Genomic DNA, 53,881 nt, shown 5'->3' with positions numbered 1-53,881 from the left:
TCGAGGTGTCCGCTCGGGGCGGTTGAACGGCTTTTGTGCGACGGGTCAGGCCGCCGTCAGTGTCTCGGCGAGGGTTTTGGACAAGGCCGCGCCGAAGCCGTCGAGGAAGGTGTCCACCTCGCGGTCCGACACGATCAGCGGCGGGGCGAGCCGGATGACGTCCGGGAGCACGGCGTTCACCAGGAGCCCCCGGTCCTGGGCCGCCTGCTGCACGCGCGCCGCGCGCGGTCCCTCCAGCGCGACGCCCAACAGCAGTCCGGCGCCGCGGACTTCGCGGACCAGCGGGTGGGCCAGGGCCTCCAGGCCGCGCCGCAGCCGCTGTCCGGCCCAGGTCACATGGTCGAGGATGCCCGCCCGCTCGATGGTGTCCACGACGGCCAGGGCGGCCGCGCACACCACGGGATTCCCGCCGAAGGTGGAGCCGTGGGTGCCGGGCGTGAGCAGGTCGGCGGCCGGGCCGAAGACGAGCGTCGCGCCGATGGGCAGACCGCCGCCCAAACCCTTGGCGAGGGTGACGACGTCCGCCTCGACTCCTTCGGCCTGCGCCGCGAACCAGTGGCCCGTGCGCCCGATGCCGGTCTGGATCTCGTCCAGGACGAGGAGGGTTCCGGTTGCCGCGGTGATCTCGCGGGCCGCCCGCAGGTAGCCGGGCGGCGGCACGATCACGCCGTTCTCGCCCTGCACGGGCTCGAGGATCAGCAGCGCGGTGCGCTCGGTGACGGCGACGCGCAGGGCCTTCGCGTCCCCGTACGGCACATGGCTGACCTCGCCCGGCAGCGGCAGGAAGGGGCGCTGTTTGGCGCGCTGGCCGGTGAGGGCCAGGGCCCCCATGGTGCGGCCGTGGAAGCCGCCGGTGGCCGACACCATGTGGGTGCGGCCGGTGAGCCGGCCGATCTTGAAGGCGGCCTCGTTGGCCTCGGCGCCGGAGTTGGAGAAGTAGACCCGGCCCCGGCGTCCGGTGAGCCGCAGCAGGCGCTCGGCCAGGCGCACGGCCGGTTCGGCGATGAACAGGTTCGAGACGTGTCCCAGGGAGGCGACCTGTTCGCCGACGGCCCGGACGACGGCGGGGTGTGCGTGGCCGAGCGCGTTGACCGCGATGCCGCCGAGGAAGTCGAGGTACTCGTTGCCCTCGGCGTCCCAGACCCGGGTGCCCCGGCCTTTGACCAGGGGCAGCCGGGGGGTGCCGAAGTTGTCCGTCATGACGTGCCGCCAGCGGCTGGTCAGCGCCGCGTTGCCCGCCTCGGTGGGGTCCGTGCCGTGGCTCATGCGGTGTCTCCCTCGGATGCGATGTCGTCGTGCGGCACGGCGGTCGTGCCGGCGCCTTCCCGGGCGTTCGTGGCGCTCATGAGGAGTACGCGCTGTTCTCGTGGACGTAGTCGGCGGTGAGGTCGTTGGTGAAGATGACGGCATCCTCCTTGCCCGCGGCGAGGTCCACGGTGATCGTGACGTCGCGGCCGCTCATGTCCACCAGCGTCCGGTCCTCGCCCACCGCTCCGTTCCGGCAGACCCACACGCCGTTGACGGCCACGTCGAGCCGGTCCGGCTCGAAGGCGGCCGCGGTGGTGCCGATCGCGGACAGCACCCGCCCCCAGTTGGGGTCCTCGCCGTGGACCGCGCACTTGAGGAGGTTGTTGCGGGCGATGGAGCGGCCCACCTCGACGGCGTCGTCCTCGCTCGCGGCGCCCACGACCTCGACCTTGATGTCCTTGCTGGCGCCCTCGGCGTCGCGGATCAACTGCTGACCGAGGTCGTCGCAGACCGCGCGGAGGGCCTCGGCGAACTCCGCGTACTTTGGGGCGACTTCACTGGCTCCGGAGGCGAGCAGCAGCACGGTGTCGTTGGTGGACATGCAGCCGTCGGAGTCGATCCGGTCGAAGGTGGTGCGGGTGGCCTCGCGCAGCGCCCGGTCCAGGGCAGCGCTGTCCACGTCCGCGTCCGTGGTGAGCACGACGAGCATGGTGGCGAGCCCGGGGGCGAGCATGCCGGCGCCCTTGGCCATGCCGCCGACGGTCCACCCGCCCCGGGTGACGGCAGCCGTCTTGGGCACCGTGTCGGTGGTCATGACGGCGCGGGCCGCGTCCTGCCCGCCGGACGCGGACAGCAGGGCGACGGCGCTCTCGACGCCGGCCAGCAGCCGGTCCATGGGCAGCGGCACGCCGATCAGCCCGGTGGAACAGACGGCCACGTCAAGGGAGTCGAGGCCGAGCAAGCAGGCGGCCCTCTCGGCGGTGGCCCGGGTGTCCTTGAGGCCCTGCGCCCCGGTACAGGCGTTGGCGCCACCGGAGTTGAGGACGACCGCGCGGATCTCGCCGTTCGCCAGGACCTGCCGGGACCACTGGACGGGCGCGGCCTGCACACGGTTGGAGGTGAAGACGCCCGCCGCCGTGCAGCGCGGCCCCTCGGTCACGACGAGCGCCAGGTCCCGGTTGCCGCTCTCCTTGATTCCCGCGGCGATACCCGCCGCCGTGAAGCCTCGTGCTGCGGTGACGCTCACTTGCATCTCCTTGTCTCTTTGTCTCCTTGTCCGCCCCGGCCGCGGTGCCGGCCGATGGCCCGGCCACCGGTGCGGGGCACCGGTGCGGCGGCCGTCGGCGGCCCGGCCGCATGGGCTCGCCCGGTCGGCGCCGGCCGGTGCCCCCGGCTCACGGGGCGACTCCGACGGCCGAGAGCCCCAGCTCCTCGGGCAGGCCGAGAGCGAGGTTCATGCTCTGCACGGCACCGCCCGCGGTGCCCTTGGTGAGGTTGTCGATGGCGCTGATCGCGATGATCCGGCCGACCGCCGCGTCGAGGACGACCTGGACCTGGGCGGCGTTCGAGCCGTACACGGCCGCGGTGCCGGGCCACTGCCCCTCGGGCAGCAGCCGTACGAACGGCTCGCCGGCCAGCGCCTTCTCGTACGCGGCCCGTACGTCGTGCGCGCCGACCCCGGGCCGCGCCGCGGCGGAGCAGGTGGCGAGGATGCCGCGCGGCATGGGGGCCAGGGTCGGGGTGAAGGAGACGGCGACCCGGCAGCCCGCCACGGAGCTGAGGTTCTGCACCATCTCCGGCGTGTGCCGGTGGCCGCCGCCCACCCCGTAGGGCCGCATGGACCCCATGACCTCGCTGCCGAGCAGGTCCGCCCTGGGCGCCCTCCCGGCGCCGGACGTGCCGGACGCCGCGACGACCACCGCCTCGGGTTCGGCCAGATCCGCCGCGTACGCGGGAAAGAGCGCCAGCGACACGGCGGTCGGGTAGCAGCCCGGCACCGCGATACGCCGGGCGCCCGCCAACACGGCGCGGGCTCCCGGCAGTTCGGGCAGGCCGTAGGGCCAGGTGCCCGCGTGCGGCGAGCCGTAGAACATCTGCCAGTCGGCCGGGTCCGCGAGACGGAAGTCCGCGCCGCAGTCGACGACGAGCGTCTCCTCGCCCAACTGCCGCGCGACGGCGGCGGACTGGCCGTGCGGCAGGGCGAGGAAGACGACATCGTGCCCGCGCAGGGCGTCCGCGGTGGTGGGCCGCACCTCCCGCCCGGCCAGCACCGCCAGATGCGGCTGCAGCGTGCCCAGCCGCTGTCCCGCGCTGGAATGCCCGGTCAGGACACCGATCTCCACTTCGGGGTGGGCCACGAGCAGGCGCAGCAGCTCACCGCCCGCATATCCGCTCGCTCCGGCCACGGCCGCTCGCACTGTCACGGATCCTCCTGGTCGACAGACATGTCCTTCTCACCGGATCCGGGCCCCGCCGCCGATCACCGGGTTCTTCCGAGGGTGCCTCGGCCTTCAGTCCGGGGTGGGGGTGCCTCCCGCTTGCGGGGGAGAATCGGACTCCTGCGGAGCAGGGCAGGAAACGGGATGTCGCCCGAAGGGCGGAACACCGTCTACCCGAGTGGGTAAAGCGCACGCCGTGCGGTGCGAGAACCAAGCGCGCACACCGTGCTGGTCGAGAGCCAGGACAGCACATGCACCTCCAAGCTCTGCTGTATCAAACCGGGCTGGTTTCAACCCGGCTGGTGTTGATCGCGGAAGACCTGCCGGGTTGCTGACCCGCAGGCGGCGTGAGCCAGGAATCCCCTGCTTCAGCTGGGGGAGGATTCGACTCGCCGCCGCCCCGGGTGCGACCGTGCAGCACGCCGTGGGCTCCCGCCCGGCGTCAGCGGGACGTCGGTCCGCCCCGGTGTCAGCGGGACGTCGGGGCGCAGAACTCGGCGTTCAGGATGGGGAGGATCCCCGACGCGTCCCAGTCGCCGTTGTAGTCGAAGGTGAGCTCGTGGCGGCCGTCCTCGGTGAAGGCGGCGAGCGCGAGCGAGCCCACCATGCCTCCGTCGTGGTACCAGAGGGTCGTGCCGCAGCCCATCGTGAGCCGCTCGATGCCCAGCCCGTAGGACGAGATCGGGAAATCGGGGTTGACGACGGTCGTCTTCATCTCCGCCAGCTGCTCGGCCGGCAGCAGCTTCCCGCCCATCAGGGCCTTGTAGAACCGGTTCAGATCGCCCGCGCTGGAGATGATGTCGCCGTCGCCCCAGCCCTGTGACCCGTTCAGCTCGGTGACGTCGTCGATCCGGTCCGGCTGCGAGGCGTAGAAGAGCTTGGAGTAGCCGCGGCTGCTCGGCCGGGGCAGGCCGGTGCCGGTGCCCGGGTTGGACGTCGCATCGAGCCCCAGCGGCTTGATGATGCGCTTGCGCACTTCCTTCTCGTACGACGTGCCGCCGACCTTCTCGACGATCAGCGCGGCCAGGATGTCGTTGGTGTGGGAGAACGAGTGCCGGGCACCGGGCTCGAACTGCGGCGCGTGGGAGAAGGCCACCTGCAGGCGCTGCCCGGGCGTCAGGGTGTCGTAGCGGTGCTGGAGGAAGCTGTCGCCCATGGTGTACGTCTCGTAGTACGTCACGTCGGCGAGGTAGTCGAACAGACCGCTGGTGTGGTTCAGGAGCTGCCGCACGGTGATCTTGCTGCCGTCGTTGCCGTTGCCCGTCACCACGCCGGGAAGCCAGTGCTCCACGGTGTCGTCGAGGCTGAGCTTGTTCTCCGCCTCCATCTGCAGCAGGACGGTCGCCACGAAGGTGTTGGTGATGCTGCCGGTACGGAACCGGTCGTTCTTGCCGCGCGGCGCCCCCGTCTCCCGGTCGCCCACGCCCGATGCGGACTTCCAGACTCCGCCCGCGTCCCGTGCCTCGGCGGTGACGCCGGGGACACCGGCCGCGACGGCCGCGTCGATCGCGTCCTGCGTGGCCTGGTGACCGGTGGCCGTGTCCGCCGAGGCCCGGGCGGGACCGGTGAGGACGGTGGCCGTGAGCGCCACCGCCGCCAGAGCGACCACGCCGGCCCTTGGTCTGCTGTTCCGTGTCGTCATCGTCGTTCCCCGTTCCGTGGAGTCGTCCGCATGTGGCTGATGCCGTACTTGTGCGGTTCGTCGGCGGCAGAGTAGGTCACCCGCCTCGCGTGTCGATAGCGCGTGCAGCCGGACCGCGGCCGACGCGCACAGGAACAGCCGGGCAGCCGGCCCACGGCCCGTGGCGGAACGCCAAGCCGCCTACACTGCGCCCGAGTTGCCTCCAAACGCGGCGGTTCGGCCGGGCCGCCCGAGGCGAACGGCTCTCTTTCGCACGCGCGTTGCCGGTGCGCCGGAGCCGCTCGTCACGTGCGTGCGGGCGGCTCCCGGGGCACCCCGGGGGGCGCATCCGGGCCGCCCGTCACCCGCGGCCCGTCATCCGCCGCCCGGCACCCCGCTGTCCGGCACTCATTGCCCGCGGGCCCGCGGGCCCGCGGGCCGTCACCCGCCGTCCGGCACCCGTTGTGCGCTGCCCGCTGTCCGGCGCCCCGCTGTCCGGTACTCGCGGCCCGCGGCCTGTCACTCGCCGTCCGGCGCTCCGCTGTCCGGCACCCGTTGTGCGCTGCCGCTGCCCGCCGCTCGCCGTCCGCTGCCCGGCTTCCGGCACCCCGTTGCCCGCCGTTTGGCACCCGCTGCCCAGCACCCGCCGTGCGTTGCCGCCGTCAACTCGGCTCGGCGGAGTGGTGGTTGGCCATGCCGTGCCGCGTCGAGGGCCGTGGCCGCGTCCCGTTTCGATCTGCCGCAGCAGAGCGGCCCGGCCGTACAGCGGTGCCGGCCGGCACAGGCACCGGGCCGGCAGGGATGCGGCCGGCCCGGCCCGGCGGGCGCGGCATCGTGGCACAGGAAACCGGTGGGGTACAGAGGATCCCGGTGGGGCGGGGTGCGGGCGGCCGGCCGGGCGGCCGGCGGGCCTGCCGCCCTTGTAGCGCCGGTGGCCGCATCCCTACGGTGACGTGGCATCGCCGAGGCCGTCACCGGTGCCGGGTGTCCCGTCGACCGGACAGCCGGGTGTCCCGTCGACCGGACGGACGCCGGCCGGCGGACCCGTGCCCGGTGCTCTCTCGTGCCCGGCCTGGCGATTTCCCATTTCGAGTCACCCATGACGGACAAGGACGGTGCCAGTTGAGCACGAACCCTTTCGATGACGCGGACGGCCGCTTCCATGTTGTGGTCAACGACGAGGAGCAGCACTCCCTGTGGCCGGTGTTTGCCGAGGTGCCCGCGGGCTGGCGCGTGGTCTTCGGCGAGGCGGCCAGGGCCGAGTGCCTGGAGTACGTCGAGCAGAACTGGACCGACCTGCGGCCCAAGAGCCTGCAGGAGGCGATGGCGGCGGACTGAGCGCCGGCGCCTCCCGAGGACTGAGCGCCGGCGCCTCCCGCGGACCTGACCGGGACGAGGCCGTCCGCTCCGGTGAACGCGAGAGCCCCGGTGCGGGCGCCACGGACCGCGGGGTGCGGCGCCCGGCGTGCGGCGTCGGGGGAGGGACGGCGATCGCCGCCCGGGGTGCCCGGCCCGGTGATCGGTCCACGCCCAGGAAGACACTCTGAGTTGGGAGTTGAAGGTTGTGACGGGGGCTGTGAGGACGGCGAGCAGGTACAAGGCGGGGCCGGCCGAGGACGGCGGTGAGCGGGCGCAGCGCGATGTGCTGCTGTCCTTCGTGGGGACACAGGCCACGGTGCAGAAGTCGGGGATGATCTTCCCGCAGAACCTGCCGGAGCGGTCCTGGGAGCAGATCGGGAGCAACCTGCGCGAGCTCGTGAACTCCTCGGCGTGGTGGCTCGCCGACTGGCTGCTCTACGGGGAGGCCACCTACGGGTGGCGGCGCTACAAGGAGGCGATCGAGCGCACCGGGCTCGACTACCAGACCTTGCGCAACTACGCGTGGGTGGCCCGGCGGTTCGAGCGCCACCGCAGGCGCGACAGCCTCAGCTTCGCCCACCACGCCGAGGTGACCCGACTGTCGCCGCCCGAGCAGGACTACTGGCTGCGCAAGGCCGAACAGCAGAAGTGGTCGCGCAACGAGCTGCGCCGGGCGCTGCGCGCGGGCCTGGCCGTGCAGAGCACCCCGGCCGAATCCCCCTCCGGCGACGACGACCTGCCCGAGGCGCCCCGGCCGACCCGGAACGCGGCCGGCGGGACGGGCCGGCAGAAGGTCACCACGCTCACCATCGAGCTGTCCGCCGGCCAGCTGGAGCACTACTCGAAAGCCGCGGCCGCGCGCGGGCTGCCCCTGGACCAGTGGGTGACCCAGATGATCGAAACCGCCGACCGGCGGACCGCCGACCGGTGAACCGGCGACCGGCCGGCCGCCTGGTGGCCGACCGCCTGGCGGCGGATCTCCCGGACGTGCCGGCAGCCTCCCGCCTCCCCGTGGTGCGCCGGCGGCCCGTCCGACCGGAACCCCTTCACATCGGAGTCAGTTGATGATCCTTCAGGGAAAGCGGGTGGCCCTGCCCTCGGTGCCCGTCGTCCACCACCGGTTCGAGGCGAACGTCCGGGCCACCCCCGACGCCGTCGCCGTCGTCCGGGCCGGTGAGCAGGTGACGTACGCGGAGCTGGACGTGCGGGCGAACCGGTTCGCGCACTTCCTCGCCGCGCGCGGATGCGGCCGGGGCGCGAAGGTCGGCGTCTGTCTCGACTACTCGACCGACATGCTCGTCGCCATCCTCGGCACGCTGAAGGCGGGCGCCGCCTACGTCCCCTTCGACCCGGCCTACCCGGCGGCCAGGCTCCAGCTGCTGCTGGGCCAGGTCCCCGGCCTCGCCCTGATCGTGGCGTCCCCGGCGACGGCCCAGATGGTCGCCTCGGCGGCCGTCGACGTCATCGACCTCGAACAGCTCTCCGGCCACCTGGCGGGCCTTGCGGCGAGCGCCCCCGACGTCCCCGTCACCGGGGACGACATCTGCTACGCCGTCTTCACGTCCGGCTCGACCGGTACGCCGAAACTGACCGCGGTGCGCCACGAGGGCTGGTTCAACCTGATGAACTGGCTCGAGCTCGAGTACGGCCTGCACCGCGGGTCCCACAACCTGGTCGTCAGCGCGTTCGGGTTCGACCTCTCCCAGCGCGCCCTGATGACACCGCTGTTCTGCGGCGCCACCCAGTACCTGATGGCGAGCCGCAACTTCGACGCCATGATGGCCTACCGCATCCTGAGCGAGCACGAGATACGCGTGGTGCACTGCGCCTCCAGCACCCTGTACGTGCTGGTGGACTGGGAGAGGGCGCGCGGCGGTGACGCGCTCACCCGGCTCGACTACGTGCTCTTCGGCGGGGAGCCGCTGAAGATCGAGCGGATCGCGGACTGGGCGCGGCGCGAGGGCAACACGTGCACCCTCCTGCACCAGTACGGTGTCGCCGAGTGCACGGATGTCGCGACGTCGTACGACCTGGCCGGGCACCGGCCCGGCGAACAGGACATCGTGTCGGTCGGCAGGCCGGCCTACAACACCGACATCCACCTCCTCGACGAGCAGCTGCGCGGGGTCGGGGCGGGGGAGTACGGCGAGATCTGCATCGCCGGGGCCGGCGTCGGCGCGGGCTACCTGGGCGCCGCGGGCCCAGAGAACGAGAAGTTCACGACGGTCGCGGTCGACGGCGCGCCGCGCAGGCTGTACCGCACGGGTGATCGCGGCTGTGTGACCGAGGCCGGTGAACTCGTCGTCGCCGGACGGATGGACGCGCAGGTCAAGGTGCGCGGGATGCGCATCGATCCCACCGACATCGAGCGCGCGCTCGGCAGGCTGGCCGGGGTCCGGGAGGCCGCCGTGGCGGTCGTGTACGGCGATGGGGGCGAGGCCGAGCTGGCCGCGTTCATCGTCCCCTCCAGAGACGAGCTCACCGAGGACGACGTGCGCACCCGTCTGCTGAAGACGCTGCCGCGGAACATGGTCCCGGCCCGGTTCGTGAACGTCCTGCGGCTCCCGCTGAGCCCGCACGGGAAGGTCGACCGGGCGGCGCTGGTCGACGCGCTCAAGAAGCAGTACGCCGGCAGCGGCACGGCGGCCTAGCCGACGGACCGTGATGACACAACGGAGAGGACAGCGACAGCGATGACCGCCGACAGCGTGCACGCCATCTGGTGCCGGGAACTGAAGCGCGACGACATAGCGGTGGACGACGATTTCTTCGCCCTGGGCGGCCAGTCCGTGATCATGGTCGGGATTCAGGGCGCCTTCATGGAGGAGCTGGGTGTCGAGGTCCCGATGGACCAGATGTTCCTCCACCCGACGGTGGCGTCGATCTCCGCGTACATCGAATCCCTGGGTGCGGTGACCTTGTAGCGCCGGGCCGGGCGGCGGCCGTGCCGCCTCCCGCCCGCGCGAGGCGGCACGGCACGCACCGGCCCGTTTTCGTCCCGCCGGCCCTGTTGCTGCCGACAGGCCGGACGCAGGCAGCGCCACCTTCGTTCCCGGCAGTGACGGCGGCAGTGACTGTGCTGTCCGCCGCCGTCGACGGCGCGCTCCATCACGAGGCTTTTCCCGCTGCGGACGCATTGCGTCAAAAAAACCACCTGGTAAGAGAGGCGTGCCATGTACGACGTGATTGTGATCGGTGCCCGTTGTGCGGGGTCGCCGACGGCCATGCTTTTCGCGCGGCAGGGCTACCGTGTCCTGCTTCTGGAGAAGGCGCGGTTCCCGCAGGACACGCTGTCCTCGCACTACATCCACATGCAGGGCATGGCACTGCTCAACCGGTGGGGGCTGCTCGACAAGCTCCGCGACGCGGGCTGCAGGCCGATCACCCGCCAGAGCTACCAGAGCTCCGAGGTCCGCATCGACGGCTTCTCCCAGCCGCTCGACGGCCTGCGGTACACGTACGCGCCCAGGCGGTACGTGCTCGACCCGATCCTCGCGGACGGCGCGGTGGCGGCCGGTGTGGAGCTGCGGGAGTCCTGCGCGGTCAAGGACCTGGTGTTCGAGGGCGACCGGGTCGTCGGGGTGCGCTACACGACGCCCGGCGGCACCGAGGCGACGGACCGGGCGCGCCTGGTCGTCGGCGCGGACGGCATGCGCTCACTGGTGGCCCGCAAGGCCGGCGCCCAGAACGTCATCGAGCACCCGCGGGTGACCTGCACCTACTACAGCTACTGGGCCGGGGTTCCCTCGCACTTCGAGCTGTACGAGCGCCCCGGGCGCTGGATCGGCGTCATCCCCACCAACGACGACCTCACGCTGCTCATGACCTACTTCCCGCAGGACGAGTACAACGACGTCCGCAAGGGAGTGGAGCCCTTCTACCTCGACAGCTTCCGCACGACGGCGCCCGAGCTGTACGAGCGGATGTCGGCGGGCGAGCGCGTGGAGCAGCTGTACGGCACGGGCCACCAGGAGAACTACTTCCGCAAGGCCTATGGCCCCGGGTGGGTGCTGGTCGGCGACGCGGTGAACCACAAGGACTCCATCACCGCCCGCGGCATCACCGAAGCCTTCGTCCAGGCCCAGTCGCTCACCGGCCACATCGGGGACCGGCTGCACGACGACACCGCGCTCGGTGCGGCGCTGCGGCGCTACGAGAACGACCTGAGCGGCGAAGCCCTCAGCCACTACCAGGGCGCGCTCAACGTGGCCGAGCTCAAGCCTCAAGGACGGGTCGAGATGCTGCAGAAACTGGTCGGCCACCAGGAGCACATCGACCGGTACTTCTCGACGCTGTCGGGGGCCTGCTCCATCGACGACTTCTACAACGACGAACTGCTGACCCTGCTCGACCTGAGCTGAGTGACCACGTGCTCCCTCATGGTGCTGCCGATTTGGAGAAACAATGATCCCGTTGTCGTTCGCGCAGCGTCGGCTGTGGTTCGTGGACCGCTTCGAAGGCCCTTCGCCGACCTACAACGGCGCCTTCGCCCTGCGGCTGAGCGGTGAACTGGACGTGGGGGCGCTGCAGGAGGCGCTCCGCGACGTCATCGACCGGCACGAGGTGCTGCGCACGGTGATCGCCGAGGACGACGACGGCGTTCCGCACCAGCAGGTGCTGGCACCCGGCCACCAGCCGTTCCACCTGCCGGTCGCCGAGGCGGCGGGGGAGCAGGAGCGGGCCGCGGCGGTCGAGGAGGTGGCCACCGCGACCTTCGACCTGGCCGCCGACGCGCCGATCCGCGCCCTGCTGGTGCGCTGCGGTGCCCGCGAGCACACCCTGGTCGTGGTGGCGCACCACATCGCCGTGGACGGGGAGTCCTTCGGGCCGCTGTTCCACGACCTCACCACCGCCTACGCGGCCCGCCGGCAGGGCGGCGCCCCGGCGTGGGAGCCGCTGCCCGTGCAGTACGCGGACTACACGCTGTGGCAGCGGGACCTGCTCGGCGACGAGGGCGACCCGGACAGCCTGGCGGCCGGTCAGCTGACGTACTGGCGCGAGGCCCTGGCCGATCTGCCGCAGCCGCTGGCCCTGCCGACGGACCGCCCGCGCCCCCGCGTGATGAGCCCCGACGGCGACCGGGTCCCGTTCACGATCGGCCCCGACCTGCTCGCAGCCGTGGAGAACCTCGCCGCGGAGCAGGACACCACGGTCTCGATGGTCATGCACGCGGCGCTGGCGGTGCTCCTGCACCACCTGGGCTGCGGTGACGACGTGAGCATCGGCGCGCCGATCACCGACCGCACCGACGAGGAACTGCGCGACCTCGTCGGGTTCTTCGTCAACACCTGGGTGCTGCGCGTCGACCTCTCCGGCACCCCGACGTTCAGCCGGCTCCTGCAGCGGGTGCGCGAGCGGTCCCTGGCCGCCTACGACCACCAGGACATGCCCTTCGAGCGGCTGGTGGAACTGCTCAACCCGGACCGCTCCACCGCCTACAACCCGTACTTCCAGGTCATGCTCTCCTGGCAGCCGCCCGTACCGGATCTGCAGCTGCCCGGCCTCGGCGTCCGCACCGAGCGCCTCGAGACACAGACAGCCAAGTTCGACCTGTTCTTCGACCTGCTCCCCAGCAGCTCGGGCGGCGCGCACTGCCGTCTGGAGTACGCCACCAGCCTCTTCGACCGGACGACCGCCGAGCGCATCGCGCAGCGCTTCGTGCGGGTACTGGAGAAGCTCACCGCCGACCCGGAGCGCCCCGTCGCCACCCTCGACGTCCTCGACGCCACCGAGCGGGACCTGCTGCTCACCCGCGTCGACGACAGCACCGCAGCGGTGTCCGGGACGACGGTCCCGGAGCTGTTCGAGCGCCAGGCGGCCAGAACACCCGACGCCCCGGCCATCGTGTGCGACGGGCGGACGCTGACCTACCGGGAGCTGGAGGAGCGGGCGAACAGCGTCGCGTGGGAACTCATCCGGCGCGGCGCCGGGCCGGAGCACCTGGTGCTCCTCGCGCTCGCGCGCACCGAGGACCTGGTGGCCGGCCTGCTCGGGATCCTCAAGTCCGGTGCCGGGTATGTGCCGTTGGACCCGCAGTACCTCAGCGGGCGGGCGCAGAGCGTGCTGTCCCAGGCGGCTCCGCGTTTCGCGGTCACCGACACCACGACGTGGCAGAACCTGCCGGACAACGACATCGAGTGCGTCCGCCTCGACCGCCGCACGCAATGGGGCACGCCCGCGGGGGCACCGCACGACACGGACCGGATCGCGCCGCTGGGCCCGGACAACCTCGCGTACGTGATGTACACCTCCGGCTCCACGGGCGAGCCGAAGGGCGCCGCGATCACCCACCGGGGCGTCGTGGACGGCGTACGGGAACTGGTGCGCGTCCTGGACGTGCCGCCCGGCTGGCGGATGCTGGCCGCCACCTCGGTCAACTTCGACGTCTCGGTCTTCGAGCTGCTGACCGCCCTGACCACCGGCGGCACGGCCGAGGTGGTGGCGAACGCGCTGGCGCTCGGCGAACGCGACAGCTGGGACGGCCACGTGATCAGCGGGGTCCCCTCGGTCCTGGGGGAACTGGTCGGCCACCTGCACAAGGCGCCCCACGTGCGCACCGTCGTCTTCGCGGGCGACGTGCTCCCGGGCCGGCTGGTGAAGCAGGTCCGCGAGACCCTGCCCGGCGTGCGGATCGTCAACTCCTACGGGCAGAGCGAGAGTTTCTACGCCACCACGTTCTGCCTGGCGGCCTCCGAGGAGTGGGTGGACAGCGACGTCGCGCCCATCGGCACCCCGCTGGGCAACATGCGCGCCTACGTGCTGGGCCCGGGACTCGCCCCGGTCCCGCAGGGCGTGATCGGCGAGCTGTACGTGGTCGGGACCTGCCTGGGCCGCGGCTACCACGGCCGCCCGGGCCTGACCGCCGAACGCTACGTGGCCAGCCCGTTCGGCCCCGCCGGCGAGCGGATGTACCGCACCGGCGACCTGGCCCGCTGGAACGCGCGCGGGCAGCTGGAATGCGTCGGCCGCGGCGACGGCCAGGTCAAGGTGCGCGGCTTCCGCATCGAGACGGCCGAGGTCGAGGCGGCGATCACCCAGCACCCCGGGATCAGCGAGGCGGTGGTGATCAGCCGGGAGGTCCCCGCGGGCGGCCGGCGGCTCGTCGCGTACGTGGTGCACACCGGCGAAGGAGGCGTCGGCGACGACGGCGCCGGCGGGATCGGCGACGTGGACGTGCTGGCCGGAGCCTCGGCCGCCGAACTGCGCAGGTTCGTCGCCACCCGGCTGCCCGACTACATGGTGCCCTCCGCCTTCGTGGCGCTGGGCCGGCTGCCGCTCGGCCCGACCGGCAAACTGGACCGCTCGGCGCTGCCCGAACCGGAGTTCGGCGGCGAGGTCTACCGGGAGCCGCGCACCGAGGCCGAGACGATCATCACGGCGGCGTACGCGGACGTCCTCGGGGTGGACCGGGTCGGCATCGACGACGACTTCTTCGCGGCCGGCGGCGACAGCCTGCGCTCCATCCAGGTGGTGGCCCGGGCCCGGGCCCGGGGACTTGAGCTCTCCACCCGGGAGATCTTCGAGTGCCGCACGGCGGCCCGCCTCGCCGAGGCGGCGTCCGCCCGCCGGGGCCGGGTGCCCGTACTCGAGGAGGACGATGGCGGCGGCATCGGCCCGATGCCGCTGCCGCCGGTGGCCCGGCAGGTCTTCGAGCACGGCGGCGGAACGGACCGGTTCGCCATGTCGATGGTCCTCGAACTGCCCGACAACATCGACGCGGACGGCCTCGCCGCCACGCTCGACGCCGTCCTGGACCGGCACGACCTGCTGCGCGCCCAGCTCGTGCACGGCGAGGAGCCGCTGCTCCTCGCCCGCGCGGCGGGCACCGTGCGGGCGGCGGACCTGATCCGCCGGGTCGACTGCGACGGCCACTGGGAGAAACCGTCCACGCTGGCGGCGGCGAGGACGGAACTGGACGACGCGGTCGGCCGGCTCGACCCGCACGCCGGGACCATGGCGGACTTCGTCTGGTTCGCCCCGCCATCGGGTGCGGGCAGACTGCTCGTGGTGCTGCACCACCTGGTGGTGGACGGCGTCTCCTGGCGCATCCTCATGTCGGACCTCGCCGAGGCCTGGCAGCAGGTCCGCTCCGGCCGCGCCCCCGAGCTGCCCGCGGTCGGCACCTCGGCCCGCCGCTGGGCGGCGGCGCTCGCCGACGAGGCACTCTCCGAGCAGCGCGAAGCGGAACTGGCCTACTGGCGGGACCTGCTCGAGGCGAGTGACCCCCCGCTGGGCACCCGGGCCTTCGACCCGAAGGCGGACGTGTGGTCCACCGTCGACACCGTGCGGGTGCAGCTGCCCGCCGACGTCACCGACGCGGTACTGACCAGGCTCCCCGCCGCGTTCAGGGGCACCGGCACCGACGTCCTGCTCGCCGCCCTCGCCCTGGCGGTCGACCACTGGCGCGGCGCCGACGGCTCGATACTGGTCCGCCTGGAGGGCCACGGCCGCGAGGAGGACATCGCCCCCGGCGCCGACCTGTCCCGCACCATCGGATGGTTCACCAGCATGTACCCGGCCCGCATCGATGTGCGCGGCCTGGACGTGGCCGACGTGCTGGCCGGCGGCGACGCCGCCGGGACGGCGGTCAAACGGGTCAAGGAACAGCTGCGCCGGATCCCGGACAAGGGCATCGGCTACGCACTGCTGCGCTACCTGAACCCGGACAGTGCCGAGCAGCTCGCCCAGTACCCGGCGCCGCAGATCGGGTTCAACTACCTCGGCCGGATCACCGGCGCGGATGTGCCCGAGCACCTGCGCGCCCACGGGTGGGGACCGGCGTCCTGGTCCGCCGAACTGCTCGCGGTACCCGACCCGGACCTGCCCGCCCTGTCCGCGCTGGAGGTCAACTCGGTCGCCACCGACACCCCCGACGGCACCCGGCTGCAGGCCGCCTTCATGTTCCCCACCGGCGTGCTGTCCCGCGAACGGGCAAGCGAACTGGCCCAGTTGTGGGTCGAGGTGCTGCACGGCATGGCCGCGTACGCCGCCCGCCCGCACACCGGCGGGCTCACCCCCTCCGACGCCCCGCTGGTCACGGTGCGCCAGGGCGACATCGAGGCCTGGGAGAAGAGCTACGGCCCGCTGGCCCAGGTGTGGCCGCAGGCCCCGGGACAGTCCGGCATCCAGTTCCAGGCAGCCCTCGCCGACGGCGCCTTCGACGTCTACCACATGCAGTTCGTCCTGCACCTGTCCGGACCCGTGGACCCGGCCCGCATCCGCGCGGCCGGGCAGCAACTCCTCGAGCGGTACCCGAACCTGCGCTCCGCGTTCCTCACCACCGCCGACGGCGACCCGGTGCAGGTCGTGGCGCAGCACGTCACCCTGCCCTGGCGGCACACCGATCTGAGCGGCCGCAGCGAGGCCGAGCAGGACGCGGCCCTGGACGCCGCCCTCGCCGAGGACCGGGCCGACCAACTCGACCCCACCCGGCCGCCGCTCATCCGCCTGGCCCTGCTCACCTGCGGGCCGCAGAAGGCCAAGCTCGTCATCACCGCGCACCACACCCTCTTCGACGGCTGGTCCTCGCCGCTGGTCATCACGGACCTGATCCGGCTGTACGCGGGCACCGGCGAACTCGCCCCGGTCCGCTCCTACGGCGACTACCTGGCCTGGCTGTCCCGCCAGGACCGCCAGGCCTCCGCCGCCCGGTGGAAGAGCGAACTCGACGGATTCGACCAGCCGACCCTCGTGGCCGCGGACCTGGCCCCCACCGGGGAGGCATCCTCACTGGGCCGGGTCGAGGTACCGCTGTCGATCGACAAGGGCCGCGAACTCGCCCGGCGCGCAGCCGAACTCGGGGTCACCCTCAACACGCTCCTGCAGGGCGCCTGGGCGATCCTGCTGTCGAAACTGACCGGGCAGCAGGACGTCGTGTTCGGCGCCGCCGTCAACGGCCGCCCGGCGGACCTGACCGGCTCGGACGAAATGGTCGGCCTGTTCATCAACACCCTGCCGACCAGGGCACTGTGCCGGCCCGGCCACAGCGTGGGCGACGTCATCACCGACCTGCAGAACCGGCAGATCACCCTCCTGGACCACCACTACTACGGCCTGGCCGACATCCAGCGCGGCGCCCAGCTGCCCGCCCTGTTCGACACCATCGTCGTGTTCGAGAACTACCCCATCGACCGCGAGGGCATCGTCGACGCGAACACCGCGGCGGGCCTGACCATCGACGCCATCCGCCCGTACGCCGGCTCGCACTACCCCCTCACCCTCAACTCCTCCGACCCCTACCTGCGGCTCTCCCTCGACTACCAGACCAGCCTCTTCGACCACGGCGCGGCCGAGACGATCGCCGCCCGCCTCGTCCGCGTCCTCGACCAGGTGCTCCATGACCCGTCGGCACCGGTGGCCGCGATCGAGGTGCTGGGCGAGGACGAACACGACCGGCTGGTGCGCCGGATCAACGACACCGCGCATCCGCTGCCCGCGACCACCCTGCCGGACGCGTTCGAGGCCCAGGTGGAACGCGACCCCGAGCGCGTCGCGCTCATCGGCGAACACGAGACGCTCACCTACGAAGAGTTCAACCACCGCGCCAACCGCCTCGCCCACTGGCTCATCGAGCAGGGCGCGGGCCCCGAACACCTCGTCGCGGTGCGCATCCCCCGCTCCGTGGACCTCATGGTGGCGCTCTACGCGGTGGTCAAGGCCGGCGCCGCCTACCTGCCCATCGACACCGAACTGCCCCAGGACCGGGTGCGCCAGGTGCTGGAGAGCGCGAAGCCGCTGCTGGTCCTGGACAGCGCACTGCCCGACGTGTCCGCACACCCCGACACGAACCCGCGGCGCACCCTGTCCCCGGACAACGCCGCCTACGTCATCTACACCTCCGGCTCCACCGGCGGCCCCAAGGGCGTACCGGTCGCCCACCGGTCGATCATGAACCGGCTCGCGTGGGGCCTGGCGCACTTCGACGTCACGCCCCAGGACCGGGTGCTGCTCAGCACCACGGCGAGCTTCGACGTGTCGGTGCCGGAACTGTTCGCACCCCTGCAGGCCGGCGCCGCCGTCGTCATCGCCCGCCCCGACGGACGCCGCGACCCCGCCTATCTCGCCGAGCTGATGCGGCGCGAGCACGTGACCGGCGCGGACTTCGTGCCGTCCCTGCTGGAGGCGTTCGTCGCCGAACCCGCCGCCAAGGACTGCACCAGCCTGCGCTGGATCGAGGTCGCGGGCGAGGCCTTCCCCGCCACGCTCGCCAACCGGTTCACCGAACTGCTGCCCGGCTGCACCGCCAACAACCTCTACGGCCCCACCGAGGCGTCCGTGGAAGTCACCGCCTGGCAGCACCTACCGGGCGCCGACCGGGTGCCGATCGGCACACCGGTGTGGAACACCCAGGTCTACGTACTGGACACGGCGCTGCGCCCGGTCGCCCCCGGGGTCACCGGCGAGCTCTACCTCGCCGGCACCCAGCTGGCCCGCGGCTACCTCGGACAGAGCGCGCTGACCGCGAACCGGTTCGTCGCCTGCCCCTTCGGCGAGCCGGGAACCCGGATGTACCGCACCGGCGATGTCGTCAGGTGGAACACGGACGGCCAGGTCGAGTACATCGGCCGCTCCGACTTCCAGGTGAAGATCCGCGGGTTCCGCATCGAGCTCGGCGAGATCGAGCAGGCGCTGACCGCACACCCCGACGTCGACAGCGCGGTCGCCGTCGTACGCGAGGACCACGCCGACGACCAGCGCCTGGTCGCCTACGTCGTCCCCGGCGGCCACACGGATCCCGCCGCGCTGGACCTGACAGCCCTGACGGACCTGGCCCGCGAGCACCTGCCGCAGTACATGGTCCCCTCGGCGATCGTGCCGCTCGCCGCGTTCCCCACCACACCCAGCGGCAAGCTCGACCGCAACGCGCTGCCCGCACCGGAGCGCACCGGGGCCGAGACCGGACGAGGACCGCGCAACCACAACGAGGAAGTCCTGTGCCGGCTGTTCGCTGAGCTGCTCGGGGTGCAGGAGGTCGGCATCGACGTCGACTTCTTCGACAACGGCGGGCATTCGCTGCTGGCCACCCGGCTGGTCGGCCGCATACGCAACGAGCTCGACGTCGACGTCAAGGTCACGACGGTGTTCCGCAGCCCGACCGTCGCCGAACTGGCGGCCCGGATCGAGAAGTCGGCCAAGTCGAACCGCCTCCAGCTGCGACAGATGAACGTTTAGGAGAAGCACGATGATCCCGTTGTCCTTCGCCCAGCGCCGGCTGTGGTTCCTGCACCGTCTGCAGGGGCCGTCCGCGACCTACAACATCCCGTTCGTGCTGCGCCTGGACGGCCCGCTGGACACGACGGCCCTGGCCGCCGCGGTGAGTGACGTCGTCACCCGGCACGAGAGCCTGCGCACCCTGCTCGTCGAGAACGCGGACGGCACACCGCAGCAGCGGATCCTGCCCGCCCAGGACGCGCACCTCCCGTTCCGGGTCGTCGACACGGCCGCGGACGCGGTGGACGACGTGCTGCACGCGTTCGTGGGCGAGGGCTTCGAACTGGACAAGGAACTGCCCCTGCGGACCACCGTGTTCCGCGTCTCGGCGCAGCAGCACGTGCTCGCGTTCGTGTTCCACCACGTCGCCGCGGACGGCGCGTCGATGGCACCGTTCCTGCGGGACCTGCTGTCCGCCTACGCGGCCCGCCGGCAGAACACCGCGCCGCAGTGGACCCCGCTCGCGGTGCAGTACAAGGACTACACGGTGTGGCAACGGCAGATGCTGGGCGACGAGACGGACCCGGACAGCGTCGCCGCCGAGCAACTGGAGCACTGGCGACGCGAACTGGCCGGGGTGCCGCAGCCCGTGCAGCTGCCGCTGGACCGGCCCCGGCCCACCTCGGCCGGCCACCACGGCGGCCATGTCGACCTCGAAATGGAACCCGAACTGGTCGCCGGGATCGGGAAACTGGCCGCGGACCACGGCGCCACCGCGCCGATGGTCGCCCAGGCCGCACTCGCGGTCCTGCTGCACCACCTCGGCGCCGGCAACGACCTCACGATCGGCAGCCCGATCGAAGGCCGCCCCGACGAACAGCTCGAAGACCTGATCGGGTTCTTCGCCAACACCTGGGTGCTGCGCGTCGACCTTTCGCACAACCCGGCGTTCGGTGACCTGCTGGACCAGGTACGGGAGCGGGCCCTGGGCGCGTACGACAACCAGGACGTGCCCTTCGAGCACCTGGTGGAACTGCTCAACCCGGACCGCACCACCGCCTACCAGCCGCTGTTCCAGGTGATGCTCGCCTGGCAGTTCGCCTGGTCACCGATCGAGATACCGGGCCTGCAGGTCACCCCCCTCCCGCTGGGCACCGCCACCGCCAAGTTCGACCTGTTCTTCAACATCGTCCCGGACCCCTCCGGGCGCGCCTACGGGCGCCTGGAATACGCCACCGAACTCTTCGACCACACCACGGCCGAGAGCCTGGTCGAGCGCTATGTGCGGGTGCTGCGCCAGGTGGTCGCCGACCCCGCGACCCGCCTGGGCGGCGTGGACGTCCTCACCGGCGCCGAACGGGACCGGCTGGCCCAGCTGAACCGGACGACCGCACCCGTGCAGGCGGCGACCGTCCCCGAACTGGTCGCCGCCCAGACGGCACGGACACCGCAGGCGACCGCCGTCGTCTGCGGCCGGACCTCGCTGTCGTACGGGGAGCTGGAGGCCCGCGCGGGCCGGCTGGCCGCGGTGCTGCGCGAACGCGGGGTCGGGCCCGACGTGCTGGTGGCCGTGGCGCTGCCGCGCTCGGCGGACCTGGCGGTCGCCCTCCTCGCCGTCCTCAAGGCCGGCGGCGCCTACCTCCCGATCGACCCAGCCTTCCCGTCCGCCCGCATCGGCCTCCTGCTCCACGCCGCCGGCCCGGCGCTGGTGCTCACCGACCACGACACGGCGCACACCGTGGCCGACTGCCGGCCCCCCGTACTGCACCTCGACGACCTGGACCTCGACCTGGACCTGGACGGTCCCGTCGTCGACGCCTCACAGGCCGGCATCGGGCCGGACCACCTGGCCTACGTGATGTTCACGTCCGGATCGACCGGGACACCCAAGGGCGTCGCCATCACCCACGCCGGTGTCGTCAACGGCATACAGGACCTGCGCCGGCGCACCCACGTCGAGGCGGGCTCCCGGATGCTCGCGGCGACCTCGGTGAACTTCGACGTCTCCGTCTTCGAGATCTTCACCGCGCTGACCTGCGGAGCGAGCGTCGAGATCGTCCGCGACGTCCTCGAACTCGCCGAACGCGACACCTGGTCCGGCACCACCATCAGCGCCGTGCCCGCCGTGTTCTCCGCCCTGCTCGACCAGATCGCCACCGACGAGTCCACCGGCCTGCGCCTCGACGTGGAAACCGTCGTCTTCGCCGGCGAGGCGCTCTCCGCCGACCTGGTCCGCAAGGTGCACCAGATGCTGCCCGGCACCCGGGTCATCAACGCCTACGGACAGACCGAAAGCTTCTACGCCTCCACCTTCACGCTGCCGCAGCGGTGGACCGGGACCGGCGCGGTACCGGTCGGCAGGCCGCTGGCCAACATGCGCGCCCACGTTCTGGGACCGGAACTGACCCCGGTTGCGCAGGGCGTGATCGGTGAACTGTATGTGGCCGGCCTGGTCGCCCGCGGCTACCACGGCAACGGTGCCGCCACCGCGGAACGCTTCGTCGCCTGCCCCTTCGGCCCGCCCGGCACCCGGATGTACCGCACCGGCGACCTGGCCCAGTGGGACGCGGACGGCCGACTGAAGTACGCGGGACGGGCCGACGACCAGGTCAAGGTGAACGGCATCCGCGTCGAGCCGACCGAGATCGAGACCGTCCTCGCCCAGCACCCCGCGGTCAGCCGCGCCGTGGTCACGGTGCGCGAGGACCACACCGGCACCACACGGCTCGTCGGCTACGTCGCCCAGGCGGGCACCGCCGCCACCGGCGCCGACCTGGACATGAACGCCACCGTCTCGGTGGCGGATCTGCGGCGGTTCGCGGCCAGGCGGCTGCCCGACTACATGGTGCCCGCCCAGCTGATGGTGCTGGACCGGCTGCCGCTGACCGCGAACGGGAAGCTGGACCGGGCCGCGCTGCCCGAGCCGGAGTTCACCGGCGCCCGGTACCGGGCGCCGCGCAGCGGGGCGGAGCGGGTGCTGGCCGAGGTGTACGCCGATGTCCTGGGCGCCGGGCAGGTGGGCATCGACGACGACTTCTTCGCGAGCGGCGGGGACAGCATCCGCTCGATCCAGGTCGTGGCACGCGCCAAGTCGCGTGGTGTGGTGGTCAGTACGCGGGAAGTCTTCGAGCACCGCACGGTCGCCCGGCTCGCGGAGCTGGTCGAGGGCCGGGCCGGCGAGGAGCGCGTCGTGCTGGCCGAGCTGCCGGGGGGTGGCGTGGGCTGGGCCCCGCTGCCGCCGACCGCGGCACACGTCCTCGGGCTGGGCGGCGGCATCGGCCGGTTCTGCATGTCGGCGCTGCTGACCCTGCCCGAGGGCATCGAGCGTGCGGGACTGGCCGCGACCCTGCAGGCCGTCCTGGACCGGCACGACGTGCTGCGCTCCCACCTGGACCGGGCCGAGAAGGGCCTGCGCATGCGCGAGGCGGGCACCGTCGACGCCGGCGCGCTGCTGCGGGAGGTCCCCTACGACGCCGCCACCGTGCAGGCCGAGCTGGACGCGGCCGCGGACCGCCTGGACCCGGACGCGGGCGTGATGGCCCAGTTCGTGCGGTTCACCTCCGCCACCGACGCCGACCGGCTGCTGATCGTGCTGCACCACCTGGTCGTCGACGGGGTGTCCTGGCGGATCCTGCTGCCCGACCTGGTGGCCGCCTGGCAGCGGGTCGACAGCGGCCTCGAACCCCGGCCGGCACCCGCGGGCACCTCGCTGCGGCGCTGGACGCACGCGCTCGCCGAGCAGGCCTGCGCCGCCGAGCGCATCGCCGAACTGCCGCTCTGGCAGGACATCCTCGCCGGTGACGAACCGGTCCTGGGCGCACGCCCGCTGGACCCCGCACGCGATGTCACCTCCACCGTCGACACCGTCCGCGTCCAGCTGCCCGCCGATGTCACCGCCACCCTCCTCGACACCGTGCCCGCCGTCTTCGGCGCGGGCGTCGACGACGGCCTCCTCGCCGGCCTCGCCCTGGCCCTGGCCCGCTGGCGCCGCACCCGCGGTGTGCCCGCCACCTCGGCCCTCGTCCGGCTCGAGGGCCACGGCCGCGAGGACCACCTCGTGCCCGGCGCCGACCTGTCCGCCACCATCGGCTGGTTCACCGCCATGTACCCGGTCGGCCTGGACGTCGCCGGCATCGACCTGGCCGACGCGTTCGCCGGCGGCCCCGCCGCGGGCCGGGCCGTCAAAGCCGTCAAGGAACAGCTGCGGGCCGTCCCCGACCACGGCCTGGGCTACGGCCTGCTGCGCCACCTGAACGCGAAGACCGCGCCCGCGCTGGCCCGCCTGCGCCGCCCCCAGATCGGCTTCAACTACCTCGGCAAGGCCTCCGGTTCGGACATCCCCGAGGAGCTGCGGGGTCTTGGCTGGGCACCGGACACCACCCACCGGGACCTGATCGCCGCGCCGGACGCGGACATGCCGGTGCTCTCCGCTCTGGAGATCAACGCGGTGGCCACCGACACCGGCGACGGTGACGAGCTGACCGCCTACTTCGGCTTCCCCACCGGCGTCCTGTCCCGCGCCGAGGTGAGCGAACTGGCCGGGCTGTGGGTCCAGGCACTGACCGCGCTGGCCCGCCACGCCACCACCCCCGAGGCCGGCGGCCTGACCCCCAGCGACGCACCGCTGGTCACCGTGGGCCAGCGGGAGATCGACACCTGGGAGGCCCGCTTCGGCAAACTGGCCAAGGTGTGGCCGGCCACCCCGGCCCAGTCCGGGATCCTCTTCCAGGCGAAGCTGGCCGGGGCGGAGTTCGACCCGTACCACATCCAGCTGGTGTTCCATCTGTCCGGCAAGGTCGACCCGGAGCGGATGCGCCGGGCCGGGCAGGCACTCCTGGACCGCTATCCGGCCCTGCGCGCGGCGTTCGTCGACCGGGCCGACGGCGATCTCGTCCAGGTGATACCGGAAGCGGTGACCCTGCCCTGGCAGCACCTCGACCTGACCGGCGCCGACGAGAGCGAGCGCACCGAGACCTTCGAGCGGTTCCTCGAACAGGACCGCACCGCCTACTTCGACGCGGACACCCCACCGCTGATGCGGCTGGCCCTGGCCGTCCTCGACCCCGACCGGCCCGAACTCGTCCTGACCGCCCACCACGCGCTCTACGACGGCTGGTCCACCCCCGTGCTGATGCGGGACCTGCTGCTGCTCTACGCCTCCGATGGCGACCCGAGCGGTCTGCCCGCCACCCGCGACTACGGCGACTTCCTCACCTGGCTCACCCGGCAGGACCAGGACGAGGCGGCCCGGGCGTGGGCGGCCGAACTCGAAGGGATCGAGGAGCCGGCCCTGCTCGTCCCCGACTCCGCGAGCGCCGACGACGGCGGCCGCGACCAGGTCGACGTCGAGCTGGCGCCCGAGGAGGCACGCGAACTCGTCCGACGGGCCTCCGCGCTGGGCATCACCGTCAACACCCTGGTCCAGGGCGCCTGGGCGCTGCTGCTCGGCCAGCTCACCGGCCGCCAGGACGTGGTCTTCGGCGCGACCGTCTCCGGACGCCCGCCCGCGGTCGCGGACGTCGAGTCGATGGTCGGGATGTTCATCAACACCGTTCCCGTACGGGTCACCTACGCGCCCGGCGACACCGTCGGCGAGGTCCTGCGCACACTGCAGAGCCGCCAGGCCGCTCTGGCGGAGCACCACTACTACGGGCTCACGGAGATCCAGAAAGCGGCCGGCGTGCGGTCCCTGTTCGACACGCTGGTCGTCTTCGAGTCCTACCCGGTCGACCGGGAGGGCCTCGACGACGCCAGCGACGCCGCCGACGGGATCACCTTCACCGGCCTGCGCCCGTCCGCGGGCAACCACTACGCGCTGTGCCTGACGGCGGCGGCCGACTCGCACCTGCAGCTCGTCATCCAGTACGCGCCGGCCGTCTTCGACCGGGACACGGTGCAGACGTACGCGGCCCGCCTGGTGCGCTTCCTGCGGCAGCTGGCGGCCGACCCGGCGCTGAAGACCGCCCGGATCGACGCACTCGAGGAGGGCGAACGCGAGCGGATGCTGGCCCGGTTCGACGACGACGCCGCCCGGGCCCGCCAGGTCACGCTCACCGAGCTGGTCGAGGCGCAGGTGGCCAGGGTCCCGGACAAGGCCGCCGTGGCCGCCGCGGGCGAGTCGCTGACGTACGCCGAACTGGACGCCCGCGCCGAGGCGCTCGCGGCCGAACTGGCCCGGCACGGGGTGGGCCCGGAGACCGTGGTCGGCGTGGTCCTGCCGCGCACCGTGAACATGGTCGTGGCCCTGCTGGGCGTGCTCAAGGCGGGCGGCGCGTATCTGCCCGTCGACCCCGCCTACGCCGCCGCCCGACTCCCGCACGTCCTGCCCACCGCCCGGCCCCACCTGGTCCTGACCGACGCCGGCACCCGCGACCTCGTCCCCGCCACCGACATCCCCGTCCTCGTCCTCGACGGCATCGACCTCCAGGCCCCGCCCGCCCCGCGGGCCGGGGCGCGGCCGCAGGCCGGTCCGCACAGCCTCGCCTACGTCATCTACACCTCCGGCTCCACCGGCGTGCCCAAGGGCGTGGGCGTCACCCAGTCCACCGTCGTCAACGCCGTGGACACGATGGTCGCGCAGGCCGGGGCGGAGGCCGGACGGCGCATCCTCGTCGCCGCCTCCTTCGGCTTCGACGTCGCCACCTTCGAGACCTTCGCCGCCCTCACCAGGGGCGGCACCGCCGAGATCGTGCGCGACGTGCTGGAGCTGGCCGAACGCGACAGCTGGGACGTCGACGTCATCTGCTCGGTGCCCTCCGCCTTCGCCGAGCTCGTCGACCAGCTCGCCGACCGCATCGACCCCACGGCACTGAACATCTCCGGGGAGGTGCTGACCCCGGTCCTGGCCCAGCGGGTGCGCACCCGCTGGCCCAAGGCCCGCGTCATCAACAGCTACGGCCCCAGCGAGACGTTCTACGCCACCGGTTTCCTCCTCGACCCCGACGAGCCCTACACGGCGGGTGTGCCCATCGGGCGTCCCTTCCCCGGCGTGCAGGCCTACATCCTCGGCCCCGGCCTGGGCCTGCTGCCCGATGGCACCCCGGGCGAGCTGTACCTGGCGGGAGCCGGCCGCGGCTACCACCGCCAGGCGGCCCTGACCGCGGACCGGTTCGTCCCCGACCCCTACGGGCCCGCCGGCTCGCGGATGTACCGCACCGGCGACCTGGCCCGCTTCACCCCGGGCGGCGAACTGCAGCACCTGGGCCGCATCGACACCCAGGTCAAGATCCGCGGCTACCGGGTGGAACCCGCCGAGGTCGAGGCCGCCCTGATTACCCATCCGCGCATCGCCCAGGCCGCCGTCGTGACCCAGCAGCCCGGCGACACCACCCCCTACCTGGCCGCCTACCTCGTCCCCGTGGACGGCGCGAGCGTGCCGGACGCGGCCGAGATCCAGGAGCACCTGGCCGACCGGCTGCCCGAGTACATGGTGCCCGCCGCCTATGTGCCGCTGGAGCGGCTGCCGCTGTCGCCCAACGGCAAGCTCGACCTCAAGGCCCTGCCCGCACCCGACCTCACCTCCCACACCCCCTTCAGGGCGCCCACCACCCCGCGCGAGGAGGCGCTGGCCAGGCTGTTCGCCGAGGTGCTCGGCCTGGAGAGGGTCGGTCTCGACGACGGCTTCTTCGAGCTCGGCGGGCACTCCCTGCTCGCCACCCGGCTGATCACCCGGGCCCGCTCCGAGATCGGGATGGAGATACCCATCCGGAAGATCTTCGACCTGCCGACGGTCGCGGCGCTCGCCGCATGGTCGGAGGAATCGGCCGTACCCCTTCGCCCCGCTCTGCGCAGGATGATCCCAGAGGAGTAGAACCCGTGATTCCGCTTTCGTTTGCACAGCGCCGCATGTGGCTCACGCACCAGCTGGAGGGCGGGGCGGAGACCTACAACATCTCCCCGGCCTTCCGACTGAAGGGGCCGCTGGACGAGACCGCCCTCGTCGCGGCGATCCAGGACGTGGTCGCCCGGCACGAGACCCTGCGCACCACCTACGTGCTGGACGACAACGACGAGCCCCACCAGCGGATCCTGCCCGCGGCCCAGGCCCCCGTCCAGGTGCCGGTCATCGAGGTGGCGCCCGGCCGGCTGGACGAGGCGGTCGACGCGTTCATCGCGCACCGCTTCGACCTGATGGCCGACGTCCCCTTCCAGGTGCGCCTGTTCCGCTGCTCGCCCGAGGAACACGTCCTGGTCCTGCTCATCCACCACATCGCCTCCGACGGCGTCTCCGGCGGCCCCCTGGCACGCGACCTGACCACCGCCTACACCGCGCGCCTGGCCGGCCGGGCACCCGAGTACGAGCCGCTGGCCGTGACCTACAAGGACTACGCGCTGTGGCAGCGCGAACTCCTCGGCGACGTCGCCGACCCCGGCTCGCTGGCCGCGGCGCAGGCCAACCACTGGCGCAAGGAACTGGCCGGAGTGCCCCAGCCGCTCAGCCTGCCGCTGGACCGCCCGCGGCCCGCGACCCGGGACTCCAAGGGCGACTCGCTCCCGCTCACGGTGCAGCCGCAGGTCGCGGCCAAACTGCAGAAACTCGCCGACGAGCGCGGCATGACCATGTCGATGGTCGTCCAGGCCGCGCTCGGGGTGCTGCTGGGCAAGCTCAGCGGCGGCGAGGACGTCACCATCGGCAACCCGATCGCCGGACGCACCGACGAAGGCCTGGCCGATCTGGTCGGCCTGTTCGTCAACACCCAGGTGCTGCGCGTCGACCTCTCCGGCAACCCCTCCTTCACCGACCTGCTCCCACAGGTGCGCGACAAGGCGCTGGCCGCCTACGAGCACCAGGACGTGCCCTTCGAGACCCTGGTCGAACTGCTCAACCCCGAGCGCTCCACCGCCTACCAGCCCCTGTTCCAGGTGATGTTCGCCTGGCAGAGCTTCGAGAAGGCCGACTTCGAACTGCCCGGACTCAAGGTCGAGTTCGAGCAGTACCTCACCAACACCTCCCTGGCCGACCTGTTCTTCAGCCTGGCCTACGACAGCACCGGCACACTGCGCGGCGACCTCATGTACGCCACCCAGCTCTTCGACCGCGACACCGCCGAGGCCCTCGCCGACCGGTTCGTACGCGTCCTGGAGCAGGTGGCCGCCACGCCCGGGGCCCCGCTCAGCTCGATCGAGGTGCTCGGCGAGGACGAACGCGACCGCCTGGTACGGCGGATCAACGACACCGCCCGTCCGGTCACCGGGACCACCCTGCCCGACGCCTTCGAGGCCCAGGCGGCCCGCACCCCCGACCGCGTCGCGGTCATCGGCGAGCACGAGAGCCTGACCTACGCCGAGTTCAACCGGCGCGCCAACAAGCTCGCACACTGGCTCATCGAACAGGGCGCCGGCCCCGAGCAACTGATCGCCGTGAAGATCCCCCGCTCCGTCGACCTGCTCGTCGCGGTCTACGGCGTGGTCAAGGCCGGCGCCGCCTACGTGCCCCTGGACACCGAACTGCCCGCCGAACGCGTACGCCACGTCCTGGCGAGCGCGAAACCGCTGCTGCTCCTCGAGGACACGCTGCCGGACGTCTCCGGCCACCCGGAGTCGGACCCCGTGCGGGACCTGTCGCCGGACAACGCCGCCTACGTCATCTTCACCTCCGGCTCCACCGGCGGCCCCAAGGGCGTGCCCGTGGCCCACCGATCGATCACGAACCGGATCGAATGGGGCCTGGAACACTTCCAGGTCACGCCCGAGGACCGGATGCTGATGAGCACCTCCGCCAGCTTCGACGCCTCGGTGCCGGAGATGTTCTCCAACCTGCAGATGGGCGCCAGTGTCGTCGTCGCCAGCGCCGAGGGCCGCCGCGACCCCGCCTACCTGGCGGAGCTGATCCAGCGCGAGCGGGTGACCGCCGCGTTCTTCGTGCCCTCCCTGCTCTCCGCCTTCGTCACCGAACCCGCCGCCGCCAACTGCACCAGCCTGCGCTGGATCGAGGTCGCCGCCGAAGCCTTCCCGCCCGCCCTCGCCAACCGCTTCACCGACCTGCTCCCCACCTGCTCCGCCAACAACCTCTACGGCCCCACCGAGGCCACCGTCGAGGTCACCGGCTGGCAGCACGTCCCCGGCGCCGACCGCGTCCCCATCGGCACCCCCATCTGGAACAACCAGGTCTACATCCTCGACGCCGCGCTGCGCCCGGTCGCCCCCGGCGTCGCCGGCGAGCTCTACCTCGCCGGGACCTGCCTGGCCCGCGGCTACCTCGGCCAGAGCGCACTGACCTCCGAACGGTTCGTGGCCTGCCCCTTCGGCCCGCCCGGCGCGCGCATGTACCGCACCGGCGACCTGGTGAAGTGGAACAGGGGCGGCCAGGTCGAATACCTCGGCCGCACCGACTCCCAGGTCAAGGTCCGCGGCTTCCGCATCGAACTCGGCGAGATCGACCACGTCCTGTCCGGGCACCCCTCGGTCGCGCAGGCCGCCGTCGTGGTCCGCGAGGACCAGAAGGGCGACCAGCGCCTGGTCGCCTACATCGAACCCGACCCCGACGCCGCCGTCGCCGACACCACCGCCCAGGTGGAGGAATGGCGCCAGATCCACGACGACGCCCACGCCGACTTCGCGGACGAGGCCTGGGGCGAGGACTTCCAGCCCTGGAAAAGCGTCTACGGCGGCGAGCCGATCCCCGCGGAACAACTGCGGCAGTGGCAGGACGCCGCGGTCGCCCACATCCTGCGGTACGCGCCGCGCCGGATCCTGGAGATCGGCGCCGGCTCCGGCCTGCTGCTGGCCAGGATCGTCGGCGAGGTCGACGCGTACTGGGGCACCGACCTGTGCGCCGGCGCGATCGACCGGCTCCGCGCCCAGGCCGAGGCGGCCGGCCACGGCGACCGCGTCCACCTCGGCGTCCAGGCCGCCGACGACGTCTCCGGCCTGCCCCAGGGCACCTTCGACACCGTCGTCCTCGACTCCGTCATCCAGTACTTCCCGAGTGCCGAATACCTCGACCGGGTGCTCACCCAGGCCCTGGACCTGCTCGCACCCGGCGGCCGGATCATCGTCGGCGACATCCGCAACGCCGCCACCCAGCGGATCCTGGCGACCGCGGAGCAGCGCGCCCAGCAGCCTTACGCCTCCCACGAGGAGATCCGGGCGGCGGTGGAGCAGGCACTGCTCGCCGAGCGGGAACTGCTCATCGCCCCCGAATGGTTCGCCGAGTGGGCGCGCGAGCACGCCGTCGGCGCCGACATCCGGCTCAAGGCCGGGCAGGCGCACAATGCACTGACCCGCCACCGCTACGAGGCCGTCCTGCACAAGGAGAGGGCCGACGCCCTCGACCTGACCGGTGTGCCCGCGCTGCCGTGGGGCGGCGAGGTGTCCGACCTGGACCAACTGGCCGCACGGGTGGAGCGCGCGGGCGGGGGCCCGCTGCGGGTGACCGGCATACCCAACGCGCGACTGACGGAGGAGACCGCCGCCACCTTCGCCGGTGTCGTCGCCGAGGACGCCCCCACCGGCAGGCCCCTGGACCCCGAGGACGTCGCCACCTGGGCGCGCCGGCAGGGCCTGGACGCCGTGCTCACCTGGTCGGGCGAGGCCGTCCACAGCTTCGACGCGGTGCTGCTGCCCCAGCCGCGGACCGTCACCGCAGGGTTCGTGCCCAGCGCGGTGGCCGGACGCGTCCGAGCCAACGCACCCGCGCTGGCCAAGGCGATCGGCCCGCTGCTGGCCGAACTGCCCGCCTACCTGGGCGCGCGGCTGCCGGACTACATGGTCCCGGCCGCGATGGTGCCGCTGTCGCGGCTTCCGCTGAACCCGGCCGGCAAGATCGACCGAGGGGCGCTGCCCGCCGAGCACACCACCACCGTGAGCAAGGGCGAGCCGCGCAACTCCCACGAGCAGGACCTGTGCTCCTTCTTCAGCGACCTGCTCAAGCTGGAGCGGGTCGGCATCGACGACGACTTCTTCGCACTCGGCGGGCACTCCCTGCTCGCCACCCGGCTCAGCGCCCGCATCCGCAAGCGCTTCGGCGTCGACATGCCCCTGCGGACGATCATCCAGTACCCCACCGTGGCCGAACTCGCGGCGCTGCTGCTCATCGGCGGCGTCCCCGGCGACCACGAAGACTCCTTCAACGTCGTGCTGCCGCTGAACCGGGACCCCGGCACCGGCAAGGAGCCGGTGTGGTTCTTCCACGGCGGCGGCGGCCTCGGCTGGGCGTTCTTCACCTTCGCGCCCCACGTCCCCGACCGGGCGGCCTACTCCCTGCAGTCCCGCGGCTCCAACGGCAAGGAACCGATGGCCAATTCGGTGCAGGAGATGGTCGAGGACTACCTGGACCAGATCCTCGCCGTCCAGCCGCAAGGCCCCTACTACCTGATCGGCTGGTCCTTCGGCGGCCCCATCGCGCACGCCGTCGCCGAGGCGATGGACCGGCGCGGCCTCGAGGTCGGCCTCATCGCCGTCCTGGACTCCCAGCCGGCCAACTCCGCCACGAACAACGGCTTCCGCGAGGTCGCCGGCCGGACCAAGGAGCTCTACCGCGCCGATATCGAGGAAGTCTTCGGCAAGTTCATGAACACCGGCAACATGGACGCCTTCCTCGACACCATGTCGCAGGTGGGCGCCAACAACCTGCAGAAGATGGGCGTCTTCGAATCACCCGTCTACCGCGGCGACGTCCTCTATTTCAACGCCAGACTGGACAAGGTCGACGGAGTGACCTCCTACGGCCCCGACTGGCGGCCGCACGTCCTTGGAACCATCGAGGAGTACGACGTGGACGCCACCCACCACGACCTGCACATGCCCAAGCCCGCGGGCCAGATCATGCGGGTCATCGCCCGCAGGCTGGCACAGCGGTGAGCGGACGGAACCGACCGGGAAACGAGCGAGAGGAGCTGGTCGACGTGGCAGGATCCGGCATGTCAGCGCAATCGGGGGAGCGGACCACGCTGCTGTGCGTGCCGTTCGCCGGAGCGGGCCCCTCCTTCTTCCACCCGTGGCAGGAGCTGGCCGCCGGCCGGTGGCGGGTGACCTCGGTCGAACTGCCCGGCAGGGAGCGGCGGATCCTGGACGAGCCGTACCGCAACGTCGTCGAGGCGGCCAAGAACGAGATCGACGACATCGTCGCCGACCTCGGCGAGGGCAGCCGGGTCGTACTGTTCGGGCACAGCCTGGGCGCGGTGCTCGCCTACGAACTGGCGCACCTGCTCAGCACGCGCGACGTGCACGTCGAACGGCTGGTCGTCAGCGGCTCGCCGGGGCCCTGGACCCAGCGCGAGAGGCGGGCGACGGGACTCCAGGACGAGGAATTCCTCGCCCGGGTCGAGGAGTTCGCGGGCTTTCGCCACGAAGCCCTCGACCACCCCGAGATGCGCGAACTGATCCTCCCCACGCTGCAGGCCGACTGCGAGATGCACGAGAACTACCTCCCCAGCACCGACACACCGGTGTCGGTCCCGATCTGCTCGCTGCGCGGCGACCACGACGGACTGGTCACCGCGCAAGAGGCCCGGCAATGGCGGGACGCGACCACAGGCGGCTTCACCTGTGTCGAGTTCCCGGGCGATCACATGTACCTGGTCGATCACGGCCCGCAGATCCTGGACGTGATCGAGGCGCAGTCCGCACACGGCCGCCCGTGAGGTGAGCGCGCGGGCCCGCCGGAGACGCCGGGCCGCGGTATCGAGAAGGGCGTCCGCCCCGGCGGACGCCCTTCTCGCGCACTCACCGCACTCGACCGCGCCCGCCCCCTCATCCAGCGGGATTCAGGGGCCGTGCCAGGGGTGTGACAGGCCAATGTCAGGCACCGCAGGGACAGTTGCGGCATGACGAGTTCCGCGATCGCAGTTTCAGGACTACGCAAGGCATACGGCGACAAAGTCGTCCTCGACGGCATCGACTTCGACGTCGCCGCGGGATCGGTTTTCTCCATGCTCGGCCCGAACGGGGCGGGCAAGACGACGACGGTGAACGTCCTGACGACCCTGCTGACGGCCGACGCCGGAACGGTGCACGTCGCGGGGCACGACGTGGCGACCGCGACCAAGGACGTACGCGCGGCCATCGGAGTGACCGGCCAGTTCGCCGCGGTGGACGATCTGCTGACGGGCCGCGAGAATCTGCAGCTGATGGCGGACCTCAAGCGCCTGCGCTCCGGCGACCAGACGGTCACCCGGCTGCTGGAACGCTTCGACCTGGTGGAATCGGCCGACAAGATGGCCTCGACCTACTCCGGCGGCATGCGCCGCAAACTGGACCTGGCGATGACCCTGGTCGGCAACCCGCAGATCATCTTCCTGGACGAGCCGACCACGGGTCTCGACCCGCGCAGCCGGCGCACCATGTGGGGAATCGTCCGCGAACTGGTGGCCGACGGCACCACCATCTTCCTCACCACCCAGTACCTCGAGGAAGCCGACCAGCTCGCCGACCGGATCGCGGTGCTCAACCAGGGCCGACTGGTCGCCCAGGGCACGGCCGACGAACTCAAGCGCCAGCTCCCCGGCACCCACGTCAGGCTCCGCTTCGCCGACCCCTTCGAACTCGGCGAGGCGGCACGCGTCTTCACCGACTCCACCGCGGACGAGGAGGAACTGACCCTGCGGGTACCCAGCGACGGCCAGTCCAGGTCGCTGCGGGCCCTGCTGGACCGGCTCGACGAACACACCCTCAACGCCCAGGAATTCTCCGTGCACACACCCGACCTCGACGACGTCTTCCTCGCCCTGACCGAGAACACCGGCAAGGACACGAGCAAGGACAAGGAGGCGATCGCGCGATGAGCACCGTCTCGACCGCCTTCGAGGACTCGGCCATCATGCTGCGCCGCAACGTCAAGCACACCCTGCGCAACCCCACCACGGTGTTCAACGCGGTCCTGTTCCCGATCGTCATCATGCTGATGTTCGTCAAGGTCTTCGGCGGCGCCTTCAGCGTCGGCGAGCACTACATCGACTACGCGACACCCGGCCTGCTCGTGATGGCCGTCAGCTACGGCCTCGGAGCCACCGCGACCGCCGTGAACGACGACATGACCAAGGGCATCATCAACCGGTTCAAGACCATGGACGTCTCCCGCGGAGCCATGCTGACCGGACACGTCGTCGTCACCACGGTGCGCTGCCTGGTGGCCTGCGCGGCCATCATCGGCGTGGCCTTCGCCATGGGCTTCGACCCCGCCGCGAGCGCCCTCGACTGGCTCGGCGTCCTCGGCCTGTTCGTCCTGCTCGCCGTCGGCGCCAGCTGGCTCACCGTCGCCATGGGTCTGGCCGCCAAGACCGCGGAGTCGGCGGGCCTGGCCACCGTCCCGCTCATCATGCTGCCGTTCCTCAGCAGCGCCTTCGTGCCCGCGGACACGATGGGGGCCGGCGTGAAGCAGTTCGCCGAGTACCAGCCCTTCACCCCGATCATCGAGACCCTGCGCGGACTGCTCGCCGGCCACCCCTCGGGCGGCGACGCGATCGCCGCCCTCGCCTGGTGCCTCGGCTTCGCCGTCCTCGGGTACGTGTGGGCGCTCTCCACGTTCAAGAAGCGAGCCTGACCCACCACCGGCACAGACCAACCGGCCTCCCCAGCCGCCTCGGCGACGCGCGCGTCGCCGAGGCGGCGCCACGCGGTCCCTCATGCCCGCCGCGCCGCAGCACCGCAGCACCGGAGTCCGCGACGGCGACGAGCACCCGCGCGAAACAGCAGCACCTGTCCCGCCCCGGCCGAAGCCCCGACCCGAACCTCGGCCGACGCCGCGCAGGCCGCCGGCACGGCACGCCCGGACCTCACCGAGACGGCCGGTGACACCGTCGGCGAGACGATCGGTGACGCCGCCGGCGAGGCAGCCGAGCAGACAACCGTGCACCACTAGCGGCTGTGCACCACTAGCGGCCGTGTGCCACCGGCGGTTGTGCGCCACCCCGTGGCCGTGTGCCACCGGCGGACGTTCGTCCGCCCCGCTTCACCGCCCGGCACGGATGCCGCGCCACCGCGCCACCCAGGGGCCTGTGCGCCCTCGCGGCGGGGTGCCGTCCCATCGGGCCAGACCGGCCCCCGAGAGGGCCGCATCGCCCGGCGCACCCGGCGTGCCCGGCCGGATGACCCGCTCCGATGCGGGCGGCCCCACGCCCCCTCGGTTCCGCGTTCGTGAGCCGCACAGCCGCACACCAAAGGAATCCAACTGGGCTTGCCACCCGCACCACGATGGATGTTAAGGAGAACGGCGATCATGGCCGAGCAGATCATCAGCCTGACCAACCCCGAATTCACCACCGACCCCGTCTGCGCCTACGCACGCCTGCGGGAGGAAGCCCCGCTCGTCCGCGTCGGGTTCCCCGGCGGGCCGCGGGTCTGGCTGGTCACACGGAACGAAGACGTCAAAGCGGTGCTCAGCGACCCGCGGCTCGTGGTGGACTACAGCAACGTGCCGGGCCACCAAGGACCCAGCGTGGCGGACCAGATGGTCGCGGCCCTCGACCTGCCGGACGAGTTCCGGCCCTACGTCGCGGCCAACATGATGCTCAAGGACGGCCCCGACCACGCCCGCCAGCGCCGCCTGGTGACACCCGCGTTCACCGTCCGCCGCATCAAGGCCCTGCGGCCCCGCGTCGAGGAGATCTCCGCCCAACTCCTCGACACCCTGGCCCGAAAGGGATCCGGCGACCTCATCGAGGACTACTCCTCACCGCTGACCGGCACCGTCATCTGCGAACTCATCGGCATCGACGAGACCGACCAGCCACAGGTACGCAAGTGGATGAACGAATACACCGACGTCGGCGCCGACCTCGCCGAGAGCGCCGGCAACATGGTCGCCTACATCAAGAAGCTCATCGCGCGACGCCGGGCCGAGCCGGCAAACGACATGATCTCCGCCCTGGTCCAGACATGCGACGAGGACGGCGACCGGCTCAGCGAAGACGAGATCATCTCGATGGCGCTCCTGGTCGTCAACAACGGGCACCACTCCACGTCCCACTTCATCCCCAACGCGGTCCTCGCACTCTTCGACAACCCGGACCAGCTGGCCCTGCTGCGCGCCCGGCCGGACGCTCTGCCGCACGCCATCGAAGAGTTGATGCGGGTCGCGAACCCCATCCCGACCGCCGGACCGCGGTACGCCACCGAGGACATGGAGTTCGCCGGCGTCCCGATCCGCAAGGGCGACGCCCTGACCGGCTCCTACCTCTCCGCCAACTACGACCCGCGCGTCTTCCCCGACCCCGAACGCTGCGAGGTGGAACGTGTGCTGAAGCGCGGGCAGGGCCACCTCGCCTACGGGGCGGGCCCGCACTACTGCCCCGGCGCTGCGCTCGCCCACCTCGAAGGCGAGATAGCCCTCAGCCACCTGCTGCTCCAGCGCGACAGCCTCGAAATCACCGTCAGCCGCGACGCCCTGAGATACACCGAAGCCACCCCCGGCGGCGCCCGGCTCCTCAACGCACTCCCGGTACGCCTGTGAGGACCTGACCGGCGACACACAAACGGGCGGCCCCCGAACCCATCGCGCTCGGGGGCCGCCCGCATGCGTACGTGCCGGAGTCGCCCTTGCAGTCGTGCTCAAGCCGCGGACGAAGACGGATGGTTCGCGTGCCGGAGCAACGAGCCTTGGCCCAGCACGCACCGGCTTTTACTCGTGTGCCCGCCGGCCGTCCGGTCCCCTAGCGTGTGCCGGGGCTGTTGAGCAGGGGGAGCGGCGATGAGCATGTACTTCGAGTTGGGCGACGAGACGTTGTGGAACCCGTCGAACGGTGCCGGCCGTCTGTTCCTGCGGCAGGTCGAGGTGTTCGAGGCGGAGCTCGGACTGCCCTCGGGAATCGGCCAGGGCAGGCACTGGGGCGACCCGGGCACACGCGAGGTCGAACCGGCCTTGTACGCGGAGTTCGTGCACGGACTGGTGGCCTGGCACTGCCGGACGGGGCACTCCGTGATCCTCGCGCTCTCCGAGGGATTCGCGGCGACCGCGGTCGCGCTCGCGCGGCGGGCGGGCATCGAGGTGGTGATACCCGAACCGGAGGCCGGCCACGTAGGTGGGGGAGCCCGCTACGACGTACAGGTTCCCGGCAACCCCCGGCCCACGCCGGCCGCCGTCGCCGGCGCGCTGGACATGCGCGCCCGTGAGATGGACCGCGCGATGGCCCGCTGATCCGACAGGGGCCGGGGATCCCCCATTACCGGTTACCGCGGCATGACCGGACAACAGCCGGCAGCCGTCACCGGTTCACCCGTCACCGGTCACATGCCCTGAGGCTGCAGTACGTGGTCGCCCGGAGCGTGCGGGAGTTCGCTGAGTTGCTTGGCGTGCTGGTCCTGGACGAGTTTGCCCAGCCGGTCGATGCCCAGGGCGATCTGGTCGGGGGTGAGCACGCTGAAGGAGAGCCGGGCCTGGTGGAATCCGGACGTGCCCCCGTAGAAGTGGTGCATGGGGGTCCACAGGACGCCGAATCTGGAGGCCGAGTATTCGAGCATGTCGTCGTCGGCCGGGAACGGCAGGGTGATGACGACGAACATTCCGCCCTGCGGCGTGTTCCACGTGACGTCCTGCGGCATGCCCGGTATCGGTTGGAAGACGGACTTCAGTCGGTCCAGGGTGACAGCCAGGTTCTGGCGGTAGACCGCGGCCTCGCGAGCGGTGGCGCGCTTGAGGCTGCATCCGTTCTCCAGGAGATATCCGCCGATGACGGCCTGGGCGACGGTCGAGGTGTTGAGGGTCACCATGCTTTTCAGCTTGGCGAGATGGTCGGCGAGGAGCACGGGGGCCGTGGAGGATTCTTCGGCCGCGGTCACGGGCTGGTCCGCGATGACGTAGCCCACCCGGGCGCCGGCGAAGGCGGATTTCGCGAACGATCCCAGGTGGATCACCTGATGCCGCTCGTCCAGGGCCTTGAGCATGGGCAGCGGCGAATCGCCGGAACTGAACAGGGAGTAGGGGTTGTCCTCGATGACGAGAATCTGCTCGCGCCCGGCCAGTTCGAGCAGGGCGATCCGGTCCGCCAGGGACATGCTCGCGCCGCTCGGGTTGGCGAAGTCCGGGACGACGTAACAGGCGCGTGGCCGAAGCCCCTCGCACCGTGCCGCCTCGATCTGCCGCTCCAGGTCCGCGAGATCGATGCCGCCCTCGTGCTCCCGCACGGAGCGCAGGGGGGCGCCGGCCACCCGTGCCGCGCCGATGAACCCGACGTAGTTGGGCGTCGCGGCCAGGATGACGTCGCGCGCGTCCCGGACGAGCGCGCGCAGCAGGAGCACCATCGCCTCCTGGCAGCCGGTGGTCACCACGATGCTCTCCGGGTCCACCGTGAAGCCCTCGTCGATCTCGAGCTGGCGCGCTATGAGTTCGTGGATGAATCCTTTCGTGCGGCCGTACTGGAAGAAGGTGCGCCGCACGTGCTCTGCGGGAAGTCCTTTTTCCTTTTCGAGATATCCCCTGAACGTCGTGAGGTGACGTGACAGAGCCTCGACGTCGTAGAAGCCTTCGAACGGGCGGCCCGCCGAGAACGAGACTGCTTCCGGGTACCGTCCCGCGAGCTCGTTGAGCAGCGTCATGGAGGTGAGTGCGGGATCGTCGACCGACGCGTGCAAGTCGCTGATACTCAGCCGAATCGGCCCTGTTTCCATGGACATAGTCACGTCATCCTCATCCGCCGGACAACCCAGCCCTGAGCTGGTGTCGGTTGGGTAGGGCAGCGCTCCGCGAGGGGTGTCGTGGTGCCACGGCCCGCACAGAGGCAGATCGGACTCGTGCGGCACTGGTGGCCGCGTAGAACAGCGCCCGGTACGGCGCTCGAATGCCGCCTCGTCGGGGGTTCTCAAGAATATCTGGCTCTTCCCTCCAGCGTGAAGAGCGTGGCTGCCGGAGGCAGTTGAGATATGCCGGCCCCGGCGACGAGCCGGCGGCCGCACACGAAACTCCCCGCGATTCGGGGACGGTCCCATTGATGTCCCGCTGTTTTGACGCGGGTTGGAGCGGTGGACGGCGATGAGCTGTCGAGGCGGTCGGCGACAGGCCTGGCCGGGGTGCGCCCCTGTGCCTGTCCCGTCAACGGGACAGGCGCCTTGTCGCCGATCTCGCCACCCGCTCACCGCGAAACGCGGGCGGGTGACGGATCGGCGGCTTCGCTCAGGGACGGGACAGACGGGAACGTCTCGTACCGGGAGTCCCAACGGGCTGCGGAGAACGCCGAGTTCCGGCCGAACACCGGACGACGGAGACGCCCGGACCCGGGCGGTGCGGCGGGCAGCGCGGGCGACGCCGGAAGCCCGTGAGCGCTCCCGACACGCCGACCGCCTCGGCAAAGAGCCCCGAGGCCGGTGGGACGTTGACACCCCTCCTGCGCGGCGGACAGAGTATTGGACTGCCGGGGAACGGCGAGAAGGCCCGGGGCTTGCTGCCGCGACTGGCCGGATTGACCCGGCCCCGCGGATCGCTGTCGGACGCGAGCGTCGAGCCGTACACGCGGACGAGCCACCGCAACCGTGCCCGTCGGGCGAAAGAAGCGCGTCGCGTGCCGCTGCCCGGCCGGCACGGCTGCCTGTCAGGGCGATGCCGCATCGACACTCTGCTTCGACCACCCCCACCTCCACATGTCCGGGGCTGAACTCCAGGAGCCGGCAGACGGCACACCGTGACGGCTCCACGAACCCGTTCCGCGCGGCGGTACCTGACACCTGAGAAGGAGCTGACGCATGACCACACTTGGCGATGGCGTGCTGGAGAAGGCTGCGGCGGAATACGCCGAGCAGGGCTTCTCCATCATCCGCAACGTCGTGCCGCAGGATCTCCTCGAGGAGGTGTCCGCCCACGTCGACTGGCTCACCCGTAAGTATCCGGATCTGCGTCCCGAGCACTTCCACCACCCGCTGATCCGCAACGACGCCTTCTGGGCACGCCTGGTCTCCGACTCCCGGCTGGTGGACATCGCGGAGTTCTTCCTCGGCCCGGACCTGGCATGCTTCACCGCCCACTACATCTGCAAGCCCCCCTACGACGGACAGCCCGTGCTGTGGCACCAGGACGGCGCCTACTGGACGCTGAGCCCCATGCAGGCGCTGACGGTGTGGCTGGCCGTCGACGAGAGCACCACGGAGAACGGCTGCCTGCGGATGATCCCCGGCAGTCACGAACTGCCGCTGCACAAGCCGTCGGTGCGCACGGACGAGCCCAACATGCTGTTCTCCGCCTCCGACGAGACACTGGTGCAGGAGTGGGTGGACAAGCGCGGAGTCGTGGACATCGAACTCCAGCCGGGTGACATCTCGATCCACCACCCCCATCTGCTGCACTACTCGGAGGCGAACACCTCCGCCAAGCGGCGGTGCGGGCTCGACATCGGCTACATCTCGACGGCCACCCGGATCCACAGCGACGGGATCTACCTCGACCCGCTGCTGGTCCGCGGAACCGACAGCGCCGGCCTCAACAGCTACCGCCCGTTCCCCGTCTTCGAGGACAGCGAGACGATCTCCTTCGCCGGACAGGACGAGTGGAACGGCAAGGTCGCCGCACTCAACGCGGCGCTGCCGCCGCGCTCGCGGGACCTGCCCGACGAGAGCCCGATCGAGACGACCCGGCACATGATCGACCGCCTGCGCGCAGGCACCGCGAAGCGCTGACCGCGGCCGTACCCGCCGATGGTGCACCGCCCACCCGCGGTGGACCATCGGCTCGCCGACGGCGCGCCGGCTTTGGTGGCCGGCCCGGAGGAGGAACACAGCCCACGACCTCGCCGTCCTCGCGGCAACAACAGCCGGTACCGGAGTGGCCGGATACCAGGACACCGTCAACGGCCGTGACTAGGGTGTCGCGATGCCCATGGATCACTCCACCTGGTCGTCGATCGCCGGTGACGGCTTCCCCTTTCCCGAAGGCGTTCCGGTCTCCCGGCTCAGCGACGAACTGTCGGCCATGCTCGTCTCCCCTGACCCCGAGGTCCGCGATGCCCAGGCGTACACCGCCGCCGCGCGCTGGATCGGTGAAGGCCGTCTCGACGAGGTCCTGGAGGACCTCGGGGACACGGCCGCGGACCGCTTCACCCATCCCGAGATCCAGGCGCGGACCTTCGCGCCGCTCGTCCTGCGATGCGTGCTGGCGCGCGCGGTGGCCGCGCCCGGTGCTGTGCCGGGAGCCGCCGCCGAGCGTTGGTACGTCCCCTTCGCCGCCTGGTATCCCGCCGAGTGCGACACCCGTGGCTGGGACGACTCCCTGGGCTGGCTGCACGCCGTCGCCCATGGCGCTGACGCGGCCGCGGCGTTCGCGCAGGCGTTGCCGGGCCGCCGCGCGGAGCTGCTGGAACTGTGTGCCCGCCGGATGACGGCTGCGGCCGACTACCGGTACGTCCAGCTGGAGGATGCCCGTCTGGCCCGTGCGATCTGCCGCATCCTGCTGGCGCCCGGTCTGCCGGCCGAGCAGGCAACCGGGTGGCTGAGCGTGGTCGCCGAGGCGCTGGAGGGCGGTGGTCACGGCCCGGTACCGCCGTGGGCGTTCAACACCTTCGCGACCCTGCAGTCGCTGCATCTGCATCTGACCCGCGGCCTCGCCGAGGAAGGCGTTCCCGCCCACGCCGGCGTCGTTGCCGCGAAGGTGGCCGCCGTCCTCCGACTGCCGTATCACTGGCTCGCCTGACAGGCACCGCAAGCCCGTTCCGACCGCCGATGCCCCCGGAGCGTGCTGCCCCCGCACGGGCAGCGGGCAGCCCCTTTCCGCCCTGCCTTGTCCCCGAACGCAGCCCCCCATCTCACCGAGTCCGCTCAGTGTTCTCGGTCAAGGCATTTCGAGTTCGGGCAAGGAGAGGAATCCGGTGATGGTCTCCACGATCCGCTCCTCGTCGTCGTCTCTGCCGAGATCCGCGGGCCTGATCAGGCGCGCCGCCGTGAGGGCGGGCAGCAGCAGGTCGGGCTCCTCGCCTCCCCGGTAGTACGGAGTCTCGAAGCTGAAACCGGCGAACAGGCGTCCATCGCGCAGGTATTGGAACGAGGGGCCGTGGGCTTTGGCGATGCACGGTTCGGTCTCGAAGACGACGAGCTCGCTGCCGGCCGGGCACAACCGCCCGTATTCGGTGAGGCCGCAGTCACCGCTGTCCCAGCTGAACATGTCGTGCATCAGCACTCCCCACTCGGCGCCCTTGCCGTACGCGAGTGGCCTTCGCCGCTGGTCGAGGAGTCCTTGGGTGAGCGCGTCCAGAGAGGTCCCCCGGAAGAAGACGACGTTGGTCTCCTCGTGGTGCGGGAGCGGGCGGTGTATCCAGTGCTTCATGCCGGGGACGGTAAGGGAAGGCACTGACAAGCCCGCGGCCACGCGGCGCCCGGGACCACCGCCCGGATGCCGCGCCTGCGCCAGGTGGTCGCGGGTTGCCCGGGTGGTGTCAGCGCGTGCGTCGACGGGCCCGGACGAGGCCGGCGGCGAGGAGCCCGGTCAGCGCCAGGGCTCCGGCGCCCGCGGTGGCGGTCCATGCCGTCGTACTCCAGCTGCCGGAGCCGGCGGAGCTGCCGGCTTCGCCGATGGCCTCGATGGTGATGGAAGCGGTGCTGTTCTCAGGGTCGGCGTCGCCCCGCAGCCGTTCCGCCGGGGCGTCGACACGGATCCTGCCGCCGGTGAGCCTGGACGGGTCGTCGATCCGCAGCCTGAAGGGATAGGCGACGTGGAATCCGTCCCGGAGCATGGGAATGTCGAAGCTGTTGGTGTACAGGCCGTATTCGCACAGATAGAAGGGCTTTCGCGTCGTGCTGTTGCCGAGCTTGCAGAGCTCCGGAGTGCTCAGCACGGTCACGCCCTCGGGGAACTGCACTTCGGTACGGGCGAACGGGACGCTGTTCTCGGCGTCCAACTGGGCCTGGACGTCGGCACCGTGGAAGTCCAGGGCCAGGCCGGCCGTGACGGTCTCGCCCTTCCTGCCCTTGAGCGCGGCGCCCGTCACCTCGAGATCCCACGGGGTGTCCCCGGACCCGTCCGTCACCAGCAGGGCCAGGAGCAGCCCTCCGCCCAGCACGGCAGCCGTCACCGCATACACCCGGCCGAGCCGGACTCGCCTGATCATGTCGTCCCTTTCGCGCCCCGCCCCGGCGCGGTGGGCACCGGGGACGCGCCGACGAGCCCCAAGTGCGTCGCCCGCACCTACGAGACACGTTCGGCGGGCTCAGGGTTGTACCAGATCTTGTAGGAGGTTCCGGGTCGCGGACCCCGGCCCACCAGGCAGTTCCGCCTGGATCGGTCGGTCGTTGGTCCGGGTGTGCCGTCAACCGATGCGCAGCGGGCCCGGATCGGGCCGTTACTCGCGGACTGGACGCCGAAGCGCGGCCACCCGTACGGAGCAAGCGCGGCCGCACAGCCGAGGCGGTTCGCCTCCGTGTGAAGATCACGATGTGAACGACATACGCTTTCGTCTCGCCACCCACGCCGACCTCCCCTCCGTCGTCCGCCTGCGTGACGACGCCGCCCGTTGGATGCTCGCTCAGGGCATCAAGGGCCAGTGGCAGCCGGGCGAGTTGGACGAGGACCACTTCCGGCGCGTCATGACGAGCGGAGAGGTCTGGCTCGCGGAGGCCGCAGGCCTTCTGGCCGGGGCCTGGGAGTTGTGGTGGGAGGACGAGGACGCCTGGGGCGCACAGCCGCCCGTGGCCGGTTACGTCCACCGCCTGATGGTGGATCACGGCAGCGTCCCGCCGGGGACCGGGCGACTGCTGCTGCAGGCCGCGGAGCGCCGCGTGGCCGCGACGGGGCGGACACGGGTGCGCCTGGACTGCCTGGCCGGCAACGCCCGTCTGACCGCGTACTACCTGAACGCCGGATACGAGGTCGTCGGCCACAAAGCAGGCAAACCGCAGCCAGGAGGTGCGCCCAAGTCGTTCACGCTCCTCGAAAAGGCGGTGCCGGTCCACAGCGAGTAGGAGCCGCCCGTTGCGTGGCGGGGACCGAAGGACAGCAAGAGGTCACCGTCCGGTGAGCACGATCCGGCGGACCGGCGCGGCCCCCGGCCGCGACGGCGCGGGTGAAAGCCTCCGGTCCCGGACCGTACGCCGCTCCCGAAGCGCATGCGCGGCGCGCGAAGCGAATGTGCGGCGCGCCCGCGGGAGTTGACGGCCTGCACTGTCGAACTCGGGCTGCTTGTCTTCGAATTCCACCCGCCGGTCGGGCCGTTGCACCGCATGCGGGACCGGGGTGTCCCGCCGTGCTTCACCAGTCGAACGCCTCGCCGTCGCCGCGCTTCTCGATGCAGTACGTGCGGAAGGCCTGGGCCTTGGCGACCATGTCCTCGTCGCCGCTGCGCCGCGCGGCCTCCAGGTACCAGTCGAACGCCGCGGTGGCATGAGCGCGCCGCTCGAAGTGGACCGCGGCGAAGCGGCGGAAGTCGGCACGCATGGTCTGTGGGGTGAAGTTCCGTCCGGAGTCGATGAGTTCCTCGAGCTCCGCCGCGCTCACCTCGGGCCGGTCGGGGACGCTGATCGGCTCGGTCGCGGGAACGTCGTTGCGGATCGCCAGGGGCTCATCGGCGTCCGCGAAGTCGAGGCAGAGGGACAGCCGGGCGGTCTGGGCGGTGCTGCGCGCGGAGTGGGGGTCGGTCGAGTGGATCTTCCACACCTCACCGCGGCGTATGTGATAGACGGTGTCGTTCTCGGAATGCAGGGCTTCCTCGCTGGTGCGCAGCGGAACCTGCACCCGCAGGCCCGGCTTGGCCCATTCGAGGAAGTCCACGTGCGGGGAGATGATTCCGTCACGGAGGCTGAAGACGCGCACCCACTGCAGCCGGTCCAGGGGGAAGTGCCCGGTCACCAGGGACATGATGTTCGGCAGCTGCTTGCCCAGTTCGGTGAGGGTCAGGCTGCCCTCGTGAGGGCGGAAGGCGGTGTCGGAATCGGCGCCGGTTCCGTTGGCCAGGACATGGGACGACCACGACCCGAAGGTGAAGGTGTCGTACTCGCCGCCGTACTCGTGCCGGTCCAGGACGGCCAACTCGGAATCCAGGTCGTACGAGTTGATGGGCAGCACCGCAAGCCGTTGCGACTTGAGCGAGGACTTGAGCAAGGAAATCCCCTCCAGCATATGATTTTTGACGCACCCGGAAACTGCTGGGCGTTCTTCCCGGTCGTCACCGTAATTCTGCGGAGATGCGTATGGCAATGACGTGAGTGTTCGCGAGGCGGTACGGCCCCGGGTCGTCCGGGAACGTCGCGGGCCGGCCGTGCAATGCGGGTGATCGCCGGAGAGTGCGGGCGTCCGCATGGAGTATTTCCGGTCCGTTCCCGGGGGAGTGGGCCGGTGTTCGCGGTGACGGCGAAGGCGGCGGGTGCACCGGCGGCGCGGTGCCTGCGGTCCAGGGTGTTGTGCCCGCCCCGCGCCGGTCACCGCCTGCCGCTGCAAGGGCGGCCGGCAGCCGCCTGTCACCCGAGCCCGAGTCCGTACCTGACCTGTACCCGAGCCCGTGTCCGTACCCGGGGCGGGATCGCGAGAGGCCGTTGCTGTCCTGTCGGCGGGACAACGGGTGCCCGGCAGGGTGTTCGCGCTGTCCGCGCTGTCATCTCTTGCACGGCGTTTTCCCGGCCGACTACCTTGGCGTCGCGATGGCTTTTGACGCACATGTCGAATGCTGCCGGCGGCGACCGCGAAGGTGTCCTTGTCCGAAGGGCCTGACCGTGTTCCGCCTTCCGCGATCCGCAGTCGAGCTTTAGCTTCGTCCCGTACCTGCACGGCGCCGACCGGCGAAATTCGCGAACATCCGGATGTTCTTTCCGGGGCGGCACGATTCCATCGGTACCTGGAGCGGCCGGCCTGCCGCCCCGGTTCGGCCGGGAAGCCTCCATTCGCCGCCGTTCAAAGGATGTGCCTCAACGGCGGAACAGCGGAAAGAGCCCCAGTGGCCCTGGCGGCCGTGGCGGCCGTGATGACCGTGGTGGCCGTATTGACCGTAATGGCGGTGACGGTCCGGACAGGGGACCGGAAATGGCGTGGGCGGGCATTTCCCGTTCGACAGAGGAAGGAAAGGCTGGCCATGGAATCGTTGCCGCAGGTCCACCGGCGAGGTGGACAGGACGAGGCGTCGGAACGACAGGTCGCGCCGTCGGGTGAGCCGGTGTCGCTGGCGCAGGAGATCTCGGCTCTGTGGGGGGAACACTTCACCGGCCGTGAGGTCGGCTCGGAGGACGACTTCTTCGCGCTCGGCGGCAATTCGCTGATCGGCATAAAGATCATCGAGCGGGTGTCGCAGAAATACGGCGTCCAGCTGTCCGTGCGCGACTTCTACCTGGCACAGACCCCGACCCGGGTCGCCGAGCTGATCGAGCAGGGGAGGGCCGCGACGTGAGGTTGACGCCGGGTCCCGGGCGCGACGTCGACCTCGACACCGTCGACCTGTTCGACCTGGACCTGTACACCTCGGGCGATCCGCACCCGGTCTGGGACGTGATGCGGGCCAAGGCACCCCTGCACCGCCAAGTCCTCGCGGACGGCCGGGAGTTCTGGTCGGTGACCCGCTACGAGGACGTGTGCCGCGTGCTCGGCGACCACCGGGAGTTCACCTCGGAGCGCGGCACGGTGGTCACCCACCTGGGGGAGGACGACGTCGCGGCGGGCAAGCTGCTGACATCCACCGATCCGCCGCGGCACACCGAGGTCCGCAGGCCGGTCGGCTCCAAGCTCACCGCGCGGGCGGTGAGGTCCTGGGAGGACTCGATCCGGCGGTCGATCGTCCGCTTCCTCGAACCGGCCCTGGACGGCGACACCTTCGACCTGGCCGAGCGGGCGCTGCTCCTCCCGGCGATCGTCACGGGCCCGCTGCTGGGGATCCCGGAGAAGGACTGGGAAGAACTCGTCGAGCTGACCGCGATGGTGACGGCTCCCTCGGACCCGCACTTCCAGCAGGGCAGTGAGGCCGCGACGCTGGCCATCTCCCACCACGAACTCGTCACCTACGTCACCGACTGGGTCAAACGGCGCCGGGCGAGCGGAGGCGGGGACGACAGCCTGCTCGACCACCTCATGAGCGTGCGCCCGGGAGGCGCGCCGCTGACCGACGAGGAGATCGCCCTCGACGGCTACAGCATTCTGCTGGGCGCCAATGTGACGACGCCGCACACCGTCGCGGGCACCGTGCAGGCGCTCATCGAGCGGCCCGAGCAGTTCGAGAAGGCGCAGGCCGATCCGTCGCTGATCCCGAACCTGGTCGAGGAGGGGCTGCGCTGGTCGTCGGCCGCGTGCAACTTCATGCGGTACGCGGTGGACGACGTCTCCATCGGCGGGGGCACGATCCCGGCCCGCGGGGCGGTCGTGGCGTGGATCGGGTCGGCCAACCGGGACGCGTCCCAGTTCCCCGATCCGCACACGTTCGACATCACGCGCGCCAACGCCAAGCGCCAGGTCGCGTTCGGGTTCGGGCCGCACTTCTGCATCGGGGCACCGCTGGCCCGGCTGACCCTGCGCGTCTTCTTCGAGGAACTGCTCCAGCGGTTCGCGTCGATCGACCTCGCCGGCGAACCGCAGCACCTGCGGTCGTACTTCATCGCCGGGATGACCCACCTCCCCATCGTCGCCCAGAAACGACACACGCCATGACCTCCGGCTCCACCACCACCGCGTCGCCGTGGTTCGTCCGGCCGCCGTCCGCCGACCACCTGGCCCGGATGTTCTGCTTCCCCTTCTCCGGGTCCGGGGCCTCGGCCTTCAGCGCCTGGCCGGCCGCGATCGACGACGTCGAGGTCTGCCCGGTGCAGTTCCCCGGCCGCGAGAACCGGCTGGGCCATCCCCACTACGGCACCTACGAGAACCTCGCCGCGCACCTGGCCGAGTCCCTGGCGCCGCTGCTCGACCGGCCGTTCGCGTTCTTCGGGCACTGCGCGGGTGCGCTGCCCGCCTACGAGACCGTGCTCAGGCTCGCCGAACTCGGCCTGCCCACACCCGACTGCCTGTTCGTGTCCGGCCAGCCGGCCCCGCACGACGCCTCGCGCGACCGGATGCTCACCATGACCGAGCCCGAACTGCGCGCCGAGGTGGAGTCGTTCGTCCGCGGCCGGGGCATCGAGCCCCGGCCGGACATGGTCGACCTGGGCCTCATGGTGCTGCTGCGTGACCACGCGGCCGCGGGCGCCTACCGGCGCGAGAAGCCGGTCGCGGTGGACTGCCCGCTGGTCGTCCTGCACTGGCGCGACGACCCGGACGTGGGCCTCGGTGACCTCCAGGGGTGGCGCCGGTACGCGGACTCGGTCGAGTTCCGGGTGGTCGACGGCGGCCACTACGACTTCATGGACGCCCCCGACGAGCTGCGCAAGCTGCTGACCCGTTGGCTGTGAGCCGCGGGCAGCGCCGCCAGGAGCCGTACCAGCGCCGTCAAGAGCCGTACACCGAGGGAACCGGAACCGGAAGGAAACGCGTATGAACGGCGCAGCCGCCGATATCGCCGTCATCGGGATGTCGTGCCGCTTCCCCGGTGTCCACGGCCCGGCCGAGTTCTGGCGCCTGCTGATGGAGGGGAGGTCGACCCTGGCCACGTTCCCCGAGCAGCGGGCGGCCGACGCGAACACGACCTACCTGTCGCACCCGGACGCGGCCACCTTGAACGCGGGTTCCTTCTTCGACTCGATCGACGGGTTCGACGCCGACTTCTTCGCGGCGGGGCCGGCCGAGGCGGCCGCCATGGACCCCGTGCAGCGGCTGGGACTGGAACTCGCCTGGGAGGCCGTCGAGGACGCCCGCGTCCCGGCGGCCGCGCTCGCGGGCCGCGCGATCGATGTCGTGGTCGGCGCCGCGCCCTCCGGGTACGAGCTGCTGCGCAAGCTGTCCGGCAGCGACAGGGACGACCACTACGCCGCGCTCGGCTCCAGCGGTGCGCTGATCGCGAACCGGATCTCCAGCCTGCTGGACGTCCGCGGCATGAGTTTCTGCGCGGACTCGGGGCAGTCCTCCTCCCTCGTCTCGCTGGCGCTGACGTGCGAGCGGATACGGTCCGGCGCCGTCGACATGGCGATCGCGGGCGGTGTGCACCTGATCGTCGATCCGGAGGCGGGAAGCGGCCTGGCGAACCTGGGCGCCCTGTCGCCCGACGGCCGCTGCTTCACCTTCGACGAACGCGCGAGCGGTTTCGCCCGGGGCGAGGGCGGGGCGTTCGTCCTGCTGAAGCGGCTCGACCTCGCCGTCGCCGACGGCGATCACATCTACGCGGTGGTCCGCGGCTGGGGCGTCGCCGGCGGCGGGGCGTCCACCCGGATGCCGGACCCCAGCCCCGGCGGGCAGGCGGCGGCCGTGCTGTCCGCTCTGCAGGGCGCGGCCCTCGCGTTCGACGGCGTCGACTACGTCGAGGCCCACGGCACCGGCACCCGGCTCGGCGACCCGGCCGAGACAGCGGGCCTGCGCGAGGTGTTCCGGGAGAGCGGCCGCAGCCGCCGGCTGGCGATCGGCTCGGTCAAGACGAACGTCGGGCACCTGGAGCCGGCCGCGGGGATCGTCGGCTTCGTCAAGGCCGCGCTCTGTGTGGAGCACGCCCAGCTGGTCCCGAGCCTGAACTTCCGCTCGCCCAACCCCGCCATCCCCGCCTTCCAGGAGGACTTCGAAGTCCTGCGGGCCGCGCGGCCCTGGCCCGGCGAGCCGGGCCGGCCGCGACGGGCCGGGGTGTCGGCGTTCGGCATGGGCGGCACCAACGCGCACGTGATCCTCGAACAGGCCCCCCAGGAGCGGACGGAACCCCGAACCGCGGACGAGGACCCGGCCCTGGCGGATGTCTGCCAGGTGGTGCCGTGGGTGCTGTCGGCGCGCTCGGAGCCGGCCCTGCGGGAGCAGGCGGCACGGCTGCGGGACCTCGTGGCCGCCGACGCGTCGCTGCCGGCGACGGACGTGGGGCATGCGCTGGTGTCGACGCGGTCCTTGTTCGAGCACCGGGCGGTGGTGCTCGCCGGTGACCGCGCCGAGGCGCTGGCGGGCCTCGGCCTGCTGGCGGCGGGCGGCGACGGGGCACGGGCGGTCCGCGGCGTGGCCACGAAATCGGCGGGCCCGGTCGTCTTCGTGTTCCCCGGCCAGGGCTCGCAGTGGCCGGGCATGGGCAGGCAGCTGTACGCGCAGTCGCCGGTCTTCGCGCGCTCGATCGACGACTGCGCGCGGGCGCTGGCGCCGTGGACCGACTGGTCCCTGGTGGACGTGGTGAGCGGCGCACCGTCGGCCGCGTCGCTGGAGCGGGTGGACGTCGTCCAGCCGGCGCTGTTCGCGATGATGGTCTCGCTGGCACAGGTGTGGCGCTCGCTGGGAGTGGTCCCCGACGCCGTGGTGGGGCACTCGCAGGGCGAGATCGCCGCGGCCTGCGTGTCGGGCGCACTCTCGGTCGAGGACGCGGCACGGATCGTCGCCCTGCGCAGCCGGGCCCTGACCGATCTGGCCGGCCTGGGCGGGATGAGCGCGGTGGCCGCGCCCCTGGGCTGGGTCGAGGACCGGCTGGAGCGGTGGTCCGGGCGGCTCTCCGCGGCCGCGGTCAACGGACCGGCGTCGGTGGTGATCTCCGGGGACGACGAGGCGCTGGAGCAGTTCGCCGTGCTGGCCGCCGACGACGGTGTCCGGGTCCGGCGGATCAAGGTCGACTACGCGTCGCACTCCCACCACGTCGAACGCATCCGTGAGCGGGTGCTCGCGGACACCGCGGGTGTCACGCCCAGGCAATCGGGGGTGACGTTCCACTCCACGGTCACCGGGGAACCGCTCGACACCCGGGTGCTCGACGGCTCGTACTGGTACGACAACCTGCGCTCGATGGTGCGTTTCGGCGAGGTCGTCGAAGGCCTGATGCGCGAGGGCGGCGGTGTCTTCGTCGAAGTCAGCCCGCACCCCGTGCTCCAGGTGGCGATGGAGGAGGCCGCCGACACGCTGGCCACTCCGCCGGTCGTGGTGAGCACCCTGAACAAGCACGACGGCAGCGCGGGCACGGTCCTTCAGTCGCTGGCCGAACTGCACGTGCGCGGGGTCCCGGCGGACTGGACGACGGTGTTCGCCGCCGGACGGCCGCACCGAACCGCCCTGCCCACCTACCCCTTCCAGCACCGGCGGTACTGGCTGAGCGCGCTCGCCGGCACCGGCGCCCCGGACACGGGGCCCGCCGCGGGGGCGAACGGCGGGGGCGCCGGCACCAGGGCGGCGGACCTGGGTTCGCCGTCGGCTGTCCTGCATCTCGTGTACGCCGAGACGGCGGCGCTGCTGGGCGCCAAGCACCCGGAGCTGACGGCCGCCGCTCTCGCGGCACGCTCGACCGAGACCTTCAAGCAGCTGGGGTTCGACTCCTCGATGGCGGTGGGGCTGCGCAACCGGCTCGCCGCGGCGGCCGGGGTACGGCTCCCGGCCACCGTCGCGTTCGCCCACCCCACTCCGCACCGGCTCGGGCGCCACCTCTTCTCCCTCCTGGAGCCGCAGGCGCCGAAGGCCGCGGAAACGGTGGAGGAACCGAGTGCGGAAAGCCGCACCGATGACGACCTGTACGCATTGATCGACCGCGGATACGTGTAGCCGCACCTGTTCTTCCGGTCAACTGTTGGGGGAGGCCCTGGTGGAGGATGTCGACAAGCTCCGGTCCTACTTGCGACGCGCCGTCGGCGATGCGCAGGAGCTGCGTGAGCGGGTGCGCGAGCTGGAGGAGTCCGCGCGCGAGCCCATCGCGGTCGTGGGCGTGGGGTGCCGCTTCCCGGGCGGGGTGACGTCCCCCGAAGGGCTGTGGGACGTCGTGTCCGGCGGTGTGGACGCGATGGGCCCCTTCCCGCTGGACCGCGGCTGGGACGTGGAGGCGCTGTACGACCCGGATCCCGAGGCGCACGGCAGGACGTACACCCGCTCGGGCGGCTTCCTGCCGGATCTCGCGGAGTTCGACGCGCCGTTCTTCGGCATCAGCCCGCGCGAGGCGCTGGCGATGGACCCGCAGCAGCGGCTGATGCTGGAGACGTCGTGGGAGGCGCTGGAACGGGCGGGCATCGACCCGGCCGCCCTGCGGGGTTCGGCGACCGGGGTGTTCACCGGGATCTACGCCGTCGACTACGGCCCGCGGATGGGCGGCGGGGCGGGCGGCGAGGTGGAGGGCTTCGCGATCACGGGGAAGTACAACAGCGTGGCCTCGGGCCGGGTGGCCTACGTGCTGGGCCTGGAGGGCCCGGCGGTGTCGACCGACACCGCCTGTTCCTCCTCGCTCGTCGCCGTCCACCAGGCCGTGCGCTCCCTGCGGTCGGGGGAGTGCACGCTGGCACTGGCCGGCGGGGTGTCGACGCTGCCGACCCCGGGGATGTTCGTGGAACTCGCCCGCCAGCGCGGCCTGTCGGTTGACGGGCGGTGCAAGGCGTTCGCCGAGGCGGCCGACGGCACCGGCTTCTCCGAGGGCGCGGGCGTGCTGGTCCTGGAGCGGCTCTCGGACGCCCGGCGCGGCGGGCACCGGATCTGGGCGGTGATCCGCGGCTCGGCGATCAACCAGGACGGGGCGTCCAACGGGCTGAGCGCGCCCAGCGAACCGGCGCAGCAGCGGGTCGTCCGGGCAGCCCTGGCCGATGCCGGGCTGTCGGCCGGCGAGGTCGACGCGGTGGAGGCGCACGGCACCGGCACGAAGCTGGGCGACCCCATGGAGGCGCAGGCGCTGCTGGCCACCTACGGCCAGGACCGGGACCCGCACAGCCCGCTGTGGCTGGGGTCGCTGAAGTCGAACATCGGCCACACGCAGGCCGCCGCCGGCGTCGGCGGCATCATCAAAATGATCATGGCGATGCGGCACGGAGTGCTGCCCAGGACGCTGCACGTGGACCGCCCCTCGAGCCACGTCGACTGGTCGGCCGGAGCGGTGGAACTGCTCACCGAGAACAGGCAGTGGACCAGCGCGGGACGGCCCCGGCGCGCGGGCGTGTCGTCCTTCGGCATCAGCGGCACCAACGCGCACCTGATCCTCGAACAGGCCCCCGAGACCGTAGAGCAGACAGCCAAGACCCCCGAACAGGCACCCGGGACCCTTCAGCAGGCCCCCGAGGAGCAGGACGCCCCGGCCCGCGCGGGCGCCGGCTCCGCCGCCGGCCAGGTGCCCAACGGCGCTCCCTCGGCGGTGCCGTGGGTGCTGTCGGCGCGGTCGGAGCATGCGCTGCGGGAGCAGGCACGGCGGCTGCGGGACAGCGTGGCCGCCGACGCGGACCTGCCGGCCGCGGCCGTGGGGTACTCGCTGGTGACGACACGATCGCTGTTCGAGCACCGCCAGGTGGTGATCGGCGCCGGCCGGGACGAACTGCTCGCCGGCCTGGCCGTCGCCGCCGGCGACGAGAACGGTCCCGCCCGTACGGTGTCCGGCCTCGCCGGGCCGGTGGACCGGACGGTGTTCGTGTTCCCGGGCCAGGGCTCCCAGTGGATCGCGATGGGACGCGAACTCATGGAGTCCTCCCCGGTGTTCGCCGAGCAGATGCGCGCCTGCGCCCAGGCGCTGGAGCCATGGGTGTCCTGGTCGCTGATCGACACCGTGTGCGCGGGACCGCGGGCGGCGGACCTCGACGACGTCGACGTCGTCCAGCCGGTGCTGTTCGCGGTGATGGTGTCCCTGGCGCGGGTGTGGCGCTCGCTGGGCGTGACACCGGACGCCGTGATCGGCCACTCCCAGGGCGAGATCGCCGCGGCCTGCGTCGCGGGCGCCCTGACCCTGCCGGACGCGGCCAAGATCGTCGCCCTGCGCTCCCGCATGCTGGCCACCGTCGCCGGACAGGGCAGCATGGCCGGGATCCTGCTGCCCGAACGCCGGGTGCGGGAACTGCTCAAGCGCTGGAACGGCCGGGTCGTGATCGCCGCCGTCAACGGACCGAACTCGACGACGGTCTCGGGCGAGGCCACCGCGGTCGGGGAACTGGTCGCGGTCTGCGAAGCCGAGGGCGCCCGCGCACGGCTGATCCCCTCCAGCGTCCCCGGGCACTCCCCGCTCATGGACCGGTTCAAGGACCGCCTCCAGGACGAACTGGGCCGCATCACCCCCGCGCCCACGCCGGTGGCGATCTACTCGACCGTGACCGGCGACCTCATCGACCCCGCCGAACTCGCCACCCCCTACTGGTTCCGCAACCTGCGCGAACCGGTCCGGTTCGAGACCGCCATGACCCGCATCATCGAACACCAGCACAGCGCGGTCATCGAGGTCAGCCCGCACCCGCTGCTCGTGATGAACATCCAGGAGATGATCGA

28 protein-coding genes and 1 pseudogene (1 of these 29 running past the window's edge) are annotated in these 53,881 nt (G+C 71.7%); 21 read left to right on the top strand and 8 right to left on the bottom strand.

Annotation, left to right across the window (positions count from 1 at the left end):
* Window positions 1-45 precede the first annotated feature (45 nt).
* From N4G66_RS28695 to N4G66_RS28680, 4 genes are all read right to left on the bottom strand, one after another.
* Window positions 46-1,266, bottom strand: a complete 1,221-nt coding sequence (locus N4G66_RS28695; protein ID WP_261707137.1) for an acetylornithine transaminase — start codon at window positions 1,264-1,266, stop codon at window positions 46-48.
* A gap of 76 nt (window positions 1,267-1,342) precedes the next feature.
* Complete coding sequence (gene argJ / locus N4G66_RS28690) at window positions 1,343-2,494, bottom strand: bifunctional glutamate N-acetyltransferase/amino-acid acetyltransferase ArgJ (protein WP_261707136.1); 1,152 nt, start codon at window positions 2,492-2,494, stop codon at window positions 1,343-1,345.
* A gap of 148 nt (window positions 2,495-2,642) precedes the next feature.
* The gene (gene argC, locus N4G66_RS28685) at window positions 2,643-3,671 is read right to left on the bottom strand and encodes an N-acetyl-gamma-glutamyl-phosphate reductase (protein WP_261707135.1); all 1,029 of its coding nucleotides are present in this window, start codon (window positions 3,669-3,671) and stop codon (window positions 2,643-2,645) included.
* 484 nt (window positions 3,672-4,155) lie between these two features.
* Window positions 4,156-5,328 carry a serine hydrolase domain-containing protein gene (locus tag N4G66_RS28680; RefSeq protein ID WP_261707134.1) on the bottom strand — a complete coding sequence of 391 codons (1,173 nt, stop codon included), beginning with the start codon at window positions 5,326-5,328 and terminating at the stop codon, window positions 4,156-4,158.
* 1,101 nt (window positions 5,329-6,429) lie between these two features.
* Here N4G66_RS28680 and N4G66_RS28675 point away from each other — a divergent pair.
* The 13 genes from N4G66_RS28675 to N4G66_RS28615 all read left to right on the top strand — a co-directional run bounded on the left by N4G66_RS28675 (window position 6,430) and on the right by N4G66_RS28615 (window position 36,889).
* On the top strand, window positions 6,430-6,645 hold the full coding sequence (locus N4G66_RS28675; RefSeq protein ID WP_261707133.1) for an MbtH family protein: 216 nt from the start codon (window positions 6,430-6,432) through the stop codon (window positions 6,643-6,645).
* A 238-nt stretch (window positions 6,646-6,883) separates the two neighbouring features.
* The gene (locus N4G66_RS28670; protein WP_261707132.1) at window positions 6,884-7,597 is read left to right on the top strand and encodes an LmbU family transcriptional regulator; all 714 of its coding nucleotides are present in this window, start codon (window positions 6,884-6,886) and stop codon (window positions 7,595-7,597) included.
* A gap of 133 nt (window positions 7,598-7,730) precedes the next feature.
* Entirely contained in the window at window positions 7,731-9,317 is a 1,587-nt protein-coding gene (locus tag N4G66_RS28665; RefSeq protein ID WP_261707131.1) for an amino acid adenylation domain-containing protein, read from the top strand.
* 42 nt (window positions 9,318-9,359) lie between these two features.
* Window positions 9,360-9,590, top strand: a complete 231-nt coding sequence (locus tag N4G66_RS28660; RefSeq protein WP_261707130.1) for an acyl carrier protein — start codon at window positions 9,360-9,362, stop codon at window positions 9,588-9,590.
* A gap of 249 nt (window positions 9,591-9,839) precedes the next feature.
* Window positions 9,840-11,027 (top strand): NAD(P)/FAD-dependent oxidoreductase, encoded by a 1,188-nt coding sequence (locus tag N4G66_RS28655; RefSeq protein WP_261707129.1) that lies wholly within the window; start codon window positions 9,840-9,842, stop codon window positions 11,025-11,027.
* Between the two features lie 43 nt (window positions 11,028-11,070).
* On the top strand, window positions 11,071-18,837 hold the full coding sequence (locus tag N4G66_RS28650; protein ID WP_261707128.1) for a non-ribosomal peptide synthetase: 7,767 nt from the start codon (window positions 11,071-11,073) through the stop codon (window positions 18,835-18,837).
* Between the two features lie 10 nt (window positions 18,838-18,847).
* Entirely contained in the window at window positions 18,848-26,626 is a 7,779-nt protein-coding gene (locus N4G66_RS28645) for a non-ribosomal peptide synthetase (protein ID WP_261707127.1), read from the top strand.
* Window positions 26,627-26,631: 5 nt separating this feature from the next.
* Window positions 26,632-31,617 carry a non-ribosomal peptide synthetase gene (locus N4G66_RS28640; RefSeq protein ID WP_261707126.1) on the top strand — a complete coding sequence of 1,662 codons (4,986 nt, stop codon included), beginning with the start codon at window positions 26,632-26,634 and terminating at the stop codon, window positions 31,615-31,617.
* Between the two features lie 59 nt (window positions 31,618-31,676).
* The gene (locus N4G66_RS28635; RefSeq protein ID WP_261707125.1) at window positions 31,677-32,399 is read left to right on the top strand and encodes a thioesterase II family protein; all 723 of its coding nucleotides are present in this window, start codon (window positions 31,677-31,679) and stop codon (window positions 32,397-32,399) included.
* A gap of 183 nt (window positions 32,400-32,582) precedes the next feature.
* A complete protein-coding gene (locus N4G66_RS28630; protein WP_261707124.1) occupies window positions 32,583-33,539 on the top strand; it encodes an ATP-binding cassette domain-containing protein in 957 nt (318 codons plus the stop codon).
* Window positions 33,536-34,297: an ABC transporter permease gene (locus N4G66_RS28625; RefSeq protein WP_261707123.1), complete on the top strand. Its 762-nt coding sequence runs from the start codon at window positions 33,536-33,538 to the stop codon at window positions 34,295-34,297. Before N4G66_RS28630 ends, N4G66_RS28625 begins: the two co-directional genes overlap by 4 nt.
* A gap of 675 nt (window positions 34,298-34,972) precedes the next feature.
* Window positions 34,973-36,205: a cytochrome P450 family protein gene (locus N4G66_RS28620; protein ID WP_261707122.1), complete on the top strand. Its 1,233-nt coding sequence runs from the start codon at window positions 34,973-34,975 to the stop codon at window positions 36,203-36,205.
* A gap of 237 nt (window positions 36,206-36,442) precedes the next feature.
* Window positions 36,443-36,889, top strand: a complete 447-nt coding sequence (locus N4G66_RS28615) for a DUF6086 family protein (RefSeq protein ID WP_261707121.1) — start codon at window positions 36,443-36,445, stop codon at window positions 36,887-36,889.
* Between the two features lie 89 nt (window positions 36,890-36,978).
* On the opposite strand, the gene N4G66_RS28610 is transcribed toward N4G66_RS28615, so the two are convergent.
* Window positions 36,979-38,322, bottom strand: coding sequence for an aminotransferase-like domain-containing protein (locus tag N4G66_RS28610; protein ID WP_261707120.1), 1,344 nt, complete (start codon window positions 38,320-38,322; stop codon window positions 36,979-36,981).
* A gap of 1,104 nt (window positions 38,323-39,426) precedes the next feature.
* On the opposite strand from N4G66_RS28610, the gene N4G66_RS28605 reads away from it, so the two are divergent.
* Window positions 39,427-40,353 carry a phytanoyl-CoA dioxygenase family protein gene (locus N4G66_RS28605; protein ID WP_261707119.1) on the top strand — a complete coding sequence of 309 codons (927 nt, stop codon included), beginning with the start codon at window positions 39,427-39,429 and terminating at the stop codon, window positions 40,351-40,353.
* A gap of 193 nt (window positions 40,354-40,546) precedes the next feature.
* A complete protein-coding gene (locus N4G66_RS28600) occupies window positions 40,547-41,362 on the top strand; it encodes a DUF2785 domain-containing protein (RefSeq protein WP_261707118.1) in 816 nt (271 codons plus the stop codon).
* 138 nt (window positions 41,363-41,500) lie between these two features.
* Here N4G66_RS28600 and N4G66_RS28595 read toward each other — a convergent pair whose 3' ends face one another.
* Entirely contained in the window at window positions 41,501-41,992 is a 492-nt protein-coding gene (locus tag N4G66_RS28595; RefSeq protein WP_261707117.1) for a hypothetical protein, read from the bottom strand.
* Between the two features lie 109 nt (window positions 41,993-42,101).
* Window positions 42,102-42,773: a hypothetical protein gene (locus tag N4G66_RS28590; RefSeq protein ID WP_261707116.1), complete on the bottom strand. Its 672-nt coding sequence runs from the start codon at window positions 42,771-42,773 to the stop codon at window positions 42,102-42,104.
* A gap of 325 nt (window positions 42,774-43,098) precedes the next feature.
* On the opposite strand from N4G66_RS28590, the gene N4G66_RS28585 reads away from it, so the two are divergent.
* Window positions 43,099-43,623: a GNAT family N-acetyltransferase gene (locus N4G66_RS28585; RefSeq protein WP_261707115.1), complete on the top strand. Its 525-nt coding sequence runs from the start codon at window positions 43,099-43,101 to the stop codon at window positions 43,621-43,623.
* A 286-nt stretch (window positions 43,624-43,909) separates the two neighbouring features.
* Here N4G66_RS28585 and N4G66_RS28580 read toward each other — a convergent pair whose 3' ends face one another.
* A complete protein-coding gene (locus tag N4G66_RS28580; protein WP_261707114.1) occupies window positions 43,910-44,758 on the bottom strand; it encodes a putative nonproteinogenic amino acid hydroxylase in 849 nt (282 codons plus the stop codon).
* Window positions 44,759-45,722: 964 nt separating this feature from the next.
* Here N4G66_RS28580 and N4G66_RS28575 point away from each other — a divergent pair.
* The 5 genes and pseudogenes from N4G66_RS28575 to N4G66_RS28550 all read left to right on the top strand — a co-directional run.
* Window positions 45,723-46,034: a phosphopantetheine-binding protein gene (locus tag N4G66_RS28575; RefSeq protein ID WP_261707113.1), complete on the top strand. Its 312-nt coding sequence runs from the start codon at window positions 45,723-45,725 to the stop codon at window positions 46,032-46,034.
* The gene (locus N4G66_RS28570; protein ID WP_261707112.1) at window positions 46,031-47,281 is read left to right on the top strand and encodes a cytochrome P450; all 1,251 of its coding nucleotides are present in this window, start codon (window positions 46,031-46,033) and stop codon (window positions 47,279-47,281) included. Before N4G66_RS28575 ends, N4G66_RS28570 begins: the two co-directional genes overlap by 4 nt.
* Window positions 47,278-48,015 (top strand): thioesterase II family protein, encoded by a 738-nt coding sequence (locus tag N4G66_RS28565; protein WP_261707111.1) that lies wholly within the window; start codon window positions 47,278-47,280, stop codon window positions 48,013-48,015. The genes N4G66_RS28570 and N4G66_RS28565 overlap by 4 nt, the downstream gene beginning before the upstream one ends.
* Before the next feature lie 82 nt (window positions 48,016-48,097).
* Window positions 48,098-51,202 carry a type I polyketide synthase gene (locus tag N4G66_RS28560; RefSeq protein WP_261707110.1) on the top strand — a complete coding sequence of 1,035 codons (3,105 nt, stop codon included), beginning with the start codon at window positions 48,098-48,100 and terminating at the stop codon, window positions 51,200-51,202.
* A gap of 52 nt (window positions 51,203-51,254) precedes the next feature.
* A pseudogene (locus tag N4G66_RS28550) lies at window positions 51,255-53,881 on the top strand (SDR family NAD(P)-dependent oxidoreductase) (its annotated part continues 3,010 nt past the right edge of the window); the annotation flags it as partial.

Source organism: Streptomyces rhizosphaerihabitans, assembly GCF_025399795.1.
In the GTDB taxonomy this organism is placed as follows: Bacteria; Actinomycetota; Actinomycetes; order Streptomycetales; family Streptomycetaceae; genus Streptomyces; species Streptomyces rhizosphaerihabitans.
The sequence above is the reverse complement of the archived record's forward strand: the minus strand, read 5'-3'. Positions and strand labels throughout refer to the sequence as shown.

Excerpts from the sequence above, each read along its gene's own strand:
- N4G66_RS28695 (WP_261707137.1), bottom strand. The coding sequence starts at position 1,266 with ATGAGCCACGGCACGGACCCCACCGAGGCGGGCAACGCGGCGCTGACC.
- N4G66_RS28680 (WP_261707134.1), bottom strand. The coding sequence starts at position 5,328 with ATGACGACACGGAACAGCAGACCAAGGGCCGGCGTGGTCGCTCTGGCG.
- N4G66_RS28665 (WP_261707131.1), top strand. The coding sequence starts at position 7,731 with ATGATCCTTCAGGGAAAGCGGGTGGCCCTGCCCTCGGTGCCCGTCGTC.
- N4G66_RS28660 (WP_261707130.1), top strand. The coding sequence starts at position 9,360 with ATGACCGCCGACAGCGTGCACGCCATCTGGTGCCGGGAACTGAAGCGC.
- N4G66_RS28655 (WP_261707129.1), top strand. The coding sequence starts at position 9,840 with ATGTACGACGTGATTGTGATCGGTGCCCGTTGTGCGGGGTCGCCGACG.
- N4G66_RS28650 (WP_261707128.1), top strand. The coding sequence starts at position 11,071 with ATGATCCCGTTGTCGTTCGCGCAGCGTCGGCTGTGGTTCGTGGACCGC.
- N4G66_RS28645 (WP_261707127.1), top strand. The coding sequence starts at position 18,848 with ATGATCCCGTTGTCCTTCGCCCAGCGCCGGCTGTGGTTCCTGCACCGT.
- N4G66_RS28635 (WP_261707125.1), top strand. The coding sequence starts at position 31,677 with ATGTCAGCGCAATCGGGGGAGCGGACCACGCTGCTGTGCGTGCCGTTC.
- N4G66_RS28630 (WP_261707124.1), top strand. The coding sequence starts at position 32,583 with ATGACGAGTTCCGCGATCGCAGTTTCAGGACTACGCAAGGCATACGGC.
- N4G66_RS28625 (WP_261707123.1), top strand. The coding sequence starts at position 33,536 with ATGAGCACCGTCTCGACCGCCTTCGAGGACTCGGCCATCATGCTGCGC.
- N4G66_RS28620 (WP_261707122.1), top strand. The coding sequence starts at position 34,973 with ATGGCCGAGCAGATCATCAGCCTGACCAACCCCGAATTCACCACCGAC.
- N4G66_RS28615 (WP_261707121.1), top strand. The coding sequence starts at position 36,443 with ATGAGCATGTACTTCGAGTTGGGCGACGAGACGTTGTGGAACCCGTCG.
- N4G66_RS28605 (WP_261707119.1), top strand. The coding sequence starts at position 39,427 with ATGACCACACTTGGCGATGGCGTGCTGGAGAAGGCTGCGGCGGAATAC.
- N4G66_RS28600 (WP_261707118.1), top strand. The coding sequence starts at position 40,547 with ATGCCCATGGATCACTCCACCTGGTCGTCGATCGCCGGTGACGGCTTC.
- N4G66_RS28595 (WP_261707117.1), bottom strand. The coding sequence starts at position 41,992 with ATGAAGCACTGGATACACCGCCCGCTCCCGCACCACGAGGAGACCAAC.
- N4G66_RS28590 (WP_261707116.1), bottom strand. The coding sequence starts at position 42,773 with ATGATCAGGCGAGTCCGGCTCGGCCGGGTGTATGCGGTGACGGCTGCC.
- N4G66_RS28575 (WP_261707113.1), top strand. The coding sequence starts at position 45,723 with ATGGAATCGTTGCCGCAGGTCCACCGGCGAGGTGGACAGGACGAGGCG.
- N4G66_RS28565 (WP_261707111.1), top strand. The coding sequence starts at position 47,278 with ATGACCTCCGGCTCCACCACCACCGCGTCGCCGTGGTTCGTCCGGCCG.
- N4G66_RS28560 (WP_261707110.1), top strand. The coding sequence starts at position 48,098 with ATGAACGGCGCAGCCGCCGATATCGCCGTCATCGGGATGTCGTGCCGC.